Here is a 56,983-nt window from a genome sequence, read left to right as displayed (position 1 = left end):
CAGCACCAACGAGATGATGACCGTGGCGGCGGCGCGTCGCCTGCCCGATGGCGCGGTGTGCTTCGTCGGCATCGGCCTGCCGTCCACCGCCGCCAACCTGGCGCGGCTGACGCATGCGCCGGATGTCACTCTGATCTACGAATCCGGCCCGATCGGCGCGCGCCCGGAGGTGCTGCCGTTGTCGATCGGCGACGGCGAACTGGCCGACACCGCCGACACCGTGGTCTCCACGCCGGAAATCTTCCGCTACTGGCTGCAGGGCGGCCGCGTGGACGTGGGTTTCCTGGGCGCGGCGCAGATCGATCGCCATGCCAACCTCAACACCACGGTGATCGGCCCGTACGACGCGCCCAGGACGCGGCTGCCCGGCGCGGGCGGTGCGCCGGAGATCGCGGCAAGCGCCAAACAGGTGTTCATCATCATTCGCCAATCCAGACGCAGCTTCGTGCCCGCGCTGGACTTCGTCACCACCGTCGGGCATCTGGACGGTGGCGATGCGCGGCAGCGTGCCGGCCTGCCCGGCGCTGGCCCCACCGTGGTCGTCACCGACCTGTGCGTGATGGAGCCCGACCCCGTGACCCGCGAACTCACCGTCACCGCCCTGCACCCCGGCAGCACCCGCGAGCAGGTGCGCGCGGCCACCGGCTGGCCGATCCGCTTCGCCGCCGATCTGGCGCAGACCACCCCACCCAGCGTTGCGGAATTGCAGGCGCTGCGCGCGCTGCAGGCACGCACCGATGCAGCGCATGGCAAGCAGGCAGCCGGAGCCGAGGCATGAGCGAGGTCTATCTGATCGATGGCATCCGCACGCCGATCGGCCGCTATGGTGGCGCCCTGGCCAGCGTGCGCGCCGACGACCTGGGCGCGCTACCGATCGCCGCGTTGATGGCACGCAATCGGCAACTGGAGCCGGCGCTGATCGACGACGTGTACCTGGGCTGCGCAAATCAGGCCGGCGAGGACAATCGCAATGTCGCGCGCATGAGTCTGTTGCTGGCGGGGCTGCCCAGTTCGGTGCCCGGCAGCACGCTCAATCGCCTGTGCGGCTCGGGGCTGGATGCGGTTGGCACGGTGGCGCGCGGCATCCGTGCCGGCGAGCTGGGGCTGGCGATCGCCGGCGGGGTCGAATCGATGACCCGCGCGCCCTGGGTCATGGGCAAGGCCGAGAGCGCGTTCGCGCGCACGCAACAGCTGGAAGACACCACGATGGGCTGGCGGTTTATCAATCCGCGCCTGCAGGACGCCTATGGCGTGGAGCTGATGGGCGAGACCGCGGAGAACGTGGCACAGCGCCATGCCATCGCGCGCGAAGACCAGGACGCGTTCGCGCTGCGCAGCCAGCAACGCGCCGCCGCCGCACAGGCGGCCGGTTTCTTCGATGCGGAAATCACCCCGGTGCCGTTGGCCGCACGCAAAGGGGGCGAGGCGACCACTGTCGATCGCGACGAGCATCCACGCCCGAACACCACCGCCGAGATGCTGGCCAAGCTCAAGCCGGTGTTCCGCCAGCCCGGCACGGTGACGGCCGGCAATGCGGCCGGTCTCAACGATGGCGCTGCCGCCTTGCTGCTGGCCTCTGCGCAGGCCGTGCACGCGCATGGACTGACCCCGCGTGCACGCGTGCTCGGCTTCGCCTCGGCCGGTGTGGAACCGGCCTACATGGGCATCGGCCCGGTGCCGGCCACGCAGCGCCTGCTGGCACGCCTGGGCCTGCGCATCGCGCAGTTCGACGCGATCGAACTCAACGAAGCCTTCGCCGCGCAGGTGCTGGCCTGCACGCGCGCGTTCGGCCTGGCCGACGATGCCGCGCATGTCAACGCCAATGGCGGCGCCATCGCGCTCGGCCATCCCCTGGGCATGAGCGGCGCGCGGCTGGCGTTGACCTTGTTGCGGCAACTGGAGGCGGGCAACGGGCGGCTTGGGCTGGCCAGCATGTGCATCGGGGTCGGGCAGGGCGTGGCGCTGGCGATCGAGCGCGTGTAGTGCGCCGATTGCAACCGCCGCTGCCAAGACCGCACACCCACGTTTTGATCCTGCCGTAGCGCAACCGATGGAGATCCCGCATGCGCGACCCCAGCTCTGACACGTCGATCGATCCGCTGCTCGGCTATCGCCGGCCGCGGATCGGCACGCAGCCGGCCTACCTGCATCTGCCCTACGCATCCACCGCATTGCGCGGCCCCACGCGCGCGCCGATCGAACTCCCGGCCACGCTGTCGGAAGTCACCGGCCCACGATTGAATCGGCTCACCCTGGGCGAGCATGCCGCCGACCTCACCGCCGGCTTTGCGGGCGAGCCGTTGGGCGAGCGCATCATCGTGTCCGGCCGCGTGCTCGACGAAAACGGCAAGCCGGTGCGCAACAGCGTGGTCGAGGTGTGGCAATGCAATGCCGCCGGCCGCTATCAACATGCCGGCGACCGGCACGACGCACCGCTGGACCCCAACTTCCGCGGCACCGGCCAGGCGCTCACCGACGACCACGGCCGCTACGCGTTCAAGACCATCAAGCCGGGCGCGTATCCGTGGCGCAATCACTACAACGCCTGGCGGCCGGCGCATATCCATTTTTCGCTGCATGGCGATGGCATCGGGCAGCGGCTGATCACCCAGATGTACTTCCCTGGCGACCCGCTGCTGGCGCACGACCCGATCTACAACTGCGTGGACGATGCGCAGGCGCGCGAACGCATGGTGTCCCGCTTCGACTGGGAAAACGCGGTGAGCGAATACGCGCTGGCCTACCGCTTCGACATCGTGTTGCGCGGCCGCAAGCAAACGGTCTGGGAGTGAATCGATGAGCCTGCACACCACCCCCTCGCAAACCGTTGGCCCGTACTACCGGCTCGGGCTGGAGCCGCTGTATCGCGCGCAACTCGCGCCTGCGCAGGCCGCGGGCACGCACGTGCGGATCAGTGGTTGCGTCTTCGATGGCGCTAGCGCCCCGGTGGCCGACGCAGTGCTGGAACTGTGGCAGGCCGATGCGGCCGGCATCTATGCGCATGCCGCCGATGCGCGCTGCCAGGCGCACGATCCCGGCTTCGATGGCTGGGGCCGCGTGCCGACCGACGCGCAGGGGTGTTTTTCCTTCAGCACCGTCAAGCCGGGCCAGGTCGCCGGTCCGGACGGCAAGCTGCAGGCCGCGCACCTGACCGTGCTGGTCTTCATGCGCGGGCTGTTGCGCGGCGTGTCGACGCGGCTGTACTTCGCCGACGATCCGCAGCTGGGCAGCGACCCCATCCTGGCCCTGGTGCCGGGCGAGCGCCGCAACACGCTGCTGGCGCAATCGCGCGGTGGCAGCGATTACGTGTGGGACATCCACATGCAGGGCGATGCGGAAACGGTGTTCTTCAACTATTGATCGCGCCGTCGGTGCGCGGGTTGCCATGCAGGGTTGTTTCCGTGCGAGCAGCACACCTGCACCTGCGTGCAGATGCGGCACACCGGTCGCCGCGCGCCGGGCAGGCAGGTGCCAGCGCGCGCTGCCCTCAGTGATCCATCGCGATCGCGTGGCACCTGCGTGCAATGCGGTGATCCGCCGCGACACGCGCCTTGGCCAAACATGCAGCACGCGCACATGACCGGCCTGGACAACCGCGCGTGCACACCACCAAGCGCCGCGCCCGCCGGTTGGCACTCCCGCGCATCGGTGCCATGCTGCCGGCACGCCACCCGAGGCCATGCATGACTGTAACGTCTTCCCTGTTGGGATCCTTGTTTGGCGAGCCTGCCTGCGACGCGTTGTTCGACGACACGGCGCGGGTGCAGGCAATGCTGCAATTCGAATCCGCACTCGCCCGCGCACAGGCGCAGTGCGGCGTGATTCCCGCCGAGGCCGCGCAGGCCATTGCGGCCGCATGCGACGTGCAGCATTACGATCTGGCCGCGCTGGCCCAGGCCACCGCACTTGCCGGCAATCCCGCCATTCCCCTGGTCAAGGCGCTGACCGCACGCGTGGCCGCCCACGATGCGCAGGCCGCGCGCTGGGTGCACTGGGGCGCCACCAGCCAGGACGTCATCGACACCGGCACGGTGCTGCAGCTGCGCGCCGCGCTCGACCTGCTGCTGCCGCGCCTGCAAGGCCTGTGCGCCGAGCTGGCTGCGCTGGCCGCGCGCGAACGCAACACCGGCCTGCCCGGACGTACCTTGCTGCAGCAGGCGGTGCCGATCACGTTCGGGCTCAAGGTCGCCGGTTGGCTGGATGCGCTACAGCGCGCGTACCGCCGCCTGCAAGCCTTGCAGCACGATGGCCTGGTGCTGCAGTTCGGGGGTGCGGCCGGCACGCTGGCGTCGTTGCAGGCGCGCGGACTCGATGTCGCCCAGGCGCTGGCAACCACGCTGGCGCTGCCGTTGCCCGCGATGCCGTGGCATACCGCGCGCGATCGCCTCGTCGAGGTCGGCTGTGCGTTCGGCCTGCTGGCCGGCACGTTGGGCAAGATCGGCGGCGACGTGGTGCTGCTGATGCAGTCGGAAGTCGGCGAAGTGTTCGAGCCGGCCGCAGCCGGCAAGGGCGGTTCCTCGGCGATGCCGCACAAGCGCAATCCGGTCTCCAGCGTCGCCGCGGTCGCTGCTGCCACCCGCGTGCCCGGCCTGGTGGCGACCTTGTTCAGCGCAATGGCGCAGCCGCATGAACGCGCCGCCGGGCAATGGCATGCCGAATGGGAGACCTTGCCGCAGATCGTGCGCCTGACCGCCGGCAGCCTGGCGCAGATGCAAGGCTGCCTGGCCGACCTGCAACTGGACCGCGAGGCCATGCGCGCGCACCTGCACAGCCATGGCGGCGCGCTGTATGCCGAGGCGGCGGTGTTCGCGCTGGCACCACGGCTGGGCAAGCCGCAGGCGCATGCATTGGTCGAACAGGCGGTGGCGCGCGCACAGGCGCAGCAGCGCCATCTGCGCGAGGTGCTCGGCGACGACGCGCAGGTGAGCGCGGTACTCACGCAGGCGCAACTGCAGGCGGTGTTCGATGTGGACAGCTGGCGCGGCATGTCCTCGGTCTGGATCGATCGCGTGCTGGCTGCTTCTTCATCCCGCTGACGGTGCTCCGATGGCTTATCTCCAGTTGCCCACGCATCGCCTGCATTACCGCCTCGACGGCACCGAAGGCCGCCCCTGGCTGACCTTCTGCAATTCGCTGGGCACCGACCTGCACATGTGGGACGTGCAGATCGCCGCGTTTGCGCCGCATTACCGCATCCTGCGCTACGACCGCCGCGGCCATGGCGACTCTGACACGCCACCCGGTCCGTATCGGGTTGCCGACCTGGGTCAGGACGTGCTGGCGCTGTGGGATGCGTTGCAGATCGCACGCAGCGACTTCTGCGGCCTGTCGATCGGGGGACTCACCGGGCAATGGCTGGGCCTGCATGCGCCGCAGCGCCTGCGCCGGCTGGTGGTGTGCGCCACCGCGCAGAGGATCGGCAGCAGCGAGAGCTGGAATGCGCGCATCGAGCAGGTGCGCAGCGAAGGCCTGCCGGGGCTGGTCGATGCCACCCTGCAGCGCTGGTTCACGCCGTCGTTTGCGCTCAGCCATGCGCAGCGCCTGGACATGATCGTGGCCGCCTTCGTGTCGACATCGCCGCAGGGCTATATCGCCTGCTGCCAGGCGGTGGCCGATGCCGATTTCCGCGTCGCGCTGGACACGCTGGAGCTGCCACTGCTCGCACTGGCCGGCGACGACGACCCGGTCTGTCCGCCGGCCGATCTGCGCGAGATCGCCTACGCCGCCCCGCACGGCCACTACGCACAGGTGCCCGGCCGGCATATCTGCAACCTGGAGTCGCCGGCCGCGTTCAACCACAGCGTGCTGGGCTTTCTGCAGGCCGACCACGTGTGACCCTCCACCCGGCCAGGCAGCTGCCGGACGCATGCAGCCGTCACCCCGATCCGGCACGCACGACGCCCGGCATCCCCGCTCATGCGTTGCATCCGCGCCCAGCTGACCACGGCCAGCTGCCTGTCGCCGGCGACATCAATCGCAACCAGTGCACCTGATACGTCAGCGCTTACCCTACGGCCAAAGCTGACCTGCAGCAGCCGTCAGCACCCCATTCCCCATTCCCCATTCCCAATTCCCAATTCCCAATTCCCAATTCCCAATTCCCGAATTCCCACGCAGGAGAGATTCCAATGCACGAAGACGAGCGCTACCAGACAGGCTTGCGCGAGCGCCGACGCGTCCTGGGCGATGCGCATGTCGAGCGCTCGCTGGCCGCACGCACCGAGTTCACCGACGAGTTCCAGGCGCTGATCACCCGCTACGCCTGGGGCACCATCTGGACCCGCGATGGCCTGCCCGCGCACACCCGCTCGCTGCTGACCCTGGCGATGATGGTGGCGCTGGGCCACGACGAGGAGTTCAAGCTGCACGTGCGCGCCGCGCGCAACAACGGCGTCACGCCCGAGCAGATCAAGGAAGTCCTGCTGCAGGCCGCGGTCTATTGCGGCGTGCCTGCCGCCAACCATGCCTTCGCGCTGGCCAAGCCCATCCTCGAGGAGCAGTCCGGCGAAGAACAGCCGGTGCGCGAAGGCTGACGGCCACGGCGACGCGTGAGTGCAGCAGGCACGCTGCGTTTGCGCGGCATGCGACGGGCAATGCGACCAGTTAGGGTGGCTGTGCCCCTGGCCTGCACTCAGGGCACGCCGGGCAGGGTGGCGATCCAGCGCGCGCACTGCGTTGCAACTTGGCCATCCCGTATGCACATCACTGCTGATGACATCACCCATCGACGACGGGATGATGTACGTACCGCAACGGATCACCGCTTCCGTTCGCACAGGACATTTCCCATGAGGTTGCCGATGCTGCTGCGTACCGTTTGTTTGCTTTTGCTGTTGCTCACCGCATCCGGGCTGCAGGCACAACCGCATCCCGGGCCCGGGACCGAGCTGGCGCAGGTGCGCGCTGACGATGGCCAGACGCTGGCGGTGTGGTCGCGCGTCCCCGCGCAGCCGCGCGGCACGATCCTGCTGGTGCATGGGCGCACCTGGAGTGCGTTGCCCAATTTCGATCTGCAGGTTCCCGACGAACCGCGCGATGCGCGCTCGGTGCTGGCGGCATTGGCGCAGGCCGGTTACGCCGCCTACGCGGTCGATCTGCGCGGCTATGGCGGCAGTGCGCGCGATCGCAGCGGCTGGAACACGCCCGCGCGCGCCGTGGCCGATGTCGATGCGGTGCTGAGCTGGGTTGCCCACCAGCACCCGCAGCTGCCGCCGCCGGCGCTGCTCGGTTATTCCAATGGCGCGCGGGTGGCGTTGCTGATCGCCCAGCAACATCCGCAGGCGGTGTCGGCGCTGGTGCTGTACGGCTTCCCGGACGACGTCGACGCAGCGCCCGACACCACTCCGGCGCCGGCGCAGCCATTGCGTGCGCGCACCACGGCCGCGGCGGCCGGCGAGGACTTCATCACCGCCAACGCCGCACCGCCTAGCGTGCGTGCGGCCTATGTGGCACAGGCGGTATCGGCCGACCCGGTGCGCACCGACTGGCGCGCGATGGAGCAGTTCGCCTTCCAGCCCGAGCAGGTGACCACGCTGCCGGTGTTGCTGCTGCGTGGCGTCGACGATCCCATCGCGACCCAAGCGGACAACGCGCACCTGTACGCACGTCTGCGCAGCGAAGACCGCAGCTGGGTCACGCTGCCGCACGCCGATCACGTGGCGCATGTCGAGGACACCCATGCCGCCTGGGTGGATGCGGTGGTGAGCTTCCTGCGCCGGCCGCGCTGAGCGCGCCGCTGGCGACTAACTCAACAACGCACCCAGCCGCTGCGCCGCCTGCTTCAACGGCTCCAGCAGCGTCTGCATCGTCTGCAAGCTCACGCGCCCGGCCTGGGCGCCGATGTTGAGCGCGGCGATCACCTCGCCGCGCAGGTTGCGCACCGGCACCGCGATCGAGCGCAGGCCGATTTCCAGTTCCTGGTCGGTCAGGCACATGCCTTCGCGGCGCGTGCGCGCCAGCACTTCCAGCAGTGCAGAAGCCTGGGTCACGGTGCGGTCGGTACGCGGGCGCAGCGTGGTGCGCTCCAGGTACGCCTGCAAGGTGTCGCCGGGCAGGGCGGCCAACAGGACGCGGCCCATCGAGGTGCAGTAGGCCGGCAGGCGTGTGCCCGGGCGCAGCCCGATCGACATGATGCGCACCGTCTCGGCGCGCGCCACGTACAGCAGGTCGTCGCCGTCCAGCACGCCCAGTGAGCAGGATTCGTGCAACTGGTCGCGCAGCCCGTCCAGCACCGGCTGCGCCGCCGCGGTCATCGACGAAGACGCTGCATACGCACCGCCGATCCCCAGCACGCGCGGCAGCAGCACGTAGCCGCGGCCCTGCTCGCCGACATAGCCCAGCCTGGCCAGGGTATGCAGCACCCGCCGCACCGCCGCACGCGAGATGCCGGTTTCCAGGCTGATCTGCGATATCGTCACCTCGCGCGCGTGCTGGGCGAACACGCTCAGCACCACCAGCCCGCGGCCCAGCGAGGTCATGAAGTCCGGGTCGCCCTGGGCGGCGGCGATCTGCTGCATCAACTCATGCGGCAGGCCGCGTTCGCTCCCGGCGGTGGCCACGGTGGTGGTGGGTTTGCGGCGGCTGGAGGCGGGCTCGGGCATCGGATCGCAGCGTGGACGGGTCCGTGCATGGTAAGCGCTCACGCCGATACATGCCCCCGGTCGCAGCTTGCGCCTGGACATGTAAGCGCTTCACCCTGGTTGCCGCATAATCGCCGCTGGTTTGTTTCGGATCGGTCTCCTTAGTCCATGAAAACCCCCAAGGGCCTGCAACCGCTGATCGACGACGGCATCATCGACGAAGTGTTGCGACCACTGAAGAGCGGCAAGGAAGCATCCGTCTACGTGGTCAGCACAGGCGCCGACATCCTGTGCGCCAAGGTCTACAAGGACATGGCGCAACGCAGTTTCCAGGCGCGCGTGCAATATCAGGAAGGCCGCAAGGTGCGTGGCAGCCGCCAGGCGCGCGCGATGGGCAAGGCCACCAAGTTCGGCCGGCGCGAAGCCGAGACCGCGTGGAAGAACACCGAAGCCGAAGTGCTCTATCAACTGATGGACGCCAGCGTGCACGTGCCCAGGCCGCGCGGCTATTTCCACGGTGTGCTGCTGATGGACCTGGTCACCGACGAGGCCGGCCACAGTGCGCCGCGGCTGGGCGAAGTGGAGCTGGATCCGGAGCAGGCGCGCAGCTTCCACAGCCGCCTGATCGGCGATGTGGTCAAGATGCTGTCGCTGGGCCTGGTGCATGGCGACCTGTCCGAATACAACGTGCTGGTTTCGCCCGAGGGCCCGGTGCTGATCGATTTCCCGCAGGTGGTCAGTGCTGCCGGCAACAACGCCGCACGCGACATGCTGCTGCGCGACGTGCACAACCTGCGCGACTGCCTTGGCCGCTTCGCCCCCGAGCTGCTGGACACCCATTACGGCGAAGAGATGTGGGCGTTGTTCGAAAAGGGCGAGCTGCGCCCGGACAGCGTGTTGACCGGCCGCTTCAAGTTCGACACCCGCCGCGCCGACGTGCGTGCCATCCGCGCTTCGATCGAAGACGCACGCCAGGAAAACCTCATCCGTCAGCAGGGTCGCGAGGCCGCTGCCGAGGACGACGACTAGACCGCCGTCGCGATCGCAACAGGCCGGCCTGCCGCCGTCGACCGCACAGGTGGTGCGCGTCTTCAATCGGTGTCGATTGCCCGACCACGCCGTTGCACAGGACTGACGAACAGTTCGTCGAGCGCCACCCACGACAGTTGCGGAGACCCTGCGCCGGGCCGGACGGCTCCGATCATCTGGCGCATCCGATACCCTCCGCCGCTGAAAACCTCGTGACCTCCATCAAACGTTCCGGCATCGTCGACGCCGACGCGCTAGCGGCATGCTTGCTTCGCACGCGGCGGCATGGAGTCGCGCCGTGACGTCTGCTGACCATCATCCACGCGTTTTCAGCATGTAAACGCAGGAGTCCGAACGCACGGCCGACATTCACCTGCCGGCGCATCGGCGACCACTTACGCCACCTGACTGCGGCGCGCGCGCTCCAGATGCACCAGCAACAGCGAAATCGCCGCCGGCGTCATGCCGGCAATCCGTTGCGCCTGGCCGATGCTTTGCGGGCGCACACGCTCGAGTTTCTGCTGCACTTCGATCGACAACCCGCGCACGCCGGCATAATCGAATCCTTGCGGAATCGGCGTGGTTTCGTGGCGTTGCTGGCGTGCGATGTCGTCGCGCTGGCGATCCAGATAACCGGCGTACTTGACGCTGATCTCCACCTGCTCGGCCACCTGCGCATCGTCCACGCCCGGACCCAGCGTCGGCACGCGCATCAGCGTGGCGTAGTTGAGTTCGGGGCGCTTGATCAGGTCCAGCACGTTGGTTTCGCGGCTCACCGCCACGCCCAGGGTCTGGGCCACTTCGCGGCCCAGCGCATTGCCCGGGGTCGCCCACAGCACCGACAAGCGCGCGCTTTCGCGCTGCACCGCTTCCTGCTTGGCCGAAAACCGCGCCCAGCGCGCATCGTCGACCAGGCCCATCGCGCGGCCGACGCCGGTCAGACGCGCATCGGCGTTGTCCTCACGCAGCTGCAGGCGGTATTCGGCGCGGCTGGTGAACATGCGATACGGCTCGGTGGTGCCGTGGGTGATCAGGTCGTCCACCAGCACGCCCAGGTAGGCTTCGTCGCGACGCGGCGACCACGCCGGCAATCCCTGCACATGGCGCGCGGCATTGAGCCCGGCCAGCAGCCCCTGTGCGGCGGCCTCCTCGTAACCGGTGGTGCCATTGATCTGCCCGGCGAAGAACAGCCCGCCCACCGCCTTGGTTTCCAGCGAGGCCTTGAGCCCGCGCGGGTCGAAGAAGTCGTATTCGATCGCATAGCCGGGGCGGGTGATATGCGCCTGCGCAAACCCGTGGATCGAGCGCACCAGCGCCAGCTGCACGTCGAACGGCAGCGAGGTGGAGATGCCGTTGGGATAGATCTCGGCCACTTCCAGGCCTTCGGGCTCGACGAAGATCTGGTGGCTGGTCTTGTCGGCAAAGCGCACCACCTTGTCCTCGATCGACGGGCAGTAGCGTGGGCCGATGCCTTCGATCTGCCCGGAATACAGCGGCGAACGATGCAGCGCGCTGCGGATGATGTCGTGGGTCTGCTCGGTGGTCTGGGTGATCCAGCAGCTGACCTGGCGCGGGTGATCGCCGATCTGGCCCATGAACGACATCACCGGTAGCGGATCGTCGCCGGGTTGTTCGGCCATCGCGCTGTAGTCGAGCGTGCGCCCGTCGATGCGCGGCGGGGTGCCGGTCTTGAGCCGGTCGATCGCGAACGGCCGCTCGCGCAGACGCGCGGCCAGCGTGGTGGCCGGCGGGTCGCCCATGCGTCCTGCCGCGTACTGGGTCTCGCCGACGTGGATCTTGCCGGCCAGGAAGGTGCCGGCGGTCAGCACCACCGAGGGCGCTTCGAAGCGCAGCCCGGTCTGGGTGACCACGCCGCGCACGCTGTCGGGTTCGGCAGCGCCGTTGTGGATGATCAGATCGTCCACCGCCGCCTGGAACACGGTCAGGTTGGGCTGCGCCTCGACGATGCGGCGGATCGCGTTGCGGTAGAGGTTGCGGTCGGCCTGGCAACGGGTGGCGCGCACCGCCGGCCCCTTGGAGGCATTGAGCGTGCGCCACTGGATGCCGGCCTGATCCGCCGCGCGTGCCATCGCCCCGCCCAGCGCGTCGATCTCCTTGACCAGATGGCCCTTGCCGATCCCGCCGATGGCCGGGTTGCAGCTCATCGCGCCCACCGTCTCGATGTTGTGGGTCAGCAGCAAGGTGCGTGCACCTGCGCGCGCGGAGGCCAGCGCCGCCTCGGTGCCGGCATGGCCGCCGCCGATCACGATGACGTCGTAGCGATAGAAAGTGTCGGACATGGGCGTGGACCGGGAGCAGAAGGAGGTTGGCGGCCGCGAAAGTATCGGCTGAAGGGGGAGCGAGGTCACTCGACGGATAAAATTGTGATGTAAATCACATTATCGAACACTGACCCTCAAGTTGGCATGTTCCGTGCGGATATCCCTACTGCACCCGTCGTGGCATTGCGACATGGGCGCAAGGCTGGAATTGGAACAGGGGCCAGCCACGCGTGCGACGGGGTAGCGTAAGGGTCGGTAGTCGGGGGACTGCCGACCCTTATTTTTTTCCGCGATCCAACGCCAGCCGCAACCCTGCCTTCTCGAACGGGTATGCCTGGGCGAGCCAGAGCGGACCGGACGACAAAAACATAAAGCCCCGGCATGCCGGGGCTTTATGCGTTGGAGGCGCCGATATCCGACAGGGCCGGAACAGGGGGGATCCAGATTTCCCTGTCGGACATCGACATAAGTCGGTCAGTGAGGCGGGCCAGGTCAAAACATGACGTGGCGGGTCACACAGAGCACCTAGCTTGCGACCAAGTGCCGGCTGAACGCAAGCCCCCAACATCGCCATTTGTGGGCCACGTCGCAGTCAGCAACTCAGGGGGTCTGCTCACGCGTGCTGCGGGGCGCAGTCTGCCGCTGAATCTCCCGGATCACCCGCGGCGGCGCACCGATGCGGGGAGGCGGCCGCGAAGGCGGCGCACCGGTCGCCGGTGGACGATTGGGCTGCTGCGGGCGTGGCCCGTTGGGACGAGGCCCGTTTGGACGCCCGCCGTTGTTGAACGATCCGTTTGGACGTGGCGGCCGGTACTGCGGGCGTCGATCGTTCTGGCGATAGTAATAGCCGCCACCGCCGCGGTAGACCGGATACACCGGGTAGTCGTAGAGCCCGATCGAACCGGCGCCATAAGGATTGCCGTACGGGTTGCCGTAGAAATACGGGGAGTATCCCGGCGGGTAGCGATACTGCACCGCAGGCGCGCCGCGGTAATAGCCGCCCGACCCAGCGCCGGTGTAGTCGTACGTTGCGCAGCCGCCCAGGGCCAACAGCCCGGCGGCGAAGATCAGACGGAATTTCATGGATGGTGCCCTCCTGCAACCATGGTGCCACTTTCGAGCCGATGCATTGAATCGGTCCTTAACTGTGCCGCAATGTGGTGCTTCTGCATCGATCCAGCATGCGCGGGCCATGCGCGGACAGCCGTGAAGGTGGAGGCGATACGTTAATCTTGCAGGCATGATCGAGACGGCCCCTCTTGCCCATTCCGACGTGCTGCAAGCCGCTGCGCGCATCGCGCCGCAGTGCGCGCAGACACCGGTGCTCACCTCGCACAGCCTGGATGCCCTCTGCGGTGCGCAGCTGTTCTTCAAGGCCGAACACCTGCAGCGCAGCGGCGCATTCAAGTTCCGTGGTGCCTGCAACGCGGTGTGGTCATTGCCGGAGGAGCTGGCCGCGCGCGGGGTGGTCACCCATTCGTCCGGCAATCACGGCGCCGCACTCGCACTTGCCGCGCGCACGCGCGGGATCGGCTGCCACGTGGTGGTGCCCGAAGGCGCGGTGGCCGCCAAGCTGGCCAATATTTCCCGCCACGGCGCCACGCTGTGGCGCTGCGCGCCCACCATCGCGGCGCGCGAGCAGATGTGTGCCGACGTCCAGGCCGGCAGCGGCGCGACGCTGGTGCATCCATATACCGACCCGGCGGTGATCGCCGGGCAGGGCACCGCCGCGCTGGAGCTGCAGCAGCAGAGCGGCGGGCTGGATGTGCTGGTGGCACCGGTCGGCGGCGGCGGGCTGGCCGCCGGCACTGCACTGGCGCTGCAATCGGCGCCGGGCTGTGCGCTGGTGCTGGCCGAGCCGAGCGGGGCGGCCGATACCGCGCGCTCGCTGGCGGCCGGCGAGCGTCTGGTCGACTTCGTGCCCGACACGCTCTGCGACGGGCTGCGCGGCACCCTGGGTGCGCCGAATTTCGCAGTGTTGCAGGCCGCCGGCGCGCAGGTGATCACCGTCGACGATGCGGCGGTGGTGCAGGCGATGCGGCTGATCTGGCAGGCCCTCAAGCAGGTCGTGGAGCCGTCCTCGGCGATTACCCTGGCAGCGGTGCTGGCCGACCCGGCGCGCTTTGCGGGGCGGCGGGTCGGGCTGATCCTGTCCGGCGGCAATGTCGATCTGGACGCGCTGCCGTGGGGCGCGGCGTGAGCAGGCGGTCACGCGGGATCGGTCTATGGGGCTGGTGCTGGCGCCTGTGCATGCTGACGCTGATCTGGCTGGTGGGCGTGGCCGGCTGGATCGTCTGGGTCGGGGATCGCGACCAGGCCGCGCCAGCCGACGTGATCATCGTGCTGGGCGCGGCTGCCTACGATGCACGCCCTTCGCCAGTGTTCGAAGAGCGCATCCGGCATGCGCTGGACCTCTACACCAGGGGCTACGCGCCGCGGCTGCTGTTCACCGGCGGGTTCGGCAACGGCGCGCGCTTTGCCGAGTCGCAGGTGGCGCGGCGCTATGCGCTACGCCACGGCGTACCGCCGGAGGCGATCGTGATCGAGACGGTTTCGCGCACCACCCGGCAGAATCTGCAACAGGCACGCGCGCTGATGGATCGTCACGGCATGCATCGGGCGATCATCGTCAGCGACCCGTTGCACATGGCGCGTGCGCTGCGGCTGAGCGAGGAGCTGGGAGTGGACGCGCTGGCCTCTTCCACGCCCAGCACGCGCTTTCGCAGTTTCCACACCAGCTGGCGCTTCCTGCTGCAGGAGGTCTATTACTTCCATCGCGATCTGGTGGTGCAGGGTGCCTGACGCCGGGTGTACCGCGTGGCAGGCGTGTTGAAGCGCAAGAGGCGCTCTATGATGCGGCTTTCCCAGCGGCAGGTGCGAGCATGAGCGAGCGCAATCGGCAACACGCCATCGGCCTGGTCCAGGCTTATTACGATGCATTCAACCGCGGTGATTGGGACGCCATGCTGGCGTTCCTGGCCGACGATGTCGCGCACGACCTCAATCAGGGCCCGCGCGAGATCGGCCGGCCGGCATTTGCCGCCTTCCTGCAGCGCATGAACGACAGTTACCGTGAGCAGCTGCGCGAGATCGTGATCACCGCCAACGAGGACGGCACACGGGTCGGTGCCGAGTACGTGGTGCACGGGGTGTACCACACCACAGACGAAGGCCTGCCGGATGCCAACGGGCAGACCTATGTGCTGCCCGGCGGTGCGTTTTTCGACGTGCGCGACGGCAAGCTCACCCGCGTCACCAACTACTACAACCTGCAGGAATGGATCGCGCAGGTGTCGCGTTGAGTGCAACGACCGTCACGGGCTAGACCTGCGTGATTGGTGCGGTATTGCGGCCGGAGCTATGCCTATGTAGGAGCGCGCTTGCGCGCGATGCGGCATTACCGGCGATGCCGGTCGCGCCCGGGTGCGCTCCTACGTGAGTGGGCGGGCGTTACAGCAGCACGATCCCGACCACCACCAGGATGAAGATGCCCCACTTGAGCGTCTGGTACAGCGGGTTGTTGCGTTCCTTCAGCGCCTTGGCCTTCAGGCGTGCGGCATAGAAGTAGCGGAACACGCGGTTGATCCCGCCGGTCTTGTCGCCCTCCTGGTTGGGCGAGGCACCGGCCGAGAGCAGGCTGCGGCCGACGAAGCGGTTCACCGCCGCGGCCCAGCGCCAGCGCATCGGGCGCTCGATGTCGCAGAACAGGATGATGCGGTCCTGGTCGGTGTCGTTGCGCGCGTAGTGGATGTAGGTCTCGTCGAACATCGTCCATTGGCCGTCGCGCCAGCTGTGGCGCTGCCCGTCGACGTCGATGAAGCAGCGGTCGTCGTTGGGCGTGGCCAGCCCCAGGTGCAGGCGCATGGACCCGGCGAACGGGTCGCGGTGCGGGCGCAGTTCGCTGCCCGGCGGCAACTCGGCGAACATCGCGGCCTTGACCGTGGGGATGGACTTCAGCAACGCGGTGGTCTGCGGGCACAGCTCGGACGCCGACGGGTGCGCGGTGCCGTACCACTTCAGATAGAACCGCTTCCAGCCACGGCGGAAGAACGAGTTGAAGCCGATGTCGGTGTAGCCGTCGGCGGCGCGGATCTTCTGCATCTGCTGCAAGGCCACCGCTTCATCGCGGATCAGCGACCAGTTGGCGCGCAACGGCGCCAGTTCCGGAAATTCCTTGCCGGGATCGATGAACGGTGTGGTCGGCACCCGCGAACACAGATACATCAGCGTGTTGATCGGCGCCATGAAGGTGGAATGGTCCAGCAGCTGCCGGCTGAGCCGGTGCCGCACGCGACCGCGGTAATGGATGTACAGCGCCGATGCGATGAACAGCGCGATGATGAGCCACTTCAACATTGGGAAGGCCGATTGGGGGGAGCGGGGGCCGCAAGTGCAAGAGCGGCTATCAAAACGACGGTGCAGCGGCCGGGGGGGCGCTGCCGGTGCTCGGAACCTGCATGTACCACGCGGACACAGCGGTTCCTGTGCGCCGTCTGCAGCCGGCTGACGACTGCTTGCGACGTTTTGCTAGCCACTCCGGTTGAGGCGTCGAGAAAGGCAAGCCGTAACAGGAACATGCGGCCGTTGACTGCTGAATTCTACCGGGTGTCGGGACCGAGCCTGACAGGTCCGCATTGGCGTCGTCGCAAAACTGTGTGTCTCGCCGGCAGCGGCTGCGTTGCTGCCGGCGATCTGCACCGCCGCTAGTCGATGCGGCGGCGGATCGGGATCGAGGCCACCGGCACGCTGGCGACGTCGTGTCCCTGTTCGCGGATGGGCGCGCCCGGCGCCGGTGCCCAGGCATGGGCATAGATCACTTCCCAGGAGCTGGGCAACGTGCCGTCGGGCCGCCGCAAGGGCTCGTAGGCGGCGCTGGCGGCGGCAAAGCGGCCGCGTCCGGTCAGGGTGGCGCGGCGATTGCTGAGCGCGTTGGTGGCGCCCATCGCGCGCAGCTCGCGCATCAGTGCGGGCAGGTCGCTGTAGGTCAGCGTGAACAGGTCACGGTCCAGCACCGGGTCGCGGAAGCCGGACATCAGCAAGGCATCGCCGAACTGGGCGATCGGCGGGAAGCGGCTGACGTGCGGGGCCGGGTCGGCCTGGGCGAAGGCCTCGCGCAATTCGATCAGCGTCTCCGGGCCGAAGGTGGAGCACAGCAACAAGCCGCCCGGCCGCAGCGCGCGGCGGAAGCCGGCGAACACCGCCGGCAGGTCTTCCACCCACTGCAGGCACAGGTTGCTGAAGATCACATCCACGCTGCCGTCGGCCACCGGCAAGGCGCGTGCATCGGCGCAGACCTGCGCGAACGGTTTCCACCAGCTCGCCGCCTTGCGCGCCTGGCGCAGCATCGGCATGGCCTGATCCAGCGCGATCACCTGCGCCTTGGGCCAGCGCTTCTTGATCGCGCCGCTGGCGTGGCCGGGGCCGGCGCCGACATCCAGCACCACCTTGGGCACCTGGTCGCCCAGGTAGTCGAGCGATTCGAGCAGGCGCGCTTGCGCTTCGCGCTGCAGCGCGGCGGCGGCGGCATAGCTGCTGGCGGCACGCGCGAAGGCGCGCCGGACGTGGCGGGGGTCGAAAGTACTAGTCATGAGCGGCGCTATTGTCGCCTGTGGCCGGGGCGGAGGGAATCGCTATGGGTGGTGGGGTACGGACCAGCAATCGGCCCGGAGCATTGCAAGCGGTCGGTTCGCCAGCGACTGCATGGCGAACGCAATGGACCGGCAAGGCGCCTCGACGAGGGCGTCGTGGCTGAAGCAACCGGAACGTCCGCCGCAGTTGCCACAACATCGGCCCGCAACGTCCGCCTAGAGCGCGTTGGCCACCGCATTGTCCACAACCATCGGCGTAGTGGATGCGCTCTAGAACGTGCCGGGATAGCTGCCACCGTCGATCAGCAGGTTCTGCCCGGTGATGTAGCCGGCCTGTGCGCTGCACAGGAAGGCGCAGGCCGCGCCGAATTCGTCCGGCTCGCCGAAGCGTGCGGCCGGAATGCCCGCACGCTTGCGCTCGGCGACGTCGTCGGCACTGCTGCCTTGCTGTTGTGCGATCGCCGCGAAGTTGCCGCGCAGGCGGTCGGTGGCGAACTGGCCGGGCAATAGATTGTTGATGGTGACGTTGTCGGCGACCGTGCTGCGTGCCAGCCCGGCGACGAAGCCGGTGAGGCCGGCGCGCGCGCCATTGGACAGGCCCAGGATGTCGATCGGCGCCTTCACCGCACTGGAGGTGATGTTGACGATGCGGCCGAAGCGCCGTGCGCGCATCGCATCGACGCTGGCGCGGATCAACTCGATCGGTGCCAGCATGTTGGCATCCAGTGCGCGCAGCCAGTCGTCGCGGTCCCACTGACGAAAATCGCCGGGCGGCGGGCCACCGGCGTTGTTGATGAGGATATCCACCTGCGGGCAGGCGGCGAGGGCATCGCTGCGTCCCTGCGGGGTGGCGATATCGGCCACCACGCTGCGCACGTCGCCGGCACCCGGCAGCGCGCGCAACGCCTCGGCGGACTGCTCCAGGGCATCGCGGCCGCGCGCGACGATCACCACGTTGACGCCTTCGCTGGCCAGCGCGCGTGCGCAGCCCAGACCCAGGCCCTTGCTGGCGGCGCATACCAGTGCCCAGCGCCCGGCGATTCCCAGGTCCATGCGTGTGTCCTCGATCAGCGATGCCGCATGATCGACGATTCGCTCACGGCACGGACGCAACGAAGCGTTGCAGCGCCTCGGCGACCTGATCGGCGTGGCCAAGAAACGGTGCGTGCCCGCCACCGGCAATGGTCAATGCCTGCGCGTGCGGCGCCAGCGCCGCGGCCGCCTGCATGCCGGCCGCCGGCACCAGCCGGTCGCGCTGGCCGGCAATCCACAGGCTGGGGCGTGCGAGCTGCGGCAGCGCGCGGCGCAGGTCGCTGCGTTCCAGCAGGCCAAGACCTTGCTGCAACGCTGCGGCCGCCGGTTCGCCGCGCGCCACCAGCGTCTCGCGCAGGCTGCGCAACTCGGCGCGGGCATGCGCCGAGCCCAGCGTGTCCAGCGCCAGAAAGCGTTCCAGCGTGCCGCGATAATCGCGCGCCAGGTCCTGGCCGAATTGCACGAACACCTCGCGCTCGACGGCGTCGGGCCAACCGTTGCCACGCACGAAACGCGGCGTGGCCGCGATCATCGCCAGTCCGCGTACCTTGGGCTGGGTGGCCGCGGCATGCAGCGCGAACAGCCCGCCCAACGACCAGCCGACCCACACCGCCGGCGGCGTGGCGGCGGCGATGCCGGCAACCACGTCCGGCAGCGCCAGCGGCGTGCTGTCGTCGCGGCTGAAACCGTGCCCGGGCAGATCCACCAGATGCAGTTGATGCTGCGCGGCCAGGCGTTCCACCAACGGCGCGAACACGCCGCCGTGCAACGCCCAACCGTGCAGAAGAACCAGCGCAGGCCCGTGGCCGATGACATCGATATGCATGCGGGGATTGTCGCTGATGGCGCTGACCGGCGCATGGGTCGGCGTGTGCGGCGCAAGGTGTCTTGCGCCAGCCTGCGCTGCGCGTGGGGCCGATCTGCGCGGCACGCGCAAGCCGGTTGCGGACACGCAGGACCGCACCGACAGTAGCGATCTGCTCACATCAACGACGCGGACACTGCCACGTCGAGCACAGGCCGCCGTCGCGCGGCTATTGCACAACCGTCTTAATCGTCGCCCTCAGGCAGACGCACGCAGCGGTTGCCGGCTGATCTCATCGCGCGCCTGCACGATGGCCTCGATCAAGGCCTGCACCTGCTGCGGCGTATGCAGCGCGGACAGGGTCACACGCAGACGCGCCTTGCCTTCGGGCACGGTGGGTGGGCGGATCGCGCCGACCAGGAAGCCGGCCTGTTCCAGCGCGGCGGACATCGCCATCACCGTGGCTTCTTCGCCGCATAGCAGGGGCTGGATCGGCGTATCCGAGGCCATCAGCTCGAAGCCATGCCGGCGTGCGCCATCGCGGAAACTGCCGATCGACTCGACCAGCTTGGCGCGCCGCCAATCGTCGCGACGCGCCAGCCGCACGGCTGCCAACGTCGCAGCGACCTGCGCCGGTGGCAACGCGGTGGTGTAGATGTAGGGGCGCGCGGTTTCGGCCAGATGACGCACCAGCGCTGCATCGCCGACCACCACCGCGCCATAGCCGCCGAGCGCCTTGCCCAGGGTCACCAGCTGCAGCGGCACTTCGGCCACGCCCAGTCCGGCATCGGCAACGCAGCCGCGCCCCTGCGGGCCAAGCGTGCCCACGCCATGGGCGTCGTCGACATAGAACAGTGCCTGCTGCATGCGCGCCACCAGGCTCAGCGCACGCAGCGGCGCGACATCGCCATCCATGCTGAAGACGCCGTCGCTGGCCAGCATCGCCGCACCCTCTGGCGAACCCTTGAGCTGGCGCATCGCGCCTTCCACGTCCAGATGCGGATAACGGCGCAGCCGGCAGCCGGCCAGGCGCGTGGCATCGAGCAGGCTGGCGTGGTTGAGCCGGTCCTGCACGCAGACATCGTCGTCCTCGCTGAGCAAGGCCTGCTGCACCGCCAGGTTGGCGATGAAGCCGCTGCCGAACAGCAGCGCCGACGGATAGCCGAGCCAGTCGGCGATCTCGCGCTCCAGCGTCTCGTGCGCGGTGTGGTGGCCGCAGATCAGATGCGAGGCGGTGGCGCCGGCACCATCGCGCGCGGCGGCATCCTGCAACGCGGCGACCACTTCGAACTGTTGCGACAGGCCCAGATAATCGTTGGAGCAGAAACCGGTCAGCCAGCGGCCGTCGACTTCCAGCCGCACGCCATCGCGACGCCCCACCAGCCGCCGCACCCGCACCCGTTCCTGGGCCACACGCAATGTGCGCAGCGACGAAATCCGTTCGTGAAGATCGGGGCGAGCCATGGGAGCGTTCAACGACAGAAAGGGCCGTTAGCGTAGCCTGCCGCGCTTGGCGCGCCCAGCCGGCACCGACGATCGGTGCCGGGCGCTCGATTCGCGGTTAGGCAGCGTGCTCGCAGGCCGTGTTGCGGGTGATCTCCGCATGCACGGTGCCGGGGTGGTCGTGGTCGGCAGCGTCGACGGTGATCTGCATCGGGCGCAGGCCCAGGCGCTGGAACAGGGCCTGATCGCGTTCGGTGTCCGGGTTGCCGGTGGTGAGCAGTTTTTCGCCGTAGAAGATCGAGTTGGCACCGGCCAGGAAGCACAGCGCCTGCAGTTCGTCGCTCATCGCTTCGCGGCCGGCGGACAGGCGCACCATCGAATGCGGCATCGTGATGCGGGCGACCGCGATCATGCGCACGAACTCGAACGGATCCAGTTGCTGGGTGCCGTGCAGCGGGGTGCCGGCAACCTGGACCAGCTGGTTGATCGGGACCGAATCCGGATGCGCCGGCAGCGTAGCCAGCGCCAGCAGCAGGCCGATGCGGTGCTCGCGCGTTTCGCCCATGCCGACGATGCCGCCGCAGCAGGTCTTCAGCCCGACATCGCGCACGTGCTCCAGCGTGTTCAGGCGGTCCTGATACTGGCGGGTGTGGATGATCGAATCGTAGTAATCCGGCGCGGTGTCCAGATTGTGGTTGTAGTAGTCCAGCCCGGCGTCCTTGAGCGCGCGCGCCTGGCCGGCGTCGAGCATGCCGAGCGTGGCGCAGGTTTCCAGGCCCATCGCCTTGACCTCGCGGATCATCGCGGCAACCTTGGGAATGTCGCGCTCCTTGGGCGAGCGCCAGGCCGCGCCCATGCAGAAGCGCGAGGCGCCGGCGGCCTTGGCCTGGCGTGCCTTGGCGACGACTTCTTCGGTCTCCATCAGCTTCTGCGCCGTCACCCCGGTGTCGTAGCGCTGCGCCTGCGGGCAGTACGCGCAGTCTTCCGGGCAGCCACCGGTCTTGACCGACAGCAGCGTGGAGACTTGCACCTGCGCCGGATCGAAATGGGCGCGGTGCACGCTGGCGGCGCGGTGCAGCAGCTCCGGAAACGGCAGATCGAACAGCGCCTGCAGCTCTTTGCGATCCCAGTCATGGCGTACGACAACAGACATCGGGGTTTCCTGACAGTCAGCGGCTTGGAAGCCAGGCAGTCTGGTGAGCATGGGAGAAGCTGTCAACTTCGATGAGGTGCGTTCGGTTTACAGGTGGCCGCACCGGGTGTTGCGGCTGCTGCTGTCGAGCAGGTGCCTGGTGTGCGCGGAAGCAGGCAGCGCCGATTGCGATCTGTGCCCGTCGTGTCGCGCCGCGTTGCCGGATCACCGGCACGCCTGCCGGTGTTGCGCAATGCAGTTGGATTCCTTCGATGACGCGCTGCTGTGCGGGCAATGCCTGCAGCATCCGCCACCGCTGCAGTGCGTGCATGCGTGTTTCACCTATCGCTGGCCGGTGGATGGCTTGCTGCGGCGTTTCAAGTTTCATCAGGATCTGGCTGCCGGGCGTTTGCTCAGCGAGTTGATGACCAGACGTTGTGCAGGCCTGCCGCGTCCGCAGGCGCTGGTGCCGGTGAGTCTGCACCGGCAGCGCTTGCGCCAGCGCGGCTACGACCAGGCGCTTGAGCTGGCCAAACCGCTGGGCCATGCGCTGCGCTTGCCCTGCCTGCCGTTGTTGCGCCGCGTGCGTGCGACTGCGCCGCAATCGGAGCTGGATGCGGCCGAGCGCCAGCGCAATCTGCGCGATGCCTTCATCGCGCGGGGCGCATTGCCGGCGCATGTGGCGTTGGTGGACGACGTGATGACGACTGGCGCCACGCTGCATGCGGCCGCGCAGGCATTGCGGCGCGCGGGGGTGCACCGGGTGGATGCGTGGGTGTGCGCGCGGGTGCCGTGAGGTTGGGTGGGCTACGGAGTGTGAGCTGCGCCATGGGGCTTCGCCCGTACCCTCACCCCAACCCCTCTCCCGCCGGGAGAGGGACTTAAACCGGGGCGATTTACCTGCCTGCGCGTTAGCGCACCGCCAGGGCCGCGGCAATGCCGACGAAGATCGCCAGGCCGACCCAGTTGTTGTGCAGGAAGGCGCGGAAGCAGGGGCCGCGTTCGCGATGGCGGGCGAGGCGGAACTCGTAGGCCACCAGCAGCACGGCAATGCCCAGTCCCGCCCAGTACGCGGTGCCGAGACCGGCGCGCAGGCCGACCAGTGCCAGCACCGCAACCATCGCTGCATACAGCAGGCCCTGCGCGATCAGGTCGAACCTGCCGAACAGGATGGCAGTGGACTTGCTGCCCATGCGGATGTCGTCCTCGCGGTCGACCATCGCATACCAGGTGTCGTAGGCCGTCGCCCAGAGGATATTGGCCGCATACAGCAGCCAGCCCAGCAATGGCACGCTGCCCTGCACCGCGGCGAAGGCCATGGGGATGCCCCAGCCAAAGGCCATGCCCAGATAGACCTGGGGCAGGTGGGTGTGGCGCTTGAGATAGGGATAGCTGGCGGCCAGGAACACGCCCGGCACGCTCAGGGCCACGGTCAGCCAGTTGAGCGTGAGCACCAGCGCGAATGCCACCAGCATCAGCATCACAAACACCCACAGCGCCTCGCGCCCGGACACCGCGCCGGTGGCCAACGGGCGCGACTTGGTACGCTCCACGTGCGGGTCCAGCCAGCGGTCGGCATAGTCGTTGATCACGCAGCCGGCCGAGCGGGTCAGCCAGACCCCGGCGGTGAACACGAACAGCGTCCACAGCGGCGGCAGGCCACCGGCGGCCAGCCACAATGCCCACCAGGTAGGCCACAGCAGTAACAGGCTGCCGATCGGACGATCGCCTCGGACCAATTTCCAGTACTGCCCCAGCCGCTGCGGCCGGGTCAGCGCGGGCGCTGTCGGCAGCTGTTCAATGCCATGCTTGCTCATGTTGCAAAGGGTAGCAGCGCGGCGCGGCTGCGGTCATGCGCTGGTCAATGATCGAGCCAGGCATCGCCCAGCCTGTCAGGCGGCTCTACGACGTCGTGCCATGCTGGCCTGTACGGACGCTGGATCCGGGTTGAGCCCCGCTCGGCAGCCCGGTGGTGCCCAACAGCCGTTCGGCAGGCCCGCAATGCGGCTGTCACGCGCGCGGCGGCGGTTCTGGCATAATGCCCGACCAGGCGCTCGTAGCTCAGCCGGATAGAGTAGTGGCTTCCGAAGCCATTGGTCGGGGGTTCGAATCCCTCCGGGCGCACCAGATCAAGGCACATCGGCCCGCTGCAGTGACACTGCAGCGGGCCGATGGCATTTCTGGATCAGGGTCTGGACGCCGGCTCGCGCATCGACACGTCGTTGCACTGCGATGCCACCCGGTGCATCGGTTGGCGGGGGGCGCCTGGCGCCACCCTGCCGAGGCGCGGATCAGAGCATTTCCGGCGGCGGTGTGGTGGCCTTGGCGTGCTGCTTGCCGCGCGCGTGTTCGATGGCGGTGCGCAACTTGCGCGCGGCGCCGGTGACCGCCGAGGCGGTGGTGTCGGCGCTATTGGTGGCCGCGATCGGCGGCAGGCCGGCGACGTGCGCCTCGATGCTGCAGGTTCGATCCGCCGCGCCGCCGCGTTGGCCATTTTCATCGCGCAAATGCACCTCGACGCGGGTGATGTCGTTGGCGAAATGCGCCAGCTGGGCGGAGCAGGTCTTCTCGACATGCTGCACGACGGAGGGGTCATGCGGCACGTGCTTGTCGGTCTGGATCTGAATCTGCATAGAGTGTCTCCTTCGCGGTCATCCGCTGCGTCTGTCGTAGCGGTGACTCGATTCTGCGACAGCGCACCGTTGCCGCAAGGTGACAAGCTGCACCGCGTTCATGCGCAGGTCGGAATGTCCGGCAGGCATGCCCACTGCAACGGCCGGCACTGTAGGTTGGATCGCGGAAAAACCTCCAATCGCACGGTGGCAATCGTTCCTGGCGAGCTTTGCCAGGCTGAACCCTCGCGGCAGCTTCGATCTGCCTGGCTGGAAGCAGTGGCTTAAGATGCCCGCACCGCGCTGGTTTGCGCCTGTCCGATGTCTGCCTGTGTCTAAATACCGAGTTGCCCCGGGTGCCCATCGCGGCGTACTGCAGCGCGTGCTGTTGCTGGTCGCGTTGTGGATGGTGTGCGTGGGCGCCGCCGTGGCGCAGGACGACGACACGCTGCTGGAGAACGCACAGACTCAGCTCGACAGCATGCAGAAGGTGTTGTCCCAGGCCGACGCGGGCATGGAGCAGGCCGATACCGAGCAGCTCGGCAAGCTGACCGACGATGTCGCCGGCGCGCAGCGACAGGCGCAGGATCTGGTCCGCACGCTGGAGCAACCGCTCAAAGATCTCAACGGGCGACTGGAGGGGCTCGGTGTCGCGGCGCAGAACGAACCGGCCGACCTGGCAAAACAGCGCAGGGCGCTGATCAAGGAGCGCGATCAGCTCAATGCCGAGTTCATCCGGGCCACGCTGCTGGTCTCCAATGCCAAGGACCTGGCCGACCGGCTCGAACGCGAGCGCGTGCAACGCTTCAACGTGAAGCTTTCCACGCGAGTGGCCTCGCCGTTGTCGCCGACATTGTGGAATCAGATCGGGCAGCAATGGCCAGACGATCGTGCGCGCCTGCGGGCGTTGTCCGACAAGACGGTGCAGATGCTGCAGGCAGGCGTCGCAACCAACGGCGTGGGCGGGCTGATCACCAGTGCCGTGGTGGCATTGCTGCTGGCACTCCCGCTGCGCATCTTCCTGCGCCACCTGGGGCGTCGCTATGCGGCCTCGCGTGCGCCGGGTGGACGCCTGCGACGCTCGGGGCTGGCACTGTGGTTTCTGCTGGTCGGCACGCTGAGCCTGGGGGTTGCGGCATTCGTGCTGGTCGAAGGTATCCGCGCGCTCGGCGAGCTGCCCGACGATCTGGACCAACTGCTGACCGGATTTATCGCCGTCAGTGTGGTGGCTGCCTTCGTCGGTTCGCTCAGTGCCAGCCTGTTGATGAAACACCAGCCCAGCTGGCGCCTGTTCCCGCTGGACGATGCCACCGTCGACCGCCTGCGCGTGCATTGCCTGGCCACCGCGGCAGTGATCTGGTTCAGCGGCATGGCGATGAAGGTCAACGAGGTGGCCGGCAGCAGTCCCGCGTTGATCACCGCCACCGATGCACTGGCCGCGTTGCTGTACGCAGGGTTGATCCTGTCGGCGCTGGCCGGGCTGAGTCTTTCCTTGCGCGCGCATGCAGCAAATGCCGGGGTGGCCGATCCGGACGGCGACGCGCCGCCGCCGGTGGTCTCGCGCGGTGGCGGCTTCATCGTGCTGATCCGCCTGTTGGGCCATCTGGCCGTGATCTTCGCGCTGATCGCGGCCTTGTTCGGCTATCTCAATCTGGCGTTGTTCGTGGAGCGGCAGATCATCTGGATCACCCTGGTGTGCAGTCTGCTCGGCGTGTTGGTCGTCTTTGCCGACGATCTGATGACCTGGCTGTTCAAGCCGGACGGACGCTTCAGCCGGGCGTTGTCGCATGCGCTCAGCATCGGCAGCGGACGCCTGGTGCAGCTCGGGCTGCTGATATCGGCGGCGACCCGGGTGCTGCTGGTGCTGCTGGGCATCGCGGTGCTGCTGACGCCGTATGGCGCCAACATCAGCGTGGTTACCGACTGGGCGGAGAACATCGCCCACGGCATCACCATCGGCAAGGAGCTGGTGATCACCCCGGGCGATGTGTTCAGGGCGTTGTGCGTGTTCCTGCTTGGCATGGGACTGGTGCACGTGGTGCAGCAATGGTTGCTCAACACCTATCTGCCCAAGACCGAGCTCGATGACGGTGCGCGCAATTCCATCAGTACGGTGGCGCGCTATCTGGGCTGGCTGATCGTGGTGGTGTGGGGACTGACCGCATTGGGCCTGGATCTGAAGCGGCTTGCGCTGGTGCTGAGCGCGCTGTCGGTGGGTATCGGTTTCGGTCTGCAGGCGATCACGCAAAACTTCGTGTCGGGCCTGATCCTGCTGGCCGAGCGGCCGGTGAAGATCGGCGACTGGGTACGCATCGGCGACCAGGAAGGCGACGTGCGCAAGATCAGCGTGCGGGCGACCGAGATCCAGGTCGGCGACCGCTCCACCCTGATTGTGCCCAACTCGGAACTGATCACCAAGAGCGTGCGCAACATGACCCTGTCCAACCCGATGGGGCGGGTGCAGCTGCAGTTCTCGGTGCCGCTGGAAACCGACGTGGCAAAGGTACGCGACATGCTGCTGGAGCTGTTCGCTGAGCACACCAAGGTGCTGGCCGATCCTGCCCCCTCGGTGTTCATCGATTCGCTGGCCGGCGGGCACGTCAATTTCAATTCGTTCGCCTATGTGCGCAGCCCGCGCGATTCGTATGGGGTGCGCAGCGAGCTGTTCTTTGCGCTGTTGCAGCGGATGGAAACGGTGGGCATTGCGTTGCAATCGCCGCAGGAAATCCGCTTCAGCCGTGCAGGTGCTGCGGTGGCGCGCGATCCAGCCGATGGCACACCTGCATCGGAAGATTGAGTCGGCGCGTGGATGCCGTGCGCTGGAAAGGGCGCTGCAGTGGGGCTTCGGATCTGCCGCGCTACAACTGAGTTATCCGAACCGTCCAACCGTTCCAAACAACCGGGATTTCGAGTGTTGGCGTTGTTTAGATACGGTCAAACGCTTAGGTCAAAAGCGTGGTTGGTCGAGCGTGCGGTGCCCTCACCGTTTGCGGGACACGCCGTGAATCCGTCCGTGGAGGCTCCGTGGCGGCATCCATGCCGCCAAGGGTCCCGCAAGCGGTAAGGACACCGCACCAGAAAGTCGCTCGGCTGCTTTTTTGAAAGCGTGTTGCCCGGTTTGCATGGCACTAGGCAGATGAGAGATTTGTAGCCGCGTGTTGAAACCTGTTTCTGCTTGGTTTTCGACGAGACGCCGGTCGGACGCACAGTGATCCGAACAACGCACGTCCTGCTTTGCTTGCGCCATGCACACCGACCATCCCGACAGGTCCTTGCCCGCCCGCCGTCGCGGGACCTTACGCGGCATGGATGCCGCGTAAGAGCCTACACGGACGTACTTGCGGCGTGTCCCGCGATGGTGGGCGGGCGGGGACCCGGCAGCCAGGCCACAGATCGCACGCTTCGACGTTGCTCTTGGGCTTTGCCTTTGCCTTTGCCTTTGCCTCATCCAAATCGCCCGGCCTAGGACCCGAATGGCGGCCAGACTCAGGAGCGATCGGCGACCTGGGTCTGCTTCACCAGGGCCAGGTCGTCCACGCTGACGTCTTCGGTGTAGTCCAGCCAGGCGCGGATTTCCAGATCGTCCACCGCATGTTCCAGGCCCACCGGCATGCGGATGCGACCGGCCGCATCGGGCACCACCCATTGCTGGGCCAGCACCACCTTGCGCTCCGACGAGACTGCCTCCACCCAGAAGGCACGGGTGGGCCGACGCTTGGCGTACAGCTCCAGCATGTAACGCCCGGCCTCGGTCTTGCGCGCGGCCTGGGTGAGCATGATCGGCTGGCGCACGCGTGGACGCGGGCCTTGCTGGCTGGCCTCCAGCGGCGCGTCCACAGCGATGCCGCGGGTCAGGTCCGGGTCGCGGTACAGCTTCATGCTCTGGTGGCGGTCGACCACCAGCGCGCACCAGTCGCCATCGGCCGAGCCGTCCTCGAGCGCCGTGCAGCGATCCACATACGCCAGCGTGCCCTCGGTGCGGGTGCGGTCGAACTGGCGCGAGGTGTTTTCAAGATAGACGGTTTTGAGATTGGTGTCGTCGTCGTATTCCAGCAACACCGGCGGGCGCACCTGCTGCACGCCCACCACCACATCGCCATTGCCGTTGATGCGCAGCATGCGGGTGCTGCGCCCGGTCCATAGCGTGCGTGCGTAAGCGAGATAGCGCGGGTAGTCCTTGCCGCTGTCGCGGCTGGCCGCAATGCTGGCGCTGGGGGACGCATCGCGGGCCAGCAGCGAGCGGCCGAAGCCCAGCGTGCGCATGCCCGGCTCCAGCAACTGCAACAGCGTCGCCCCCGAATCCAGCGTGCTGCCGGCGCGCGTGACCACTTGCTGCGGGGCGATGTCCTTGCCCAGGAACAGCAGCAGGTTCTCGCGTTTCTGCTTGGCCAGCACATCGCTGAGATCATTGGGCATGGCCAGGTGATCGGAGGCGATCACGATGATGGTGTTCTTGCCATAACGGCTGTTGCGAATGCGCGCGACCAGCTCGCCGATCAGCCGGTCGCTGCACTTGATCGCATGCAGCAAACCGATATCGCCCAACGCGCTGTCGTAGTGCTGGCCCTTGCACGCCAGCGGCAGGTGTCCGGCAGGATGGTGGGTGTCCATGGTCAGCGTGGTGAGCATGAACGGCTGGCCGGCGCGCGACAGCGTCTGGAAGCTGTCCCAGGCATCGTCCAGCAGCACATCGTCGTGCACGCCCCAGGCGGAAAAGTGTTTTGGCGCCACGCCCTTGTCGCGGAAGTAGCCGACGTCGTGCACCACATCAAAACCATGGCTGGACAGGAAACTGCCCTTGCCGGCAAAGCTGGCATCGGCGCCACCGACATAGTGATTGCGGTAGCCCTGGTCCTTGAGATAGTCGCCCAGGCAGCGCGCTTCCGGCAGGAACAGGCCCATGCGGCCCATGCTGTTCTCATCGCCGGGCGCGGTGGTCAGCGGCACGCCGCACATCGAGGCGACCATGCCGGCGATGGTCCAGCCGCTGCCCTCGGTGGAGGTGAGGTTGCGCACGTCCACCGCCTCGCCGGCCAGCGCGCGCAGGTTCGGCATCAGGCCGGGAAACACGTCTTCGTCGAAATAGGTGCGTTCCAGACTCTCGCCGTAGATCCACACGATGTTCTTGCGCTTCTGCAGGGGCTGCTGCGGCACCAGATATTCCGGTACCACGGTGGCGTAATCCACCGGGCGCAACTGGTAGTACAGGCGTTTGCCATCGCGGTACAAGGGGCTGACTGCAATGCTCACCAGCAACATCGCCACGAAGCCGCCGAACACCGCGTTGCCTCCACGTGGGCGACGAAAACGTTGCACCCTGAGCAATACCAGCGGGCTGAGCGACAGCAGCACCATGCCGATAAACACGGCGATATAGCCGGAGAAATCGCTGACGCCGGCACCGTCCATGTCCGCGCGCAGGTGATACAGCGTGGCAGCATTGATGCCGTCGCCGCTGAGCCGATCCACCAGGCCCCAGGCACTGAGCAACAGCAGCAGCAACGACAACAGACCGGCCTTCAGCCACGCCAGACGCGGCGAGGCGACCAATAGCCAAAGCAGGAGCAACAGCGAAAACAGCAACATCCAATGCATGCGGCAGCGTCCGTGGGGGAATGATGCGAGCGCGTACCGGACGCCTTGCCCGCCATGTCCTGTGCGCCACACTCAATGTGACGCCCGGATGACAGACTATGCCGCGTTGAAGCTGACTGAAATGTTTGTTGGCGTCGAGCGTTTGCCGCAACGCGTGCGCTCACGATCGCCTGGTCGCGGTGGCGATCGACGGAGGCGGGCGGCATCTGCATTCCGCACCTGGCGCGCTTCTCGCACATGGGCGACGTCGCGATAACGCCACATCGCCCGATCCACTTTGACAGCCTGACGCGGCGGTTTCGGCGGGCGACGCCGCATGAAGCCATGTCGCGCCCGGGTGCGCTCCTACGCGGAGGTGTGGTTTGTGTGTAGCGCTATCGATGCCCGCGTTCTTCGCGCGCACGTACACGGCGGTCGAACAGCAGGGCGCTGAGCACGATGCCCAGGCCCAACACGACACCGAGCAGGAACAGCAGCATCGCGATCGCCGGATAGCCCCACAGCTTCAAGCCGGTTTCGATACGCATCATCTGCGCCGAGGCCATGATCAGCGCCGCAGTCACGATGCCGGCCGCCACGCGGTTGGCGATCTTCTGCAGGCTTTCCATCAGATGCGATTCTTCCAGCCCGGTGACGCGCATCTGCAGGCGGTTCTCCGCCGCCAGCGACAGGATCTCGGACATGCGGCGCGGTCCTTCGCGCACCAGATGCTGCAGTTCCATCGCCTCGCTGGCCAGATTGGCGGCCGACAGCGACTTTTTCAGGCGCGCGCGCATCACATGCTGCAGGTGGCGCTCGACGATGCGGCGCGTGTCCAGGTGTGGCGACAGCGTGCGGCACACGCCTTCCAGGTTCAACAGGGTCTTGCCGAGCAGGCTCAGCTCCGGCGGCGTGCGCAGGCCGTTGGCGGTGGCGATGCGCACCAGATCCAGCACCACGCGACCCTCGGAGGTGGTGTCGTGCGCGGCGTACCGGGCGATCATCTGCCCGGTTTCGCGCTGATAGCGGTCTTCGTCGTAATCCTCCAGGCGTGTGCTGAGCGCGATGGTCTCTTCGGCGACTTCCTCGCCACGGCCATCGACGGCGGCGAACAGCAGCTTGAGCAGACGCTCGCGCAGGCGCGGCGGCACGTGCGCCACCATGCCCAGGTCGAAGATCGCCAGGCGCCCGTCCTGCAGCACCCGCAAGTTGCCCGGATGCGGGTCGGCATGGATCTCGCCATGCACGAACATCTGGTCCAGATAGCCCTTGACCAGTTCTGCGGCCAGCTTGTCCATCGGCTGTTCGGTGCGGCGCAGGCCGGAGATCTTGTCCACGCGCACGCCCTCGGCCAGCTGCATGGTCAGTACCTTGCGGCTGCTCAGGTCCCACACCGGTTGCGGAATCCACAACAGCGCAAACGGCTTGAGATGCTTGCCGAAGCGCACCAGCGTCTCGGCCTCGTCTTCGTAATTGAGTTCGGCGCGCAGGGTCTTGCCAAATTCGCCCAGCCAGTCGGCAAAGCGCACGCGCCGGCCGATGCCGGTGAGGCGGTCGGCGGCGGTGGCAAAGCTCTTGAGCACGTCCAGGTCCGAGCGTACCTGGGCGGCGACCTCGGGCTTTTGCACCTTGATCGCCACCGGGGTGCCGTCGCGCAAGGCGGCGCGGTGCACCTGCGCCAGCGAGGCGCAGCCCAGCGGCACCGGATCGAAGAACGAAAACGCCTTGTTGACCGACACCCCGAGTTCTTCTTCGATGATCTGGCGGATGCGTTCCACCGGCACCGAACTGGTGTTCTCCTGCATGCGCTCCAGTGCCGTGGCGAACTCCGGCGGCACGATGTCCGGGCGCGTGGACAGCATCTGGCCGAGCTTGACGAAGGTGGGACCAAGCGCTTCCAGGTCGGAGACGAACTGGTCGGGCGTGCCTTCGGCGGGCACTTCGTATTCGTTGATCGCGGCCGGATCCAGGTTCATGCCGGCGAACACGCCCGACCCGCGATACCGCAGCAACAGGCGCAGGATCTGCGTGCGACGGCTCATGCCGCCCACCACGCCGGTGTCGGCCGGGATCGCGGCCGGGGCCGGTGTGCGGTACGGGTCGTTCGGACTCAAGGCCATCTCCGGCGGTCGTGCAAGAGCGCGAGTGTGGCCAGCGGCGGGTCGTCAGGCGGTGAATCCAGGCATGTGGCCACGGCGCAGGGGTGTGCGGCGCGAGGTCAGCGGGCATGGCCGGTGCGTGCGGCCGGCGGGGGTCGGCATCACGCCTCGCCGGTCGGCAATGGCCTGCAACGGTCTGCCATTACTCCATACGGGTGCAGGATCGGCGAGAATCCACTGCCACCCACGAAGGATCTCCGCATGGCCGGTGCCAGCCTGTTCACCCTGCTCGACGACATCGCCACGCTGCTGGACGACGTTTCCATCCTGACCAAGGTCGCGGCCAAGAAGACCGCCGGCGTCCTTGGCGACGACCTGGCGCTCAACGCGCAGCAGGTCACCGGTGTCACCGCCGACCGCGAGCTGCCGGTGGTGTGGGCAGTGGCCAAGGGCTCGCTGATGAACAAGGTGATCCTGGTGCCGGCGGCGCTGGCGATCAGCGCCCTGGAGGCCTGGCTGCGCGGGCGCGGCTACAACATCCCGCTGGTGATGCCGCTGATGATGATCGGCGGTGCCTATCTGTGCTTCGAGGGCGTGGAGAAGCTGGCGCACAAGTTCCTGCACGACGAGGAAGACGAAGCGCAGCGGCATGCCGAGCGCACCCGCGCGTTGGCCGACCAGAATGTGGACGTGGTGGCGCTGGAAAAGGACAAGGTCAAGGGCGCCATCCGCACCGATTTCATCCTGTCGGCGGAGATCATCGTGCTGTCGCTGGGCGTGGTGGCCGGGGTCTCGTTCGGGCAGCAGGTCGCGGTGCTGGTGGCGATCGCGCTGGCGATGACCATCGGCGTGTATGGCCTGGTCGCGGCCATCGTCAAGCTGGACGACCTGGGCCTGTACCTGACCAAGAAGGGCGCAGCGTTGGCTGCGCTGGGTCGCGGCATCCTGGTGGCCGCCCCGTGGCTGATGAAGTTCCTGTCGGTGGCCGGCACGCTGGCGATGTTCCTGGTCGGCGGCGGCATCCTGGTGCACAACATCCCGGCGCTGCATCACATCGTGCAGGACCTTGCCAAGTCGGCCGGCAGCCTGGGCTGGTTGGTCGATGCACTGGGCAACATGCTGGTCGGCGTGATTGCCGGTGCGATCGTGCTGGGCGCGGTGATGCTGTTCCAGAAGCTGCGCGGGAAGCCGGCGGCGCACTGACGCCGTAATGCGGCGGGCCGGGAGAGCACCTGGCTGCCGCACTGCAGCGGCTGGTCGTGATCGGGGCCCGGCAAGGCAATCGAAGAACCTCCGGCGCATCTGGGTTGTGCGCCGGGTGCCTGGTCCGACCGATCGACGCTGCAGACCGGGGTGTGCGGGGCTAATCCGCGCTGATCACCCGATTCTTGCCGGCAGCCTTGGCCTCGTACATGGCGCGGTCGGCACGGCGGATCACATCGTCCTGGGCTTCGTCGAGATGGCGCAGCGCCACGCCGCCGCTGAAGCTGACGAACACGCGCACGTCGTCGTGCAGCAACGAGCGTTGGGCCAGGGCGCGCTGCAGGCGGATCACCGCCGCGCTGGCTTCGAAGATGGTGGAGTCCGGCAACAGCAGCACGAACTCCTCGCCGCCGAAGCGGGCGATGGCATCGGTGGTGCGCAGCACCGACCTGGCCACGTCCACGGTGTGGCGCAGCGCGGCGTCGCCGCCGGCGTGGCCGTGGGTCTCGTTGAGACGGCGGAAGTCGTCCAGATCCAGCATCGCCACGCACAGCGGTTGCCCGCCGCGCTGGGTGCGTGCGGCCTCGCGCTGGAACAGCTCTTCGAAGCCGCGCCGGTTCAGCGCGCCGGTCAGCTGGTCTTCGCGTACCAGGCCGGCCACGTCCTTGAGCTCCTGTTCGAGCAAGGCGATGCGCTGCTCGGAGTCTTCGACCTGGCGACGTGCGGCCAGCAGCTCGTCGCGCGCGGCCAGCGCCTGCGCCTGCACGCCGGCAGTGTCCTGCAACACGTCCTGCAGGAGCCGGTTGAGGTCGGGAATGCTGCGGGCATCGCCGATCGCCTGCGAATAGCCGGCAACGCGGTCGTGGTATTCGCCGGTACTGGTGGCCATGCCGTCGAGCCGCTCGACGAAGGACACCATCATCTCGCGCATCGCGGTCTTGGAGTCGGCAATGCCCTGCTTGAGCAGACCCTGTTTATAGATGACCTCGCGCAAGGTGCCGCGCGCCTGCTCGATCGAGCCGACGTCCAACGGCCCGGAGATCAGCTGGCGGACCACCGAGATCTGGCCCTGCAGCCAGCTACGATCGTCGAGCAGTTCGCCAACGTTCTCCAGCAACAGGTCGAACAAGCCGAGCAGGAGATTCTGCTGCTCGCTGGCATCTTCGGCACGTAGGCCGATCTGATGACTCAGTTCGCGCAAGCGTTGTTCCAGGGTGATCAGCTCATGGCCGGGACGCCAATGGCGCAGTGCCGAGGCCAGGGTCTGTGCTTCTTCGGCCAATTCCGGGCTGCGTTGCAGCAGCGTGGCCAATGCATTGCCCAGCGCGTGACGCAGCAGGTCGCGCAGTTGTTCGGCTTCGGTGCGTCCTTCGGCCAGCGAATCGCCGGTATCGATGGTGCGGATGTACTTGTCGATCAATTGCCGCAAGGCGCGACCGTAGCCTGGCCAGTCGCCGGCCGCATAGGCCGCGCTCAGGCGCACACCCATGTCGCCGAGCTCGCCGTGCAGGCTGGTGATGCCCTCTGCAAAGGCCAGCAGCAAGGCCTCCGGATGCGCGGCATGCGAGAACAGGCGCATCAGCAAGGCGGTGGCGGCGGCCGGGTCGTGCGCGCCGGATTTGTTCTTGGCCGGCACCAGCTGATGCGCGGCCAAGCCGTGCCCGCTGCGCTCGCTGCCGATCACGCTGGGCAGGGCGGCGGCCGGGCGTGCGCTGTCCGCGCCGCCCCAGGGCAACAGGCGGCGCAGCCCGCCACGTGGGCGGCTTGGAAGTTCAGGCTGGTCTGCCATGCGCCGGGATCTCGGAAAGTCTTGATGCTCTCGCTGGTTATCGGCGCGCAGGCGTTGTGCTTAAGCGGTCTGGACAGGTCTGGGCTGGTCCGGCATGCCCGCCGATGCCAGGGAGTGGGCGATGCGCAACCTGCGTGCATGCCTGAACAAGTCAGGCGGGTGATGGCGGGCGCCACCGTCATCGCCCGCTTTCGGTGCGTTTCAACGATCGCGCACCACGGCAGGGATGTCATCGCACTGCAATGCGCCGCTTATGCCAGTGGGCATGCATAACCATGCGCATGGGCATGTCGGTGTCGCGGAAAAGTCAGCACGTATTCACGCATATTTTATTTGCCCGGGGTGTAGATTCGTCCCAAGGACAACGTGGAGTACGCGCGTTGGCCCCGCTCCTCATTCGTAGCAGGTCGTCTGGCTGAATCGGCAGATGATGGTTGTCGCTTCGCTGTTTTCCGTCTCCACCCACTTTACGACGGACGTTTAGATGGTTGCCATGATGCCGCTTCACGCCACTACTGCACGCTTCGAGCGCAGCACGATGCTCCCCACTCTCAAGAAGAGCGGGCGACCGCGTGATGCACGCGGTCGCTTCATTCGCCATCACGAGCGCCTGCCGGTGTCGCCGGCCGATACCCGCGGTGCCTTGTTTGTGGTGTCGGAGATGGCGGACTTCATCAAGGCTGGCGGTCTGGGCGATGTGGCTGCGGCGCTGCCACGCGCGCTGCGCCATCGCTACGACGTCCGGGTGCTGATCCCTGGCTACCGTGCGGTGCTGGCGCGTGCGGGCAAGGTGGAGATCGTCGGACGGGTACTGGCGCACGCCGCATTGCCGGCCTGCGACATCGGTCGCATCGTGCAATCGGACGGCCTGCCGATCTACATCTTGCTGTCCAAGGAGCTGTTCGAACGCGATGGCTCGCCGTATGTGAGCACCAGCGGCTCGGAGTTCGAAGACAACGCGATCCGCTTTGCCACCTTGTCGCATGCTGCCGCGCAGATCGCTGCCGGCCATGCCGGGCTGGGCTGGAAGCCGCGCCTGCTGCACCTCAACGACTGGCCGTGCGCGCTGGCTGCTGCCTATGTGCGCTGGTCCGGCGGCACCACGCCGTGCCTGTTGACCATCCATAACCTGGCCTACCAGGGCCTGGTGCCGTATTCGATGGCCGCTGCGCTGGGCATTCCGGCCGAGCGTGTGGCCGAGCTGGAGTTCTACGGGCAGATGTCGTTCCTGCGCGGCGGCATCGTGCATGCCGACCACGTCAACACGGTCAGCGTCAGCTATGCCCAGCAGATCACCGGCCCGGCGCAGGGCTGCGGCCTGGACCGCCTGCTGGCCGGCCGCGCCGCCAAGGGCGCGCTGACCGGCATCGTCAACGGCATCGACGCCAGCTGGGACCCGCGTACCGACGAATATCTGGACACGCACTTCAGCGTCAATCAGTGGCAGGGCCGTCAGGCCAACGCTGCGCAGGTGCGCAAGGCCTTCGGGTTGCGCGAGAGCACCGGCCCGCTGTTTGCGGTGGTATCGCGGCTGGTGCACCAGAAGGGCCTGGACCTGATTTGCGAGGTCGCTCCGCAGATCGTGGCGGCCGGCGGCCAGATCGCGGTGATCGGCGGCGGCGAGCCGGAGATCGAGCAACAGGTCGCCGAGCTGACCCGGCGCTATCCGGGCCAGGTCGGTGCCTTCATCGGTTTCGAGGAAGGCCTGGCGCGGCGCATGTTTGCCGGCGCCGACTTCCTGCTAATGCCCTCGCGCTTCGAGCCGTGCGGCTTGAGCCAGATGTATGCGCAGCGCTTTGGCTGCCTGCCGATCGCGCACGCCACCGGTGGTCTGATCGACACGGTGGATGACGGCGTCACCGGCTTTTTGTTCCAGCACGCCAGCGTCGAGGCCTTGCGCCGCTGCCTGGAACGCGCGTTTCGCACCTTCCGCCTGCCCAGCCTGCTGTCGGCGATGCGCCGCGCGGCGATGCTGCGTCCCAGTGGCTGGGACGTGGCCGGCAAAAAATACCTCTCGCTGTACGAACGCACCGCCGCGACCGCTCCCGCGTTCGCGACGGTGTCATGAGCGAACGGCTGGGCGTGCAGGGGCAGGAGACGGAAGCGACGGCGGTGACCATGGACGGGATGTCTGATCCAGTACAGCGCGTGCAGGCGCTGGCCGATGGCCTGCCTGCCGATGCATTCGCGGTATTGGGTTCGCATCTCCAGGCAGACGGCCGCCGGCTGGTGCGCGTGCTGGCGCCCGGCGCCGACGCCCTGGGCCTGATCGATCCGCGCGGCAAGTTGCTGGCGCGCATGCAGGCCGGCCCGGTCGATGGCGTGTTCGAGGGCACGCTGGCGGTCGAAGGCCCGTATCGGCTGCGCATCGTGTGGCCGGACGTGGTGCAGGAGATCGAAGACCCTTACGCCTTTGCCGCCACGCTGGACGAATCCACCCTGCTGCAGATCGCTGCCGGGGACGGCCAGGCAGTGCGTCGCGCCCTGGGTGCCCAGCACCTGCGCGACGGCGATGTGCCCGGGGTGCGCTTTGCGGTGTGGGCGCCGCACGCGCAGCGTGTGGCGGTGGTGGGCGATTTCAATGGCTGGGACGTGCGCCGGCATCCGATGCGCCCGCGCATCGGCGGCTTCTGGGAGCTGTTCCTGCCGCGCGTGGAAGCCGGAACGCGTTACAAGTACGCCATTACCGCTGCCGATGGCCGCGTGTTGCTCAAGGCCGACCCGGTGGCACGCCAGAGCGAGTTGCCGCCGGCCACCGCCTCGGTGGTGCCGGGCGCGGCAGCGTTTGCCTGGACCGACGCCGCCTGGATGGCCGCACGCGATGCCAGTGCCGCGCCGGCGCCGCTGTCGATCTATGAAGTGCACGCCGCGTCCTGGCGGCGCGATGGGCACAACCAGCCGCTGGACTGGCCGGGGCTGGCCGCACAACTGATTCCTTATGTGCAGCAGCTCGGCTTTACCCATATCGAGTTGCTGCCAATCACCGAGCATCCGTTCGGCGGCTCCTGGGGCTATCGGCCGCTAGGGCTGTATGCGCCGACTGCGCGCCACGGCAGCCCGGATGGCTTTGCGCAGTTCGTCGACGCCTGTCATCGCGCCGGCATCGGCGTGATCCTGGACTGGGTCAGCGCGCACTTCCCCGATGACGCACATGGCCTGGCGCAGTTCGACGGCGCCGCGGTGTACGAGCATGCCGACCCGCGCGAAGGCATGCATCGCGACTGGAACACGCTGATCTACAACTACGGTCGGCCCGAAGTGACCGCCTACCTGCTGGGCAGCGCGCTGGAGTGGATCGACCACTACCACCTCGACGGCCTGCGCGTGGATGCGGTGGCCTCGATGCTGTATCGCGACTATGGCCGTGCCGAAGGCGAGTGGGTGCCAAACGCGCATGGCGGCCGCGAGAATCTGGAAGCGGTCGCCTTCCTGCGCCAGCTCAACAGCGAGATCGCCACGCGCTTTCCCGGTGTGCTGACCATCGCCGAAGAGTCCACCGCCTGGCCGGGCGTGACCGCGCCGATCAGCGCGGGCGGCCTGGGCTTCACCCACAAATGGAACATGGGCTGGATGCACGACACGCTGAGCTACATGCAGCGCGATCCGGCCGAGCGCGCGCAGCACCACAGCCAGCTCACCTTCGGCCTGGTGTACGCGTTCTCCGAGCGTTTCGTGTTGCCGATCTCGCACGACGAAGTGGTGCATGGCACCGGTGGCCTGCTCGGGCAGATGCCAGGCGACGACTGGCGGCGCTTTGCCAACCTGCGCGCGTATCTGGCGCTGATGTGGGCGCACCCGGGCGACAAGCTGCTGTTCATGGGCGCCGAATTCGGCCAGTGGAACGACTGGAATCACGACCAATCGCTGGACTGGCATCTGCTCGACGGCGCCGCGCATCGCGGTGTGCAGCAACTGGTCGGCGATCTCAACGCCACATTGCGCCGGGTGCCGGCGTTGTATCGCGGCACGCATCGCGCCGACGGTTTCGACTGGAGCGTGGCCGACGACGCGCGCAACAGCGTACTGGCGTTCATCCGCCACGATCCCGATGGCGGCGCCCCTTTGCTGGCGGTGAGCAACCTCACCCCGCAACCGCACCACGACTATCGCGTTGGCGTGCCGCGTGCCGGCGGCTGGCGCGAAATCCTCAATACCGACAGTGCCCATTACGGTGGCAGCAACCTCGGCAACAGCGGTCGCCTGGCGACCGAGCCGATGGGCATGCACGGGCACGCTCAACGCCTGCGCCTGACCCTGCCGCCGCTGGCCACGATCTATCTGCAAGCGGAGAAGTAAGAATGAACGAGCGCAACGACACCACGCCGGCATGGGGTGCATGGCCAGCGGGTGAGGGACAGGTGCGCTTCGCGCTCTGGGCACCGGACGCCGGGAGCGTGGACGTGGTCTTCGACGACGGCGCGCGCGTCGCGTTGCAGGCCGCGCAGGATGGCTTCTTCAGCGCGGTGATCGCCTGCGCGGCGAATACGCGCTATCGCTACAGCGTCGATGGCGGCGAACCGGTGCCGGATCCGGCCTCGCGCTGGCAGCCCGAGGGCGTGCACGGCTCCAGCGCCGTGCAGCGCAGCGATGGCTACGCCTGGCAGAACACCCACTGGCAGGGACGGCCGTGGGACGAGGCGGTGATCTACGAATTGCACGTCGGCAGCTGCGGCGGCTACGCCGGCGTGCAGGCGCAACTGTCGCAGCTGGCGGCGATGGGCATCACCGCGATCGAGCTGATGCCGCTGAGCGCATTTCCGGGCGCGCACAACTGGGGCTACGACGGCGTGCTGCCGTACGCGCCGGTGGAAGCCTATGGCACGCCGGATCAATTGAAGGCCCTGATCGACGCCGCGCACGGACACGGCTTGATGGTGTTGCTGGACGTGGTCTATAACCACTTCGGCCCGGACGGCAATTACCTGCACAGCTATGCCGCCGCATTCTTCAACGAGGACAAGCCCACCCCGTGGGGCGCAGCGATCGATTTCCGCAAGCCGCAGGTGCAGCGTTACTTTCTCGACAATGCGCTGATGTGGCTGCACGAATACGGCTTCGACGGCCTGCGCCTGGATGCGGTGCATGCGATCACCCCGAATGCCTTCCTGGATACCTTGCGGCAGACCGTGCAGGCCAGCCTGCCGGCCGGCCGCCATGTGCATCTGGTGCTGGAAAACGAGGCCAACCAGGCCTCGCAGCTGCAACGCGGTTACACCGCGCAATGGGACGACGATTTCCACAACGCCCTGCATGTGCTGCTGACCGGCGAAGCGGAAGGCTATTACGCCGCCTTCGCCGACAAACCCACCCAGCACCTGGCGCGTGTGCTGGGCGAAGGCTTCGCCTACCAGGGCGAGCCGGACCCGCGCGGGCATGTGCGTGGCGAGCCCAGTGGGGCGCTGCCGCCGCACAAGTTCGTGGTCTTCGCGCAGAACCACGACCAGATCGGCAATCGTGCACGCGGTGAGCGGCTGAGCGTGCTGGTATCGCCGCAGCGCCTGCGTGCTGCGCTGGCACTGACCACGCTGACGCCGATGATTCCGCTGTTCTTCATGGGCGAGCCGTGGGGCGCCACGCAGCCGTTCCTGTTCTTCACCGACTTCGGCCCGCCGCTGGACGATGCGGTACGCGAAGGGCGGCGCCGCGAATTCGCGCATTTCGCCGCATTCGCCGACGAAGCGCAGCGCGCCACCATCCCCGATCCGAACAGTCACGACACCTTTGCCGCCTCGCGCTCGCCGATCGAGGACGCCGCGCAGGGCGAAGGCGTGCAGTGGACAGCCTGGTTCAAGGCGCTGCTGGGCGTGCGTCGGCAGTGGCTGGTACCGGGGCTTGCACAGGCGCGCGCGGTGGGCGCCAGCGTGCTGGCCGACGGTGCAGTGACCGCCAGCTGGGAATTGCCCGACGGGCTGTGGCATATCGCCTTCAACGTCGGCGCCTCGGCGGTGCCGATGCCGCCGCTGCGCGGCCGCGTGGCGCATGTCGAAAACGTCGCTGCCGACGCGCAGCAGTTGCCGGTCGATGGCTTCATCGCCTGGCACGAGGCGCGCCCATGAGCACCCGCGATCTGAGCAGAAGCGATCTGCATGCGCTGGCCGGCGCGGCCGGGGTGATGGTGGACTGGGTGGATGCCAGCGACCAGCCACGGCAGGTGTCCGATCACTCGCTGCATGCGGTGCTCACCGCGCTGGAGCTGCCCGCCGGCACCGCTGCGCAGCGCCAAGACAGCCTGCGTCGCTGCAAGGCGCAGGCCACCGAGCCGGCGCCGCTGCTGACCGTGCAGGTGGCCGGGTTGCTGCCGGTATCGGTTGCCGCCAATGCCAGCGGCCGTTGGCTGGACGACAGCGGCGCCAGCGAGCCGGCGCATGCCGATGCGCAGGGGCAGGTGCGTGCGCCGCAGCGCTTCGGCTACTGGACGCTGCAGATCGACAGCCTGACCCAGCAGGTCGCGGTCGCCCCGCAACGCTGCTTCAGCGTGGCCGATGCCTGCGGCCTGCCGGCACCGCGTGCCTGGGGCATGGCGCTGCAGGTGTACTCGGCGCGCAGCATCGACGACGCCGGCATCGGCGACGCATCGGGCACAGTGGAATGGGTGCGGCATGCCGCACTGGCCGGTGCCGATGCCCTGGCCCTGAGCCCGGTGCATGCCGCACGCCCGGTCACCGGCGGCTACAGCCCGTATTCGCCCAGCGACCGGCGTTTTCTCGATCCCCTGCATGCAGCGCCAGTGCGCGTATTGGGCGAGCTCGCGCTGGAGGCGATCAACGCGGTGCCCGGCCTGCGCGAGCGCTTCGATACGCTGCACCACAGCGCCCTGATCGACTGGCCGGCCTCGGCGCAGGCTAAGTTGCAGCTGCTGCGTCATCTCTATACCCGCGTGCCCGCCGACCACCCCGATCTGCTTGCCTTCCGCAGCGAGGGCGGCGATGCGCTGGCGGGTTTTGCACGGTTTGCCGCGCAGGATTTCGGCGATGGCGATCCGCAGCTGCACGTGTTCACGCAATGGCTGGCCGCGCGCAGCTGGTCCGATGCGCAACGGCAGGCGCACGAGCGCGGCATGAAGATCGGTTTGATCGCCGATCTGGCGGTCGGCTTCGATCCCAATGGCGCCGAAGCCGCCGCGGCCGCCGACACCGTGCTGCGCGGCCTGGTGCTGGGCGCGCCGCCGGATGCCTTCAATGCGGACGGCCAGCACTGGGGCATTGGTGCGTATTCGCCCACCGCGTTGCGGCGTAGCGGCTATGCGCCATACATCGCGCTGCTGCGCGCGGTGCTGCGCGATCGCGGCGGCATTCGCATCGACCATATCCTGGGGTTGTTGCGGCTGTGGGTGGTGCCGGAAGGTGCCAGCTCCAACGAGGGCGCGTATCTGGCCTATCCGCTGCACGATCTGCTCAATCTGCTCGCGCTGGAATCGTGGCGGCATCGGGCGATCGTCATTGGCGAAGACCTCGGCGTGGTGCCGCCGGGCATCCGCGAGGAACTGTCGCGGCGCGGGGTGATGGGCATCGATGTGTTGATGTTCACCCGCGACGACGACGGCGCCTTCGTCTCGCCGGCGCTGTGGCGGCCGGACGCGGTGGCCACCACCACCACGCACGATCTGCCCACCCTGACCGGCTGGCGCGAAGGCCGCGATATCGACTGGCGACGCAAGCTGGAACTGATCCAGCCCGCGCAGGCCAGCGATGACGCCACCGCGCGCAGCAAGGACCTGGCACGCCTGGATGCGGCAGTCGAACACGCCGGCCTCAGCGCGGCGGAGGACCCGCTGCTGGGCGCGCTGCGCTTCACCGCCACCAGCGTGTCGCCCCTGGCCTTGCTGCCGGTGGAAGACGCGTTGGCGCTGCAAGAACAACCCAATCTGCCGGGCACCGTCGAGGTCCATCCCAACTGGCGTCGACGCCTGCCCGATCCCTTGCCGCATGCGCGCCTGAGTACGGCGCTGCAGGGCTTTGCCGAGGCGCGTCGCGTCGCGGCCGTTTCGGAACCGCATCCATGATCGAGCTTCGCGCCACCGCCCGCCTGCAACTGCATGTCGGCTTCACCCTGCACGATGCGCTCGCGCAGGTGCCGTATTACTCAGGGCTTGGCATCAGCCATCTGTACCTGTCGCCGATCGGCACTGCGGTGCCTGGCTCGACACACGGCTACGACAATATCGACCCGGCCGTGGTCAATCCCGAACTCGGCGGCGAAGAGGCGCTGATCGCCCTGTCGCAGGCCGCGCGCGAACACGGCATGGGCCTGATCGCCGACATCGTGCCCAACCACATGGCCACGCACGCGGACAACGCGTGGTGGTGGGATGTGCTGCGCAACGGCCGCAGCGCCAAGCATGCCGACTGGTTCGACATCGACTGGCGCGCCCCGGGCCGCGACGGCAAGTTGTGGCTGGCGGTGCTGGACCGCCCGTATGCCACCGCACTGGCCGAAGGCCTGATCACCCTGGTGGTCGAAGACGACGGCAGCGCGGCACTGGCGCATTACGACCAGCGCTACCCGATCCGTCCGCAGACGCTGGAGGTGCCGGAAAAGGCCGCACGTGCGCAATGGCTGCGCGACTACAACGACGGCGCCAAGCGCGGCGATGGCCGTCTGCACAAGCTGATCGAACGCCAGCCGTACCGCTTGAACTGGTGGCGCGTGGGCAACGACATGCTCAACTACCGTCGCTTTTTCGATATCACCTCGTTGGTGGCATTGCGCGTGGAGCTGCCGGCGGTGTTCGACGCGGTGCATGCGCTGCCGCTGCGGCTGGTGGCCGAAGGCCATCTGGACGGCTTGCGCATCGACCACGTGGACGGGCTCACCGACCCCACCGGCTACGTGCGCAAGCTGCGCAGCCGGCTGGATGCGGCCGGCCGCACACGTGGCCTCAAGCCCGGCACGCTGGGGCTGTATCTGGAAAAGATCCTGGCGCCCGGCGAAGCCTTGCCGGCCGACTGGCCCTGCGATGGCACCACCGGCTACGACTTCATGGACCAGGTGGGCGGCGTGCTGCATGATGCGGCCGGCTTCAAGCCACTGGCGCGTGCCTGGCAGAAGGTGAGCGGGCGCAGTGGCGACTTTGCTCAGGAAGAGCGCAGCGCACGCGACGAGATCCTGCGCGGCCCGCTGCAGACCGAATTCAATCGCGCCGTGGGTGCGTTGTCGGCCTTGGCGCGACTGGACCCGCCTACGCGCGAGTTCAGCCCGCAGATGCTGGCGCGCGGCCTGTGCGTGTTGCTGCGCTGGTTCCCGGTGTACCGCACCTACGCCGGTGCCAAGGGCGTGACCGGCAGCGAAGCCGAGCGCCTGCGCGCCACCGCCGCGCGTGCGCGCGAGGGCATGCCGGAGTCCATCGTTGCGGCCGTCGACGCGATCGAGCGCTGGCTGCTCGACGATGCCGGCGCCGACCGCGCACAGGTCGCCTTGCGCCGCATCCTGCGTCGTCGCGTGGAGCAGTTGTCCGCACCGCTCAATGCCAAGTCGGTGGAAGACACCGCGTTCTACCGGCATGGCGTGCTGCTGTCGCGCAACGAGGTCGGCAGCCATCCGACCCACTTCGCCAACGACGCGGCCGAGTTCCACGCGCAGAATCTCGAACGCGCCAAGCACTTCCCGCGCGCGTTGCTGGCCACCGCCACGCACGACCACAAGCGCGGCGAAGACCTGCGCATGCGGCTGGCGGTGCTGTCCGAGCAGCCGCGTTGGTGGATCGAGCAGAGCAGCCAGTTCGATGCCTTGACCGAGACGCTGGACTCGCCGGCACTGGCCGGGGGCGACCAGCAGATGCTCTGGCAGACCCTGGTGGCCGCCTGGCCGATCGGCCTGGGTGCCGACCAGACCGAGCCGCTGGCCGAGTACGCCGAGCGCATTGCGCAGTGGCTGCTCAAGGCGGTGCGCGAAGCCAAGCTGCACACCAGCTGGACCGATGGCTCGCCCGCCTACGAGCAGGCCGTGCAGGCCACCGTGGAGCAGGTGCTGTGCAGCCGCTCCGGGTTGCCGCTGCGGCGTGCGCTGCTGCGCGCCAGCAACCATATCGCCGCCGCCGGTGCGCGCAGTGCGCTGGTACAGACCACGTTGCGCCTGACCGTGCCGGGCGTGCCCGACCTGTACCAGGGCACCGAAGGCTGGGATCTGTCGCTGGTGGATCCGGACAACCGCCGCCCGGTCGACTATGCGCAGCGCCAGCGATGGCTGGCGCAGGCGCGCGACTGGAACACGCTGCTGCGCAGCTGGCGCGATGGCGCGGTCAAGGCACGTCTGACTGCACTGCTGTTGCAGTTGCGGGCCGAACATCCGGCGCTATTTGCGAAGGGCGATTATCAACCGTTGGCCGTGGCCGTCAGCGGCGATGCACAGGTACTTGCGTTCCGCCGCCAGTACCGCGGCCAGTCGCTGGTGGTGGCAGTGACGCGGCTGGGTGCCGGCAACGCAGGCGATGGCGACCTGCCGCTGCTGGTGCCGCCGGCCAGTTGGGGTCAGGCGTCGTTGGCATTGCCGCACGCCACGTACCGTAATGTGCTCGATGGCAGCACGCTGCAGCCACAAGGCGGCCGCGTGGCGATATCCACGCTGTTTGCACGTGCGCCAGTGGCAGTGTTGTTGACCCCCTAAGAGAACGTACGCAATGAACGACATGGAACGGCAAGCGCGGCTTCGCCAGTTGGCACAGGAGATCTGGGAGGCCGAAGGCCGCCCGGACGGCCACGCAGACCGGCATTGGGCCATGGCCGAGCGCCTGGTGGATGCCGAAGAACGCGCCGCCGAGCAGGCCGGCCTGCCGGCGACTGCACGCCAGTAACGGTCCCTCTGTCACCTTGCATGGTGCACGCTGCAGGCGGCACCGTGTCGGGGTGAGCGTATACAGGCACGCAGGCACCCGCATTCGCTCAGCGTTTTGAGTTCACCGTTCTCAGGAGTTACCGATGGCCACCCGCAAGCTCACTCAGCGCTCGCGCATCCGCGAAGGCCGTCCCAACCCGCTCGGCGCCACCTGGGATGGCCTGGGGGTCAATTTCGCGCTGTACTCGCGCAATGCCACCCGCGTGGAGCTGTGCCTGTTCGACGAGCGTGGGCGCGAGCAGGAGCGCCTGGCGCTGCCCGAGTACACCGACGAGGTCTGGCACGGCTATCTGCCCGACGCACGCCCCGGCCAGCTGTACGGCTATCGCGTGCACGGACCGTATGCGCCCGAGGCCGGGCATCGCTTCAACCACAACAAGCTGCTGCTGGACCCGTATGCCAAGCAGATCGTCGGCGAGCTCAAATGGGCACCGCATCTGTTCGGCTACACCATCGGCCACCGCGACAAGGATCTGAGCTTCGATCGCCGCGACAGCGCCGCATTCATGCCCAAATCTGCGGTGATCGACCCGGCTTTCACCTGGGGCCAGGACCGCCCGCCGCAGACGCCGTGGAACCGCACGGTGATCTACGAAGCGCACGTGCGCGGGCTGAGCATGCTGCATCCGGCAGTGCCGCCGGAAAACCGCGGCACCTTCTCGGCCCTGAAGACCGACGAGCTGATCGACCATATCAGCTCACTCGGCGTCACTTCGGTAGAGCTGCTCCCGGTTCACGCCTTCGTCGACGATCAATATTTGCTTGAAAAAGGCCTGCGCAACTACTGGGGCTACAACACGCTGGGGTTTTTCGCACCGCAGGCGCGTTACATGGCCACGCGCACCGTGGCCGAGTTCAAGCAGATGGTGGCGCGGTTGCATCACGCCGGGCTGGAAGTGCTGCTGGACGTGGTCTACAACCACACCGCCGAAGGCAACGAGCTGGGGCCGACGCTGTCGTTCAAGGGCATCGACAACGCCAGCTACTACCGCCTGGCCGATGATCGCCGCTTCTACATCAACGATACCGGTACCGGAAATACCTTCGATCTGACCAATGTCGGCGCGCTGCGCATGGTGATGGATTCGCTGCGTTACTGGGTGCAGGAAATGCATGTCGACGGCTTCCGTTTCGATCTGGCCAGCATCCTTGGACGCGAGCGCTACGGCTTCGACCCGTCGGGCAGCTTTCTCGATGCGGTGCGCCAGGATCCGGTGCTGAGCCAGACCAAGCTGATCGCCGAGCCGTGGGACATCGGCCCGGGCGGTTACCAGGTCGGCAATTTCCCCCCGGGCTGGGTGGAGTGGAACGACAAGTTCCGCGACAACGTGCGCGCGTTCTGGCGTGGCGAGGGCGGTCAGCTGGCCGAACTGGCCACGCGGCTGACCGGCTCGGCCGACCTGTTCAACCACAGCGGCCGCCGCCCCACTGCGTCGGTCAATTTCGTCACCGCGCATGATGGTTTCACCCTGCGCGATCTGGTCAGCTACGAAGGCAAGCACAACTTGGCCAACGGCGAAGAGGGCAGGGACGGCAGCGACCACAATATCTCGGCCAATTACGGGGTCGAAGGCGACACCAACGATCCGGCCATCAAGCAACTGCGCCGTCAGCAGATGCGCAACCTGCTGGCCACGTTGTTGCTGTCGCAGGGCACGCCGATGCTGCTGGCCGGCGATGAGTTTGGCCATAGCCAGAATGGCAACAACAACGCGTATTGCCAGGACAACGAACTGACCTGGATCGACTGGACCGCCGCCACCAAGGCCGCCGCCGCCGATCAGGCTGCGTTCGTGCGGCGGCTGATCCGTATCCGCCAGCGTTATCCGCTGCTGCATCGCGCCCGCTTCTTCGATGGCAAGTTCGACGAAGCGCTGGGCCTGAAGGATCTCACCTGGCTGGCACCGGACGGCCACGAGATGGACGAAGCCGGTTGGCACGACCCGGAAGCGCGCGCGCTGATGTTGCGGCTGGATGGTCGTTCGCCGACCACCGGCTTGCGCGAGATCGCCGCCAACGTGACCTTGCTGATGCTGATCAATGCCGCCTCCACCGGCGTGTCGTTCACACTGCCGGCGATGCACGACGAACACTGGCGCGTGCTGATCGATACCGCGCGCCATGGCGGGCGCGTGGTGGCCGGCGGCAGCGAATGGAAGGCGCCGGCGCACTCGCTGACCTTGCTGGCAGTGGAGCGCGATCGCATCGCCAGCAGTGCGCGCATCGTTTCCGAGGGTGCGCGCTGATGGCCGGGGTGGCCTGATGGATGTGCTGCTGGCAGGAGCCACCGGCCTGGTCGGTGGACATGTCCTGCAACAACTGCTGGCCGATGCGCGCTGTACCGGCGTGGTGGCGATCACGCGCCGGCCGCTTTCGCAGATTCATCCCAAGCTGCGCAACCAGGTGATCGATTTCGAGCGCCTGGACCACTGGACCGCACCGCGCATGGAAGTGGCCATCTGCGCCCTGGGCAGCACGATGAAGCAGGCCGGCTCGCGCGAAGCGTTTTATCGCATCGATCACGACTACCCGATGGCGCTGGCACGTGCTGTCTGCGCGCAAGGCACCTCGGTATTCGTACTGAATTCGGCCGCCGGTGCCGATGCGCGGTCGCGCATCTTCTATAACCGCGTCAAGGGCGAACTGGAACGCGACCTGCGCGCGGTCGGCTTCCCCTCGCTCACTTTCGTGCGCCCCGGCCTGATCGGCGGCGAGCGCACGCAGCGCCGCACCGGCGAACATATCGGCAGCCTCGTGCTGGGCGCGCTCGGCCCGCTGCTGCCACGCCGCTTCCGCATCAACCCGGCCGAACGCATCGCCGCCGCCATGGTCAGCGCCGCGCTGGCACCGGCGCGTGGGGAGCACAGCGTCGAGGCTGCGGAGCTGGCTGACTAATGCCGCCTAGTCGCCTAGTCGCCTAGTCGCCTCGTCGGGAGGCAGTCGGATAGATATGAGGAGCCGCCGTGTCGTAGGAGCGTGCCCGCGCGCGACGGAGCTTTATCGGTAACGCCTCATCGCGCGCAGGCACGCTCCTACAGATTTACGCGCAGCGGATCGCCATGTTCGCCAGCCCAAACCCCGCTAACACCCCAACGGCTGCCCACCATCAACCAGCACCTGCCCGTCGTCGCTAGCGTGTCGCGTATGCAGGAACTGATTGTCTGCTATTCGTAGGAGCGTGCCTGCGCGCGACGGAGTTTTATCGATAACGCCTCGTCGCGCGCAGGCACGCTGCTATGGATCGGCGTGCGGCCGATTGGCATCTCCGCCAGCAGAAATGCCGTGCTCACACACCCAACGACTGCCCGCCATCCACCGCCAACACCTGCCCGGTGATCCAGCGCGCTTGTGGCGATGCCAGGAACAACGCCGCATCGGCGATGTGCTGCACGTGCCCGAACCCACCGAACGGAATGCTGTCGCGGATGCGGGCATACAGCTCCGGTTCTTGGTCGCGACGGCGTGCCCATAGCCCATCGGGAAATTCGATCGAGCCGGGTGCGATCGCGTTGACACGGATGCGCTCGCGGGCGAGTTCGGCGGCCAGCGTGGTGGTGTAGTAATTCAGCGCCGCCTTGGCGGTGGAATAGGCGATCGCGCGCGGTGTGGGGCGTTGCGCGTTGATCGAGCTGATGTTGAGGATCACCGCCGCATCGCTGTTGCGCAGATGCGGCAGCGCGGCGCGATTGCAGCGCACTGCGGCCATCAGGTCGACATCCAGACCGGCCTGCCAGCTTGCGTCGTCGTTGCCATGCCCATAGCCGGAGGCATTGTTGATCACCACATCCAGCCCATCCAGCGCCTGTGCTGCAGCCTGCACGTAGGTCTCGATCTGCGCAGCGTCCGACAGGTCGCAGGCGAAGGTGTGTACCGGCGTGCCGTACGGCGCCAACGTCTGTGCGGCCTGTTTCAGCCCATCGGCACTGCGTGCGCATAGCGAGACCTGCGCGCCATTGCGCACAAACGCTTCGGCAATGGCCAGCCCAATGCCACGGCTGCCGCCTGCGATCAGCACGCGTTGATTGCGCGGCGAGATTTGCGTGGATGCTGCGGAAATGGACATGGCGGACACTCGATCGGAAACCGACATTATCGAGCAGCCCGGTCGTGACGCGGTGCTCGGTGCCGTTGCAGTGTTGAACGCAGCATCGCAATGTCTGCTGTCCGTTTCACCACTTCCACCGCTTCTGCCAACGACGCGCCGGCCACCGCGCGTAGCGGGCTGGCGATCTACTGCGCTCATCCCCAGGGCGCGCGGCCGGTGCTCGGAATTGCCATGTGCCACTCGTACACTCGGGTTTTGAGCGCGCCGTCCACACGCCCCGAGCGATTGCTCGCTACGTTTTGTCAGCCACCCTAAATCGCGGTGCGCAGCGCTGCGCTGCGAGCCAGGTTGGGAGCCATGCGCCGGCACCTGGCTGCGGTCGCGTGCGCTGTCATCTTTGTGCAATGCCGTCCGTACGTCGCTTGCGACGCAAGCCTCATCACCAAGCATGATCAGCTCATGCGTTTTCGGTTGCTCGCCGCTAACCATTTGTTTACACGTTTGCGCCGCGCTGCGGGCACAACGTGCGGGTCATTCAGTGGGAGTTGCACATGGAAACCCATATCACCGTCATCGGTGCCGGCTTCTGCGGCACCGCGCTGGTCCGTGCGCTGGCGCAGACGGCCGATGCGCAGGTGCGCATCACCCTGGTCGGCGTGGCCGAGACCTTCGGCAGCGGCATCGCCTACGGCGCCGCCCGGCCGGAGCACCTGCTCAACGTACGCGCCAAGGACCTGGGCATCGACGCGCAGGCACCAGGCGCCTTCGCCGACACCCTGCATCTGGGCGACAACGGGCGACTGGAATTCCTGCCGCGCCTTGCCTATGGCGATTATCTGCGCAGCGAGCTGGATACCGCGGTCAGTGGCGCGCAAGCGTCGATCGTGCGGCTGTCGCAGGAAGCAGTGGCGGTGGAGCGTGCGCGCAAGGGCTTTCGCGTGTTCCTGGCCAATGGCGATGCCTTCCACAGCGATCGGGTGGTGCTGGCGGTGGGCGCACTGCAGCCGCAGGCGTTGGCCGGGATCGGCCCGCGCCTGAGCGTGCATCCGCGCTATATCGGCTGGCCGTGGCAGGGCGATGCCCTGGCGCGCCTGTCGCCGGACGACGATGTGCTGATCGTCGGCACCGGGCTGACCATGGTGGATGTGGCATTGACCCTGCACACGCGCGGGCATCGCGGCCGCCTGCTGGCGATTTCGCGACGCGGCCTGGCGCCGCAGGCGCATCTGCGCCAGCCGGGTGCGGCGCTGGAATTGCCGCCGCATCTGCAGCGCGCACTCAAGGATGCCGATCTGCGTGGCCTGCTGCGCGGTGTGCGTCAGCTCAGTGCGGTGGTCGACGACTGGCGACGCGTGGTGGATGCCTTGCGCCCGCATCTGCAACCGCTGTGGCAGCGGCTGGAGTTGCCGCAGCGTGCGCGCTTCCTGCGCCATTTGCGCCCGTACTGGGAAGTGGCGCGGCATCGGGTTGCGCCGGGCGCAGCGGAACAACTGGCGCACTTGCAGCAATCGGGGCAACTGCAGATCGTCGCAGCGCGCCTGCTGCGTGCGCGTTGGGTACCCGACGGCGTGGAAGCGGTGATTCGCCCGCGTGGATCGGCCGACGCGCAGACCGGTCATTACGATGCGGTGATCCGCGCCACGGGTCTGGATACCGATATCGACCGCACCAGCGACCCGCTGATCGCCGGCATGCGCGAGGCGGGGCTGTTGCGTGCCGATCCGCTGGGTCTGGGCGTGGATACCGATGCGCAACTGCGCGTGCGCGATGGCGCCGGGCAGATCGTGCCAGGGCTGTATTGCGTGGGCCCGCTGCTGCGCGGGCGCTATTGGGAAATCACCGCCGTGCCGGAGTTGCGCGTGGCCACACGTGCCCTGGCAGAGCGTCTGTTGCTGGGTGCGATGCCGGCGTTACAGCCAGAACCGGAACAGGTGCCGCGCGAGGCCAATGCGCGTCTATAGCCAGGTATCCCGTCACTCCAACATCTCGATAGATGTCTTGACTCGCGCTGCGAGCGCTCGCCGGCTCGTCGCTCCCGTCCGACCAGCACATTTTCTACGAGCCCATAAGCGGTGTCTGCGACGATGGCATGAGCCGTCGCAGAGCTCACAGAAGTGCCACCTGCTCGATTCCCTCTCCGAATCCGCGTGGCCGCGTCTGTGCGGCAATGACCGGGCTTGCGGCGCGAGGCAGGACCGGCACGCGCTGGCGGTCGATTCCCGACCTCGTCGCGGTGCAGGCCCGACGTTCACCCGCAGCGCCGGCATTCACGCAGAACGCTCGTGTGGCCTCACAATAGGCGGCCAGTTCCCAACCGATGTCGCCATGCGCAAGACCTATCAGCTCAACCTCGAAGGCAAGAACCGCGATCGTCTGCTGGAGTCCAGCAAGCACGATATCCGCAAGTACATCCGCCGCGAGCGTCGCAAGGACTTGCCGGAAGGTGTGGATTATTGGGACTTCGACATGCGCTTCGGGGTGGACGAAGCCAGCGCTGCGCCGCTGCCGCCGGCCGAGCTGATCCGGTCGATCAATGCGCTCACCAGCGAAGGTGGCGAGCAGTTCTTCGTGGAAATCCTGCGCAAGCCCGGCAAACGCACCGCGCGTGCGGACGGTGACAGCGCCCCGGGCGGCGAACTGGACTTCGAGCAGGACTGAGTCTTCGCCGCACCGGCGTGACGGTGGATTGCGCTGCGTCGGCACGCGTTGCGTGGCCGTCGTCAGCAATGCGCGTGCCCGTCACCGCATCGAACGCTCAGTCCGGCTTGCCAGCCTGTGCTGCCGCTGCGCGCAGCTTGTCCTTCTTGCTTGGCCGCCTGCCCTTGATGCCGCCATTGTCGTCCGGCGCGCGCGTGCCGGTCATCGGCGTCTGCGACGCAGGGGCAGCTGTTGCCAGGGTCGGTTCGAATCCCGCAATCACGCTGGTCGGCACGCGCAGGCCCTGACGTTTTTCGATCAAGCGCCATTGCGGTTGGCTCTCCGCAGTGACGAAGCTGATCGCAAGGCCGCTGGCGCCGGCCCGTGCGGTGCGTCCGATGCGGTGGGTGTAATCCACCGTCGAACGCGGCAGGTCGTAATTGATCACTGCCGGCAGCGCGTCGATATCGATGCCGCGCCCGGCCAGATCGGTGGCCACCAGCACCTGCAGTTCGCGCTGTTTGAAGGCGGACAAGCTGCGTTCGCGGCGGCCCTGGCTCAGTTCGCCATGCAGCGGCTGCGCGCTGATGCCGCTCTTGCCGAGTTTTTCGGCGACTTTTTCGGCGGTGTGCCGGCTGGCGACGAACACCAGCAGATGCGACCAGCCGTGCTCCTCCAGCAGGTGGCGCAGCAGTTGCGTGCGCTGGCCGGCATCGACGGCGATTGCGCGTTGTTCGATCGCAGGCGCGGCCTCCGGCATGGCGGCGATGGTGATGCGCAGCGGGTCGCGCAGGCGACGCTTGGCCAGCGAGGCGATCGCGGGCGGAAACGTGGCCGAAAACAGCACGCTCTGGCGCTGCGTCGGCAACAAGGCCAGGATGCGATCGAGCTCGGCGCCGAAGCCTAGCTCGAGCAGGCGGTCGGCTTCGTCGAGCACGAGTGTGGCGACCTCGCTCAGGCGCAGCGCGTTGTGATCGACCAGATCCAGCAACCGGCCGGGCGTGGCGACCACGATATCGGCACCGCCGCGCAGGGCGAGCAGCTGCGGATTGATCGAACTGCCGCCGGTGGCCGCAACGATCTTGAGCCGTCGCGGCAGATGCGCGGCCAGCTGGCGCAGGGTGTCTTCGACCTGCGCGGCGAGTTCGCGCGTGGGCACCAGCACCAGCGCACCGAGCACACGCGGTGCGGTATCCGGGGCCAGGCAACGTTGCTGCAGCAGCGGCAGCGCATAGGCCAGCGTCTTGCCCGAGCCGGTCTGCGCCATCGCGATCAGATCGCGCCCCTGCAGCATCGGCGCAATCGCCTGCTGCTGGATCGGTGTGGGCGTACGGTAACCGGCGCGTGCCAGCGCAGTGTCGAAGAATGGCTGCAGCTGAGGCGACAGCGAGAGATGGGCAAATGACATGGGCCGATTATCCAGGCATTTGCGCTGCAATGGTCGGTAGTACGTCATGCGAGGTTGCCGTTGAACAATGCGTCGGTGGGCGGGCAAGGGCGCTGCAACCAGAGCGCAGCGCTGCCGCGTGGCAGCTCATCCTTCCATATCGTCCAAGTCCATCCCGGCACAACGCATACCGCAACCAAGACTTCGACCCGTGGATTCTTAGGCGCGATCAGATGTTTGAATCAAGAAGACTGGTCCGTGGAGTGCGCGGTGCCCTCACCGCTTGCGGGACACGCCGTGAATCCGTCCGTGGAGACTGCTTGGCGGCATCCATGCCGCCAAGGGTCCCGCAACCGTCGAGGACACCGCACCAGGAAGTTTCTAGGTTGCTCAATGAAAGCCTGCTTCTTGCTCGGCTCGTCTTGGGCAACTGATTGGGCTTGCTATACAAACAACGCATGTCATGCGCTGCTTGTAACCACGCACACCGATCATCTCGACAGGTCCTTGCCCGCCCACCGTCGCGGGACCTTACGCGGCATGGATGCCGCGTAAGAGCCTACAAGGACGTACTCGCGGCGTGTCCTGCGATGGTGGGCGGGCAAAGGGCCCTGCAGCCAGGCCGCAGATCATCCGCTTTGCAACCTAATCTATCCGCGCTGTCCAGGTCTTTGGAGCACGACACTTAAAGCAAGCGAGACTGAAAACGGTGGCGTCGTTTAGGCGCGATCAGATGCTTAAGTCAAAAGCCTTGTCCGTCGAGTGTGCAGTGCCCTCACCGCTTGCGGGACACGCCGTAAATCCGTCCGTGGAGGCTCCTTGGCGGCATCCATGCCGCCAAGGGTCCCGCAACCGGCGAGGGCACCGCACCAGGATGTTGGTCGGTGGCTTGGCGAAAACCTGCTTGTCGATCACCTGGCGTTGGCAACCGATCGGGTGCGCCTAGTCCAAATGCCGCCTTTCACGCGCTGCTTGTAACCACGCACACTGACCATCTCGACGGGTCCTTGCCCGCTCACCATCGCGGGACGCAACCGCGGGCCCAGGCGCGTGCGAATGGCCGCCACACGGCCGGCCGCGCCCACCTGGTGGTAGACGCGGCTGTTTGCTGCCCGTGCGTCAGTTGGCCAGCGCCAGATCGTCCAGCAGTGCGCGCAGGAAACGCGCGGCCTCGCCACCAGTGGCGGCGCGGTGGTCGAAGGTCAGCGACAGCGGCATCACCTTGTGGGTTTCCACCCCGCCCATCACCGGGGTGAGCTGGTAGCGCGCGCGGCCGGCGGCGACAATGGCCACGCACGGCGGCACCACCACCGGGGTGGCGTAGCGGCCGGCGAACATGCCGAAGTTGGACAGCGAGATGGTGTAGCCGCTGAGCTCCGACGCGGCGATGCTGCGGTTTTCCACCTGCTGGCGCAGCCGGTTGACGCTTTCGCGAATGCCGTGCGCGTCGAGCATGTCGGCATTACGCAGCGCGGGCACGAACAGGCCTTCTTCGGTATCGACCGCGATACCGATATCCACCTGGGTGTGCAGGGTGCGGCTGAGTGCCTCGCCATCGAACCAGGCGTTGAGTGCGGGCACCGCCTGGCACGCACGCACGATGCCGCGTACCAGCCGCACGGTGACATCGTTGCCGGGCTGCCAGGCGTGGATGTCGGCATCGTCGTTGAGCGTGGTCGGCACCACCTTGCTGTGCGCATCGGCCATGACGCGCGCCATGTTGCGGCGTACGCCCTTGAGCTGCTCCGGCTGCCCTTTTGCGACCACGCCTGGCGACTGGGTACGCATCGGTTTGCCGCTGGCAGACAGCGCTGCACGTGGTTGCGCGTTGCCGGCTCCGCTGGTTGCCGAGTGCGTGCCGGCAGCGGCATGCGGCGCGGCTGCCGGCGCGTTGCTGCCGTTGGTCGGCGTGACCGGCGCGCCAGCGCGCGTTGCAGACAACGGCGCGCTGCCGGCCGCGGCGGCCTGCTTCACATCGGCCATCGTCACCGTGCCATCCGGGCCGCTCGCCCGGATCTGGCCCAGGTCCACGCGCAGCTTGCGGGCCAGCGAGCGCACTGCCGGCATCGCGCGCACGCCGCCCACGGCAATCGCCTGTTCGCTCTGTACGGCATTGGAACTCTGCATCGCGCCGACCACCGTGCCGGCGTCGTCACGCTCGCTCTCGCCACTGGCATCGGCGTCGGCAATCTCGCCACCGTTGTCGGACGCGACCACGCGCGTGGTCGGGCCGGCGGCGCTGTCACCGGTGCTGGGCGTGTGCGTGGATGCAGGGCCGTGCGAGTGCCCGGTGTCCTGACCATCGGCGCGCTGCGGCTGCGACGCGTCCAGCGCGAACTGCGCCAGCATCGCGCCGGTCACGATCACATCGCCAGCGGCGCCGGCGAGCTTGACCACGGTGCCGGAAAACGGCGAGGGCACCTCGACCACCGCCTTGGCGGTCTCCATCGAGACCAGCGGATCGTCCAGGCGTACAGTGTCGCCCTCCTTGACGAACCATTCGACGATGGTGGCGTCGGGCAGGCCTTCGCCCAGGTCGGGCAGGTGGAAATTCTTGGCTTCGCTCATGGCAGGTTCTCTTGCGCCGCAGGCAGCGGCGGCGTGGTGTCGTCGAGGAGTTCGAGGTCGGCGGCCGGCAGCCAGCCCTGCATGCCATCGGCACGCTCGGACCACCACCAACCGCCATGTTCGTAATGCAGCAACACGTCCTCGCCCTGGTGGGCATCGAGTTCGCGTGCGTCGTAGTCGCGCAGGGCTTCGGCCTGGCCGTCGCCCAGGGGGCGCAGCCAGGCCACCGGGGCCCAGCCGGCATGGCCGTCGCCGGTGTTGACCCAGGCAAAGGCCGGCCATTCCTCATCGCGCACGCCGACGGTCACTTGCTGGCCGGCGTGGAAGCGGATCGGGTTGGCGTACGCGG

At 67.5% G+C, this 56,983-nt stretch carries 43 protein-coding genes, 1 tRNA gene and 2 other RNA genes (2 of these 46 cut by a window edge); 28 read left to right on the top strand and 18 right to left on the bottom strand.

From position 1 onward, the window contains the following. From XarjCFBP7645_RS19645 to XarjCFBP7645_RS19610, 8 genes are all read left to right on the top strand, one after another. Positions 1-778: the 3' portion of a CoA-transferase subunit beta gene (locus tag XarjCFBP7645_RS19645; protein ID WP_104538767.1), read on the top strand. The gene continues 11 nt to the left of window position 1, outside the view; 778 of the gene's 789 nt are visible here — the last part of the coding sequence; the start codon falls outside the window, past its left edge; the stop codon is at positions 776-778. Continuing rightward, the gene (gene pcaF / locus XarjCFBP7645_RS19640) at positions 775-1,983 is read left to right on the top strand and encodes a 3-oxoadipyl-CoA thiolase (RefSeq protein WP_104538766.1); all 1,209 of its coding nucleotides are present in this window, start codon (positions 775-777) and stop codon (positions 1,981-1,983) included. Before XarjCFBP7645_RS19645 ends, pcaF begins: the two co-directional genes overlap by 4 nt. A gap of 80 nt (positions 1,984-2,063) precedes the next feature. Beyond that, complete coding sequence (gene pcaH, locus XarjCFBP7645_RS19635) at positions 2,064-2,792, top strand: protocatechuate 3,4-dioxygenase subunit beta (protein ID WP_104538765.1); 729 nt, start codon at positions 2,064-2,066, stop codon at positions 2,790-2,792. 4 nt (positions 2,793-2,796) lie between these two features. Next, positions 2,797-3,360, top strand: coding sequence for a protocatechuate 3,4-dioxygenase subunit alpha (gene pcaG / locus XarjCFBP7645_RS19630; protein ID WP_104538764.1), 564 nt, complete (start codon positions 2,797-2,799; stop codon positions 3,358-3,360). A gap of 293 nt (positions 3,361-3,653) precedes the next feature. Then, entirely contained in the window at positions 3,654-5,036 is a 1,383-nt protein-coding gene (locus tag XarjCFBP7645_RS19625; protein WP_308686434.1) for a 3-carboxy-cis,cis-muconate cycloisomerase, read from the top strand. A gap of 10 nt (positions 5,037-5,046) precedes the next feature. Then, entirely contained in the window at positions 5,047-5,835 is a 789-nt protein-coding gene (pcaD, locus tag XarjCFBP7645_RS19620) for a 3-oxoadipate enol-lactonase (RefSeq protein WP_104538762.1), read from the top strand. A 293-nt stretch (positions 5,836-6,128) separates the two neighbouring features. After that, positions 6,129-6,533 (top strand): 4-carboxymuconolactone decarboxylase, encoded by a 405-nt coding sequence (gene pcaC, locus XarjCFBP7645_RS19615; RefSeq protein WP_039528783.1) that lies wholly within the window; start codon positions 6,129-6,131, stop codon positions 6,531-6,533. Between the two features lie 267 nt (positions 6,534-6,800). After that, positions 6,801-7,727: an alpha/beta hydrolase gene (locus XarjCFBP7645_RS19610; RefSeq protein WP_104538761.1), complete on the top strand. Its 927-nt coding sequence runs from the start codon at positions 6,801-6,803 to the stop codon at positions 7,725-7,727. 15 nt (positions 7,728-7,742) lie between these two features. Here XarjCFBP7645_RS19610 and XarjCFBP7645_RS19605 read toward each other — a convergent pair whose 3' ends face one another. Beyond that, complete coding sequence (locus XarjCFBP7645_RS19605; protein ID WP_016903241.1) at positions 7,743-8,600, bottom strand: IclR family transcriptional regulator domain-containing protein; 858 nt, start codon at positions 8,598-8,600, stop codon at positions 7,743-7,745. Positions 8,601-8,747: 147 nt separating this feature from the next. On the opposite strand from XarjCFBP7645_RS19605, the gene XarjCFBP7645_RS19600 reads away from it, so the two are divergent. After that, a complete protein-coding gene (locus tag XarjCFBP7645_RS19600; RefSeq protein ID WP_104538760.1) occupies positions 8,748-9,608 on the top strand; it encodes a PA4780 family RIO1-like protein kinase in 861 nt (286 codons plus the stop codon). Positions 9,609-10,003: 395 nt separating this feature from the next. Here the strand turns inward: XarjCFBP7645_RS19600 and mnmG are convergent, their stop codons facing one another. Continuing rightward, positions 10,004-11,908, bottom strand: a complete 1,905-nt coding sequence (gene mnmG, locus XarjCFBP7645_RS19590) for a tRNA uridine-5-carboxymethylaminomethyl(34) synthesis enzyme MnmG (protein WP_047126246.1) — start codon at positions 11,906-11,908, stop codon at positions 10,004-10,006. 582 nt (positions 11,909-12,490) lie between these two features. Beyond that, on the bottom strand, positions 12,491-12,973 hold the full coding sequence (locus XarjCFBP7645_RS19585; protein WP_104538759.1) for a hypothetical protein: 483 nt from the start codon (positions 12,971-12,973) through the stop codon (positions 12,491-12,493). A 157-nt stretch (positions 12,974-13,130) separates the two neighbouring features. On the opposite strand from XarjCFBP7645_RS19585, the gene XarjCFBP7645_RS19580 reads away from it, so the two are divergent. From XarjCFBP7645_RS19580 to XarjCFBP7645_RS19570, 3 genes are all read left to right on the top strand, one after another. Further along, positions 13,131-14,090: a pyridoxal-phosphate dependent enzyme gene (locus XarjCFBP7645_RS19580; protein ID WP_104538758.1), complete on the top strand. Its 960-nt coding sequence runs from the start codon at positions 13,131-13,133 to the stop codon at positions 14,088-14,090. Next, complete coding sequence (locus XarjCFBP7645_RS19575; protein ID WP_047124573.1) at positions 14,075-14,692, top strand: YdcF family protein; 618 nt, start codon at positions 14,075-14,077, stop codon at positions 14,690-14,692. The genes XarjCFBP7645_RS19580 and XarjCFBP7645_RS19575 overlap by 16 nt, the downstream gene beginning before the upstream one ends. 80 nt (positions 14,693-14,772) lie before the next feature. Further along, a complete protein-coding gene (locus tag XarjCFBP7645_RS19570; RefSeq protein WP_053046029.1) occupies positions 14,773-15,192 on the top strand; it encodes a nuclear transport factor 2 family protein in 420 nt (139 codons plus the stop codon). Positions 15,193-15,340: 148 nt separating this feature from the next. Here XarjCFBP7645_RS19570 and lpxO read toward each other — a convergent pair whose 3' ends face one another. Continuing rightward, positions 15,341-16,246 (bottom strand): lipid A hydroxylase LpxO, encoded by a 906-nt coding sequence (gene lpxO, locus XarjCFBP7645_RS19565; RefSeq protein WP_053046028.1) that lies wholly within the window; start codon positions 16,244-16,246, stop codon positions 15,341-15,343. Positions 16,247-16,347: 101 nt separating this feature from the next. On the opposite strand from lpxO, the gene XarjCFBP7645_RS19560 reads away from it, so the two are divergent. Further along, a non-coding RNA gene (locus tag XarjCFBP7645_RS19560) (sX9 sRNA) lies at positions 16,348-16,423 on the top strand. 170 nt (positions 16,424-16,593) lie between these two features. On the opposite strand, the gene bioC is transcribed toward XarjCFBP7645_RS19560, so the two are convergent. The 5 genes from bioC to bioB form a co-directional block, all read right to left on the bottom strand. Then, entirely contained in the window at positions 16,594-17,478 is an 885-nt protein-coding gene (gene bioC / locus XarjCFBP7645_RS19555; RefSeq protein ID WP_053046027.1) for a malonyl-ACP O-methyltransferase BioC, read from the bottom strand. A 270-nt stretch (positions 17,479-17,748) separates the two neighbouring features. Continuing rightward, positions 17,749-18,531 carry an SDR family oxidoreductase gene (locus XarjCFBP7645_RS19550; RefSeq protein ID WP_053054285.1) on the bottom strand — a complete coding sequence of 261 codons (783 nt, stop codon included), beginning with the start codon at positions 18,529-18,531 and terminating at the stop codon, positions 17,749-17,751. Positions 18,532-18,574: 43 nt separating this feature from the next. Continuing rightward, positions 18,575-19,336, bottom strand: coding sequence for a pimeloyl-ACP methyl ester esterase BioH (gene bioH, locus XarjCFBP7645_RS19545; protein WP_053046026.1), 762 nt, complete (start codon positions 19,334-19,336; stop codon positions 18,575-18,577). 237 nt (positions 19,337-19,573) lie between these two features. Then, positions 19,574-20,779 (bottom strand): 8-amino-7-oxononanoate synthase, encoded by a 1,206-nt coding sequence (gene bioF / locus XarjCFBP7645_RS19540; RefSeq protein WP_104538757.1) that lies wholly within the window; start codon positions 20,777-20,779, stop codon positions 19,574-19,576. Between the two features lie 97 nt (positions 20,780-20,876). Continuing rightward, the gene (gene bioB, locus XarjCFBP7645_RS19535; RefSeq protein WP_104538756.1) at positions 20,877-21,911 is read right to left on the bottom strand and encodes a biotin synthase BioB; all 1,035 of its coding nucleotides are present in this window, start codon (positions 21,909-21,911) and stop codon (positions 20,877-20,879) included. A gap of 49 nt (positions 21,912-21,960) precedes the next feature. Here bioB and XarjCFBP7645_RS19530 point away from each other — a divergent pair, with 49 nt between their 5' ends. Beyond that, on the top strand, positions 21,961-22,686 hold the full coding sequence (locus tag XarjCFBP7645_RS19530) for a ComF family protein (protein WP_181126394.1): 726 nt from the start codon (positions 21,961-21,963) through the stop codon (positions 22,684-22,686). Positions 22,687-22,801: 115 nt separating this feature from the next. Here the strand turns inward: XarjCFBP7645_RS19530 and ubiA are convergent, their stop codons facing one another. After that, positions 22,802-23,707, bottom strand: coding sequence for a 4-hydroxybenzoate octaprenyltransferase (ubiA, locus tag XarjCFBP7645_RS19525; protein WP_104538754.1), 906 nt, complete (start codon positions 23,705-23,707; stop codon positions 22,802-22,804). Between the two features lie 233 nt (positions 23,708-23,940). Here ubiA and XarjCFBP7645_RS19520 point away from each other — a divergent pair. Then, positions 23,941-24,017: transfer RNA gene (locus XarjCFBP7645_RS19520), tRNA-Arg, on the top strand. Between the two features lie 164 nt (positions 24,018-24,181). On the opposite strand, the gene XarjCFBP7645_RS19515 is transcribed toward XarjCFBP7645_RS19520, so the two are convergent. Next, positions 24,182-24,523 carry an HPF/RaiA family ribosome-associated protein gene (locus tag XarjCFBP7645_RS19515; protein ID WP_104538753.1) on the bottom strand — a complete coding sequence of 114 codons (342 nt, stop codon included), beginning with the start codon at positions 24,521-24,523 and terminating at the stop codon, positions 24,182-24,184. Between the two features lie 268 nt (positions 24,524-24,791). Between XarjCFBP7645_RS19515 and XarjCFBP7645_RS19510 the strand changes: the two genes are divergently transcribed. Further along, the gene (locus tag XarjCFBP7645_RS19510; protein WP_181126393.1) at positions 24,792-27,299 is read left to right on the top strand and encodes a DUF3772 domain-containing protein; all 2,508 of its coding nucleotides are present in this window, start codon (positions 24,792-24,794) and stop codon (positions 27,297-27,299) included. Between the two features lie 689 nt (positions 27,300-27,988). On the opposite strand, the gene XarjCFBP7645_RS19505 is transcribed toward XarjCFBP7645_RS19510, so the two are convergent. Both XarjCFBP7645_RS19505 and XarjCFBP7645_RS19495 read right to left on the bottom strand, forming a co-directional pair. Further along, positions 27,989-30,097 carry a phosphoglycerol transferase I gene (locus XarjCFBP7645_RS19505; RefSeq protein WP_104538751.1) on the bottom strand — a complete coding sequence of 703 codons (2,109 nt, stop codon included), beginning with the start codon at positions 30,095-30,097 and terminating at the stop codon, positions 27,989-27,991. A 374-nt stretch (positions 30,098-30,471) separates the two neighbouring features. Next, the gene (locus XarjCFBP7645_RS19495) at positions 30,472-32,196 is read right to left on the bottom strand and encodes an ABC1 kinase family protein (RefSeq protein WP_104538749.1); all 1,725 of its coding nucleotides are present in this window, start codon (positions 32,194-32,196) and stop codon (positions 30,472-30,474) included. Between the two features lie 240 nt (positions 32,197-32,436). Here XarjCFBP7645_RS19495 and XarjCFBP7645_RS19490 point away from each other — a divergent pair, with 240 nt between their 5' ends. After that, complete coding sequence (locus XarjCFBP7645_RS19490) at positions 32,437-33,378, top strand: DUF808 domain-containing protein (protein WP_104538748.1); 942 nt, start codon at positions 32,437-32,439, stop codon at positions 33,376-33,378. A 160-nt stretch (positions 33,379-33,538) separates the two neighbouring features. Here the strand turns inward: XarjCFBP7645_RS19490 and XarjCFBP7645_RS19485 are convergent, their stop codons facing one another. Continuing rightward, the gene (locus XarjCFBP7645_RS19485; RefSeq protein WP_104538747.1) at positions 33,539-35,167 is read right to left on the bottom strand and encodes a GGDEF domain-containing protein; all 1,629 of its coding nucleotides are present in this window, start codon (positions 35,165-35,167) and stop codon (positions 33,539-33,541) included. 484 nt (positions 35,168-35,651) lie between these two features. Here XarjCFBP7645_RS19485 and glgA point away from each other — a divergent pair, with 484 nt between their 5' ends. The 8 genes from glgA to XarjCFBP7645_RS19445 all read left to right on the top strand — a co-directional run bounded on the left by glgA (position 35,652) and on the right by XarjCFBP7645_RS19445 (position 48,892). Continuing rightward, the gene (gene glgA / locus XarjCFBP7645_RS19480) at positions 35,652-37,235 is read left to right on the top strand and encodes a glycogen synthase GlgA (protein ID WP_104538746.1); all 1,584 of its coding nucleotides are present in this window, start codon (positions 35,652-35,654) and stop codon (positions 37,233-37,235) included. Beyond that, positions 37,232-39,463 (top strand): 1,4-alpha-glucan branching enzyme, encoded by a 2,232-nt coding sequence (locus XarjCFBP7645_RS19475; protein WP_104538745.1) that lies wholly within the window; start codon positions 37,232-37,234, stop codon positions 39,461-39,463. The genes glgA and XarjCFBP7645_RS19475 overlap by 4 nt, the downstream gene beginning before the upstream one ends. 2 nt (positions 39,464-39,465) lie before the next feature. Next, positions 39,466-41,223: a malto-oligosyltrehalose trehalohydrolase gene (gene treZ / locus XarjCFBP7645_RS19470; RefSeq protein WP_104538744.1), complete on the top strand. Its 1,758-nt coding sequence runs from the start codon at positions 39,466-39,468 to the stop codon at positions 41,221-41,223. Continuing rightward, entirely contained in the window at positions 41,220-43,169 is a 1,950-nt protein-coding gene (gene malQ / locus XarjCFBP7645_RS19465; protein WP_181126392.1) for a 4-alpha-glucanotransferase, read from the top strand. Before treZ ends, malQ begins: the two co-directional genes overlap by 4 nt. Next, positions 43,166-45,769: a malto-oligosyltrehalose synthase gene (treY, locus tag XarjCFBP7645_RS19460; protein WP_104538743.1), complete on the top strand. Its 2,604-nt coding sequence runs from the start codon at positions 43,166-43,168 to the stop codon at positions 45,767-45,769. Before malQ ends, treY begins: the two co-directional genes overlap by 4 nt. Before the next feature lie 13 nt (positions 45,770-45,782). Beyond that, complete coding sequence (locus XarjCFBP7645_RS19455) at positions 45,783-45,956, top strand: DUF2934 domain-containing protein (RefSeq protein WP_104538742.1); 174 nt, start codon at positions 45,783-45,785, stop codon at positions 45,954-45,956. 124 nt (positions 45,957-46,080) lie between these two features. Then, positions 46,081-48,243 (top strand): glycogen debranching protein GlgX, encoded by a 2,163-nt coding sequence (glgX, locus tag XarjCFBP7645_RS19450; RefSeq protein WP_104538741.1) that lies wholly within the window; start codon positions 46,081-46,083, stop codon positions 48,241-48,243. Between the two features lie 16 nt (positions 48,244-48,259). Then, positions 48,260-48,892, top strand: coding sequence for an NAD(P)H-binding protein (locus XarjCFBP7645_RS19445; RefSeq protein ID WP_104538740.1), 633 nt, complete (start codon positions 48,260-48,262; stop codon positions 48,890-48,892). 391 nt (positions 48,893-49,283) lie between these two features. On the opposite strand, the gene XarjCFBP7645_RS19440 is transcribed toward XarjCFBP7645_RS19445, so the two are convergent. Continuing rightward, positions 49,284-50,060 (bottom strand): SDR family NAD(P)-dependent oxidoreductase, encoded by a 777-nt coding sequence (locus XarjCFBP7645_RS19440; RefSeq protein ID WP_104538739.1) that lies wholly within the window; start codon positions 50,058-50,060, stop codon positions 49,284-49,286. A 213-nt stretch (positions 50,061-50,273) separates the two neighbouring features. Between XarjCFBP7645_RS19440 and XarjCFBP7645_RS19435 the strand changes: the two genes are divergently transcribed. From XarjCFBP7645_RS19435 to XarjCFBP7645_RS19425, 3 genes are all read left to right on the top strand, one after another. Continuing rightward, positions 50,274-50,350: non-coding RNA, sX9 sRNA (locus tag XarjCFBP7645_RS19435), on the top strand. A 243-nt stretch (positions 50,351-50,593) separates the two neighbouring features. Then, positions 50,594-52,003 carry an FAD/NAD(P)-binding protein gene (locus XarjCFBP7645_RS19430; protein ID WP_104538738.1) on the top strand — a complete coding sequence of 470 codons (1,410 nt, stop codon included), beginning with the start codon at positions 50,594-50,596 and terminating at the stop codon, positions 52,001-52,003. 364 nt (positions 52,004-52,367) lie between these two features. Beyond that, on the top strand, positions 52,368-52,700 hold the full coding sequence (locus XarjCFBP7645_RS19425; protein WP_104538737.1) for a DUF6172 family protein: 333 nt from the start codon (positions 52,368-52,370) through the stop codon (positions 52,698-52,700). Between the two features lie 97 nt (positions 52,701-52,797). Here XarjCFBP7645_RS19425 and XarjCFBP7645_RS19420 read toward each other — a convergent pair whose 3' ends face one another. The 3 genes from XarjCFBP7645_RS19420 to XarjCFBP7645_RS19410 form a co-directional block, all read right to left on the bottom strand. Then, positions 52,798-54,087, bottom strand: a complete 1,290-nt coding sequence (locus XarjCFBP7645_RS19420) for a DEAD/DEAH box helicase (RefSeq protein WP_104538736.1) — start codon at positions 54,085-54,087, stop codon at positions 52,798-52,800. Between the two features lie 1,098 nt (positions 54,088-55,185). Continuing rightward, positions 55,186-56,634 carry a dihydrolipoamide acetyltransferase family protein gene (locus XarjCFBP7645_RS19415; RefSeq protein ID WP_104538735.1) on the bottom strand — a complete coding sequence of 483 codons (1,449 nt, stop codon included), beginning with the start codon at positions 56,632-56,634 and terminating at the stop codon, positions 55,186-55,188. After that, positions 56,631-56,983: the 3' portion of an SH3 domain-containing protein gene (locus XarjCFBP7645_RS19410; protein ID WP_047124579.1), read on the bottom strand. It continues 31 nt past the right edge of the window; 353 of the gene's 384 nt are visible here — the last part of the coding sequence; the start codon falls outside the window, past its right edge; its stop codon occupies positions 56,631-56,633. The genes XarjCFBP7645_RS19415 and XarjCFBP7645_RS19410 overlap by 4 nt, the downstream gene beginning before the upstream one ends.

It is taken from the genome of Xanthomonas arboricola (genome assembly GCF_002940665.1).
Lineage (GTDB): Bacteria > Pseudomonadota > Gammaproteobacteria > Xanthomonadales > Xanthomonadaceae > Xanthomonas > Xanthomonas arboricola_B.
Note: the sequence above shows the minus strand (reverse complement) of the source record. Positions and strands in the feature narration are given on the sequence as shown.

What these genes read in the sequence shown, in the direction of transcription:
- pcaF (WP_104538766.1), top strand. Translation starts at nt 775, where the DNA reads ATGAGCGAGGTCTATCTGATCGATGGCATCCGCACGCCGATCGGCCGC.
- pcaH (WP_104538765.1), top strand. Translation starts at nt 2,064, where the DNA reads ATGCGCGACCCCAGCTCTGACACGTCGATCGATCCGCTGCTCGGCTAT.
- pcaG (WP_104538764.1), top strand. Translation starts at nt 2,797, where the DNA reads ATGAGCCTGCACACCACCCCCTCGCAAACCGTTGGCCCGTACTACCGG.
- XarjCFBP7645_RS19625 (WP_308686434.1), top strand. Translation starts at nt 3,654, where the DNA reads ATGCTGCCGGCACGCCACCCGAGGCCATGCATGACTGTAACGTCTTCC.
- pcaD (WP_104538762.1), top strand. Translation starts at nt 5,047, where the DNA reads ATGGCTTATCTCCAGTTGCCCACGCATCGCCTGCATTACCGCCTCGAC.
- pcaC (WP_039528783.1), top strand. Translation starts at nt 6,129, where the DNA reads ATGCACGAAGACGAGCGCTACCAGACAGGCTTGCGCGAGCGCCGACGC.
- XarjCFBP7645_RS19610 (WP_104538761.1), top strand. Translation starts at nt 6,801, where the DNA reads ATGCTGCTGCGTACCGTTTGTTTGCTTTTGCTGTTGCTCACCGCATCC.
- XarjCFBP7645_RS19605 (WP_016903241.1), bottom strand. Translation starts at nt 8,600, where the DNA reads ATGCCCGAGCCCGCCTCCAGCCGCCGCAAACCCACCACCACCGTGGCC.
- XarjCFBP7645_RS19600 (WP_104538760.1), top strand. Translation starts at nt 8,748, where the DNA reads ATGAAAACCCCCAAGGGCCTGCAACCGCTGATCGACGACGGCATCATC.
- mnmG (WP_047126246.1), bottom strand. Translation starts at nt 11,908, where the DNA reads ATGTCCGACACTTTCTATCGCTACGACGTCATCGTGATCGGCGGCGGC.
- XarjCFBP7645_RS19585 (WP_104538759.1), bottom strand. Translation starts at nt 12,973, where the DNA reads ATGAAATTCCGTCTGATCTTCGCCGCCGGGCTGTTGGCCCTGGGCGGC.
- XarjCFBP7645_RS19580 (WP_104538758.1), top strand. Translation starts at nt 13,131, where the DNA reads ATGATCGAGACGGCCCCTCTTGCCCATTCCGACGTGCTGCAAGCCGCT.
- XarjCFBP7645_RS19570 (WP_053046029.1), top strand. Translation starts at nt 14,773, where the DNA reads ATGAGCGAGCGCAATCGGCAACACGCCATCGGCCTGGTCCAGGCTTAT.
- lpxO (WP_053046028.1), bottom strand. Translation starts at nt 16,246, where the DNA reads ATGTTGAAGTGGCTCATCATCGCGCTGTTCATCGCATCGGCGCTGTAC.
- bioC (WP_053046027.1), bottom strand. Translation starts at nt 17,478, where the DNA reads ATGACTAGTACTTTCGACCCCCGCCACGTCCGGCGCGCCTTCGCGCGT.
- XarjCFBP7645_RS19550 (WP_053054285.1), bottom strand. Translation starts at nt 18,531, where the DNA reads ATGGACCTGGGAATCGCCGGGCGCTGGGCACTGGTATGCGCCGCCAGC.
- bioH (WP_053046026.1), bottom strand. Translation starts at nt 19,336, where the DNA reads ATGCATATCGATGTCATCGGCCACGGGCCTGCGCTGGTTCTTCTGCAC.
- bioF (WP_104538757.1), bottom strand. Translation starts at nt 20,779, where the DNA reads ATGGCTCGCCCCGATCTTCACGAACGGATTTCGTCGCTGCGCACATTG.
- bioB (WP_104538756.1), bottom strand. Translation starts at nt 21,911, where the DNA reads ATGTCTGTTGTCGTACGCCATGACTGGGATCGCAAAGAGCTGCAGGCG.
- XarjCFBP7645_RS19530 (WP_181126394.1), top strand. Translation starts at nt 21,961, where the DNA reads ATGGGAGAAGCTGTCAACTTCGATGAGGTGCGTTCGGTTTACAGGTGG.
- ubiA (WP_104538754.1), bottom strand. Translation starts at nt 23,707, where the DNA reads ATGAGCAAGCATGGCATTGAACAGCTGCCGACAGCGCCCGCGCTGACC.
- XarjCFBP7645_RS19515 (WP_104538753.1), bottom strand. Translation starts at nt 24,523, where the DNA reads ATGCAGATTCAGATCCAGACCGACAAGCACGTGCCGCATGACCCCTCC.
- XarjCFBP7645_RS19510 (WP_181126393.1), top strand. Translation starts at nt 24,792, where the DNA reads ATGCCCGCACCGCGCTGGTTTGCGCCTGTCCGATGTCTGCCTGTGTCT.
- XarjCFBP7645_RS19505 (WP_104538751.1), bottom strand. Translation starts at nt 30,097, where the DNA reads ATGCATTGGATGTTGCTGTTTTCGCTGTTGCTCCTGCTTTGGCTATTG.
- XarjCFBP7645_RS19495 (WP_104538749.1), bottom strand. Translation starts at nt 32,196, where the DNA reads ATGGCCTTGAGTCCGAACGACCCGTACCGCACACCGGCCCCGGCCGCG.
- XarjCFBP7645_RS19490 (WP_104538748.1), top strand. Translation starts at nt 32,437, where the DNA reads ATGGCCGGTGCCAGCCTGTTCACCCTGCTCGACGACATCGCCACGCTG.
- XarjCFBP7645_RS19485 (WP_104538747.1), bottom strand. Translation starts at nt 35,167, where the DNA reads ATGGCAGACCAGCCTGAACTTCCAAGCCGCCCACGTGGCGGGCTGCGC.
- glgA (WP_104538746.1), top strand. Translation starts at nt 35,652, where the DNA reads ATGGTTGCCATGATGCCGCTTCACGCCACTACTGCACGCTTCGAGCGC.
- XarjCFBP7645_RS19475 (WP_104538745.1), top strand. Translation starts at nt 37,232, where the DNA reads ATGAGCGAACGGCTGGGCGTGCAGGGGCAGGAGACGGAAGCGACGGCG.
- treZ (WP_104538744.1), top strand. Translation starts at nt 39,466, where the DNA reads ATGAACGAGCGCAACGACACCACGCCGGCATGGGGTGCATGGCCAGCG.
- malQ (WP_181126392.1), top strand. Translation starts at nt 41,220, where the DNA reads ATGAGCACCCGCGATCTGAGCAGAAGCGATCTGCATGCGCTGGCCGGC.
- treY (WP_104538743.1), top strand. Translation starts at nt 43,166, where the DNA reads ATGATCGAGCTTCGCGCCACCGCCCGCCTGCAACTGCATGTCGGCTTC.
- XarjCFBP7645_RS19455 (WP_104538742.1), top strand. Translation starts at nt 45,783, where the DNA reads ATGAACGACATGGAACGGCAAGCGCGGCTTCGCCAGTTGGCACAGGAG.
- glgX (WP_104538741.1), top strand. Translation starts at nt 46,081, where the DNA reads ATGGCCACCCGCAAGCTCACTCAGCGCTCGCGCATCCGCGAAGGCCGT.
- XarjCFBP7645_RS19445 (WP_104538740.1), top strand. Translation starts at nt 48,260, where the DNA reads ATGGATGTGCTGCTGGCAGGAGCCACCGGCCTGGTCGGTGGACATGTC.
- XarjCFBP7645_RS19440 (WP_104538739.1), bottom strand. Translation starts at nt 50,060, where the DNA reads ATGTCCATTTCCGCAGCATCCACGCAAATCTCGCCGCGCAATCAACGC.
- XarjCFBP7645_RS19430 (WP_104538738.1), top strand. Translation starts at nt 50,594, where the DNA reads ATGGAAACCCATATCACCGTCATCGGTGCCGGCTTCTGCGGCACCGCG.
- XarjCFBP7645_RS19425 (WP_104538737.1), top strand. Translation starts at nt 52,368, where the DNA reads ATGCGCAAGACCTATCAGCTCAACCTCGAAGGCAAGAACCGCGATCGT.
- XarjCFBP7645_RS19420 (WP_104538736.1), bottom strand. Translation starts at nt 54,087, where the DNA reads ATGTCATTTGCCCATCTCTCGCTGTCGCCTCAGCTGCAGCCATTCTTC.
- XarjCFBP7645_RS19415 (WP_104538735.1), bottom strand. Translation starts at nt 56,634, where the DNA reads ATGAGCGAAGCCAAGAATTTCCACCTGCCCGACCTGGGCGAAGGCCTG.